Origin of the sequence: Streptomyces sp. NBC_00057 (assembly GCF_045041165.1) — a bacterium.
Classification (GTDB): domain Bacteria; phylum Actinomycetota; class Actinomycetes; order Streptomycetales; family Streptomycetaceae; genus Streptomyces.
This window is the reverse complement of the sequence record NZ_CP108256.1, coordinates 3,156,747-3,212,771: the sequence shown is the minus strand read 5'-3', so window position 1 is coordinate 3,212,771 and position 56,025 is coordinate 3,156,747. Positions and strand designations below refer to the sequence as shown.

General features: G+C 70.3%; 49 protein-coding genes and 9 pseudogenes (2 of these 58 running past the window's edge). 35 read left to right on the top strand and 23 right to left on the bottom strand.

The genetic code is table 11. The features are described from left to right. From OG953_RS14765 to OG953_RS14750, 4 genes are all read left to right on the top strand, one after another. Positions 1-1,076 carry the 3' portion of an extracellular solute-binding protein gene (locus OG953_RS14765; RefSeq protein ID WP_405684663.1) on the top strand. Its footprint begins 211 nt before the window's first position, so 1,076 of the gene's 1,287 nt are visible here — the last part of the coding sequence; the start codon falls outside the window, past its left edge; its stop codon occupies positions 1,074-1,076. Positions 1,077-1,175: 99 nt separating this feature from the next. After that, positions 1,176-2,168, top strand: coding sequence for a carbohydrate ABC transporter permease (locus tag OG953_RS14760; protein WP_405684662.1), 993 nt, complete (start codon positions 1,176-1,178; stop codon positions 2,166-2,168). Beyond that, positions 2,165-2,995: a carbohydrate ABC transporter permease gene (locus OG953_RS14755; RefSeq protein ID WP_405684660.1), complete on the top strand. Its 831-nt coding sequence runs from the start codon at positions 2,165-2,167 to the stop codon at positions 2,993-2,995. Before OG953_RS14760 ends, OG953_RS14755 begins: the two co-directional genes overlap by 4 nt. Positions 2,996-3,004: 9 nt before the next feature. After that, positions 3,005-4,546, top strand: a complete 1,542-nt coding sequence (locus OG953_RS14750) for a glycoside hydrolase family 3 protein (protein ID WP_405684658.1) — start codon at positions 3,005-3,007, stop codon at positions 4,544-4,546. A 337-nt stretch (positions 4,547-4,883) separates the two neighbouring features. Here the strand turns inward: OG953_RS14750 and nagB are convergent, their stop codons facing one another. Next, positions 4,884-5,669 carry a glucosamine-6-phosphate deaminase gene (gene nagB / locus OG953_RS14745; protein ID WP_405684657.1) on the bottom strand — a complete coding sequence of 262 codons (786 nt, stop codon included), beginning with the start codon at positions 5,667-5,669 and terminating at the stop codon, positions 4,884-4,886. A gap of 141 nt (positions 5,670-5,810) precedes the next feature. Between nagB and OG953_RS14740 the strand changes: the two are divergent. Beyond that, positions 5,811-6,311, top strand: a pseudogene (locus OG953_RS14740) (SIS domain-containing protein); the annotation flags it as partial. Positions 6,312-6,825: 514 nt separating this feature from the next. Continuing rightward, a complete protein-coding gene (locus OG953_RS14735; protein ID WP_405691831.1) occupies positions 6,826-8,292 on the top strand; it encodes a sensor histidine kinase in 1,467 nt (488 codons plus the stop codon). Positions 8,293-8,466: 174 nt separating this feature from the next. Here the strand turns inward: OG953_RS14735 and OG953_RS14730 are convergent, their stop codons facing one another. After that, positions 8,467-8,724 (bottom strand): WhiB family transcriptional regulator, encoded by a 258-nt coding sequence (locus tag OG953_RS14730; RefSeq protein WP_003953983.1) that lies wholly within the window; start codon positions 8,722-8,724, stop codon positions 8,467-8,469. 319 nt (positions 8,725-9,043) lie between these two features. Beyond that, positions 9,044-10,012 carry a diacylglycerol/lipid kinase family protein gene (locus tag OG953_RS14725; RefSeq protein ID WP_405684656.1) on the bottom strand — a complete coding sequence of 323 codons (969 nt, stop codon included), beginning with the start codon at positions 10,010-10,012 and terminating at the stop codon, positions 9,044-9,046. A 238-nt stretch (positions 10,013-10,250) separates the two neighbouring features. Between OG953_RS14725 and OG953_RS14720 the strand changes: the two genes are divergently transcribed. Further along, on the top strand, positions 10,251-10,628 hold the full coding sequence (locus OG953_RS14720; protein ID WP_405691829.1) for a hypothetical protein: 378 nt from the start codon (positions 10,251-10,253) through the stop codon (positions 10,626-10,628). Between the two features lie 150 nt (positions 10,629-10,778). Here OG953_RS14720 and OG953_RS14715 read toward each other — a convergent pair whose 3' ends face one another. From OG953_RS14715 to OG953_RS14705, 3 genes are all read right to left on the bottom strand, one after another. Beyond that, complete coding sequence (locus tag OG953_RS14715) at positions 10,779-11,732, bottom strand: RNA polymerase sigma factor SigF (protein ID WP_405684655.1); 954 nt, start codon at positions 11,730-11,732, stop codon at positions 10,779-10,781. Continuing rightward, the gene (locus OG953_RS14710) at positions 11,729-12,142 is read right to left on the bottom strand and encodes an anti-sigma regulatory factor (protein WP_376234011.1); all 414 of its coding nucleotides are present in this window, start codon (positions 12,140-12,142) and stop codon (positions 11,729-11,731) included. The genes OG953_RS14715 and OG953_RS14710 overlap by 4 nt, the downstream gene beginning before the upstream one ends. Before the next feature lie 231 nt (positions 12,143-12,373). Further along, the gene (locus OG953_RS14705; protein ID WP_405684653.1) at positions 12,374-12,634 is read right to left on the bottom strand and encodes a UBP-type zinc finger domain-containing protein; all 261 of its coding nucleotides are present in this window, start codon (positions 12,632-12,634) and stop codon (positions 12,374-12,376) included. Positions 12,635-12,669: 35 nt separating this feature from the next. Here OG953_RS14705 and OG953_RS14700 point away from each other — a divergent pair, with 35 nt between their 5' ends. Beyond that, positions 12,670-14,274, top strand: a complete 1,605-nt coding sequence (locus tag OG953_RS14700; RefSeq protein ID WP_405684651.1) for a Na+/H+ antiporter — start codon at positions 12,670-12,672, stop codon at positions 14,272-14,274. A 65-nt stretch (positions 14,275-14,339) separates the two neighbouring features. Here the strand turns inward: OG953_RS14700 and OG953_RS14695 are convergent, their stop codons facing one another. The 6 genes and pseudogenes from OG953_RS14695 to OG953_RS14670 form a co-directional block, all read right to left on the bottom strand. Continuing rightward, positions 14,340-15,275 carry a 1-aminocyclopropane-1-carboxylate deaminase/D-cysteine desulfhydrase gene (locus tag OG953_RS14695; RefSeq protein WP_405684649.1) on the bottom strand — a complete coding sequence of 312 codons (936 nt, stop codon included), beginning with the start codon at positions 15,273-15,275 and terminating at the stop codon, positions 14,340-14,342. A gap of 34 nt (positions 15,276-15,309) precedes the next feature. After that, positions 15,310-15,729, bottom strand: coding sequence for an XRE family transcriptional regulator (locus tag OG953_RS14690; RefSeq protein WP_405684648.1), 420 nt, complete (start codon positions 15,727-15,729; stop codon positions 15,310-15,312). Between the two features lie 331 nt (positions 15,730-16,060). Then, on the bottom strand, positions 16,061-17,008 hold the full coding sequence (locus OG953_RS14685; protein ID WP_405684647.1) for a transposase: 948 nt from the start codon (positions 17,006-17,008) through the stop codon (positions 16,061-16,063). Between the two features lie 119 nt (positions 17,009-17,127). Continuing rightward, positions 17,128-17,391: pseudogene (locus OG953_RS14680) on the bottom strand (N-acetylmuramoyl-L-alanine amidase); the annotation flags it as partial. Between the two features lie 84 nt (positions 17,392-17,475). After that, positions 17,476-18,672 (bottom strand): globin domain-containing protein, encoded by a 1,197-nt coding sequence (locus tag OG953_RS14675; protein WP_405684646.1) that lies wholly within the window; start codon positions 18,670-18,672, stop codon positions 17,476-17,478. A gap of 95 nt (positions 18,673-18,767) precedes the next feature. Further along, entirely contained in the window at positions 18,768-19,217 is a 450-nt protein-coding gene (locus OG953_RS14670) for an RrF2 family transcriptional regulator (protein ID WP_405684645.1), read from the bottom strand. 178 nt (positions 19,218-19,395) lie between these two features. Between OG953_RS14670 and OG953_RS14665 the strand changes: the two genes are divergently transcribed. From OG953_RS14665 to OG953_RS14645, 5 genes are all read left to right on the top strand, one after another. After that, positions 19,396-20,802, top strand: a complete 1,407-nt coding sequence (locus OG953_RS14665) for a family 2B encapsulin nanocompartment shell protein (RefSeq protein ID WP_405684643.1) — start codon at positions 19,396-19,398, stop codon at positions 20,800-20,802. A 22-nt stretch (positions 20,803-20,824) separates the two neighbouring features. Next, entirely contained in the window at positions 20,825-21,988 is a 1,164-nt protein-coding gene (locus OG953_RS14660) for a family 2 encapsulin nanocompartment cargo protein polyprenyl transferase (RefSeq protein WP_405684642.1), read from the top strand. 187 nt (positions 21,989-22,175) lie between these two features. Then, positions 22,176-22,844, top strand: coding sequence for a DUF6304 family protein (locus tag OG953_RS14655; protein ID WP_405684640.1), 669 nt, complete (start codon positions 22,176-22,178; stop codon positions 22,842-22,844). Positions 22,845-23,025: 181 nt separating this feature from the next. After that, positions 23,026-24,009 (top strand): DUF1648 domain-containing protein, encoded by a 984-nt coding sequence (locus tag OG953_RS14650; RefSeq protein WP_405684638.1) that lies wholly within the window; start codon positions 23,026-23,028, stop codon positions 24,007-24,009. A 2-nt stretch (positions 24,010-24,011) separates the two neighbouring features. After that, complete coding sequence (locus tag OG953_RS14645) at positions 24,012-24,371, top strand: GntR family transcriptional regulator (RefSeq protein WP_405684637.1); 360 nt, start codon at positions 24,012-24,014, stop codon at positions 24,369-24,371. A gap of 198 nt (positions 24,372-24,569) precedes the next feature. Here OG953_RS14645 and snpA read toward each other — a convergent pair whose 3' ends face one another. Then, positions 24,570-25,244: a snapalysin gene (gene snpA, locus OG953_RS14640; protein WP_405684635.1), complete on the bottom strand. Its 675-nt coding sequence runs from the start codon at positions 25,242-25,244 to the stop codon at positions 24,570-24,572. 51 nt (positions 25,245-25,295) lie between these two features. On the opposite strand from snpA, the pseudogene OG953_RS14635 reads away from it, so the two are divergent. The 4 genes and pseudogenes from OG953_RS14635 to OG953_RS14620 form a co-directional block, all read left to right on the top strand. Beyond that, positions 25,296-25,979: pseudogene (locus tag OG953_RS14635) on the top strand (LysR substrate-binding domain-containing protein); the annotation flags it as partial. Positions 25,980-26,065: 86 nt separating this feature from the next. Continuing rightward, positions 26,066-27,073 carry an NAD-dependent epimerase/dehydratase family protein gene (locus OG953_RS14630; RefSeq protein ID WP_405691827.1) on the top strand — a complete coding sequence of 336 codons (1,008 nt, stop codon included), beginning with the start codon at positions 26,066-26,068 and terminating at the stop codon, positions 27,071-27,073. A 343-nt stretch (positions 27,074-27,416) separates the two neighbouring features. After that, complete coding sequence (locus tag OG953_RS14625) at positions 27,417-27,776, top strand: DUF952 domain-containing protein (protein WP_405684633.1); 360 nt, start codon at positions 27,417-27,419, stop codon at positions 27,774-27,776. Beyond that, a complete protein-coding gene (locus tag OG953_RS14620; RefSeq protein ID WP_405684632.1) occupies positions 27,773-28,690 on the top strand; it encodes an NAD(P)H-binding protein in 918 nt (305 codons plus the stop codon). The genes OG953_RS14625 and OG953_RS14620 overlap by 4 nt, the downstream gene beginning before the upstream one ends. Positions 28,691-28,818: 128 nt before the next feature. Here the strand turns inward: OG953_RS14620 and OG953_RS14615 are convergent, their stop codons facing one another. Further along, positions 28,819-29,298 (bottom strand): VOC family protein, encoded by a 480-nt coding sequence (locus OG953_RS14615; protein WP_405684630.1) that lies wholly within the window; start codon positions 29,296-29,298, stop codon positions 28,819-28,821. A 527-nt stretch (positions 29,299-29,825) separates the two neighbouring features. Here OG953_RS14615 and OG953_RS14610 point away from each other — a divergent pair. Both OG953_RS14610 and OG953_RS14605 read left to right on the top strand, forming a co-directional pair. After that, positions 29,826-30,005 (top strand): annotated as a pseudogene (locus OG953_RS14610) (hypothetical protein); the annotation flags it as partial. Between the two features lie 236 nt (positions 30,006-30,241). After that, positions 30,242-31,336, top strand: a complete 1,095-nt coding sequence (locus OG953_RS14605) for a hypothetical protein (RefSeq protein ID WP_405684628.1) — start codon at positions 30,242-30,244, stop codon at positions 31,334-31,336. Positions 31,337-32,215: 879 nt separating this feature from the next. On the opposite strand, the pseudogene OG953_RS14600 reads toward OG953_RS14605, so the two are convergent. After that, positions 32,216-32,581, bottom strand: a pseudogene (locus OG953_RS14600) (hypothetical protein); the annotation flags it as partial. Between the two features lie 71 nt (positions 32,582-32,652). On the opposite strand from OG953_RS14600, the pseudogene OG953_RS14595 reads away from it, so the two are divergent. Then, a pseudogene (locus OG953_RS14595) lies at positions 32,653-33,158 on the top strand (tyrosine-type recombinase/integrase); the annotation flags it as partial. Positions 33,159-33,165: 7 nt separating this feature from the next. Here the strand turns inward: OG953_RS14595 and sodN are convergent. Next, entirely contained in the window at positions 33,166-33,561 is a 396-nt protein-coding gene (gene sodN / locus OG953_RS14590) for a superoxide dismutase, Ni (protein ID WP_093899557.1), read from the bottom strand. Positions 33,562-33,741: 180 nt separating this feature from the next. Here sodN and sodX point away from each other — a divergent pair, with 180 nt between their 5' ends. Then, positions 33,742-34,200 (top strand): nickel-type superoxide dismutase maturation protease, encoded by a 459-nt coding sequence (sodX, locus tag OG953_RS14585; protein ID WP_405684627.1) that lies wholly within the window; start codon positions 33,742-33,744, stop codon positions 34,198-34,200. Here sodX and OG953_RS14580 read toward each other — a convergent pair. Further along, positions 34,104-34,733: a CGNR zinc finger domain-containing protein gene (locus tag OG953_RS14580; protein WP_405684625.1), complete on the bottom strand. Its 630-nt coding sequence runs from the start codon at positions 34,731-34,733 to the stop codon at positions 34,104-34,106. The genes sodX and OG953_RS14580 overlap by 97 nt on opposite strands. 89 nt (positions 34,734-34,822) lie before the next feature. On the opposite strand from OG953_RS14580, the gene OG953_RS14575 reads away from it, so the two are divergent. The 3 genes from OG953_RS14575 (at position 34,823) to OG953_RS14565 (ending at position 36,984) form a co-directional block, all read left to right on the top strand. Beyond that, positions 34,823-35,584 carry a class I SAM-dependent methyltransferase gene (locus tag OG953_RS14575; protein ID WP_405684624.1) on the top strand — a complete coding sequence of 254 codons (762 nt, stop codon included), beginning with the start codon at positions 34,823-34,825 and terminating at the stop codon, positions 35,582-35,584. A 147-nt stretch (positions 35,585-35,731) separates the two neighbouring features. Beyond that, entirely contained in the window at positions 35,732-36,220 is a 489-nt protein-coding gene (locus tag OG953_RS14570; RefSeq protein ID WP_405684623.1) for a SigE family RNA polymerase sigma factor, read from the top strand. Further along, positions 36,217-36,984 carry a hypothetical protein gene (locus OG953_RS14565; protein ID WP_405684622.1) on the top strand — a complete coding sequence of 256 codons (768 nt, stop codon included), beginning with the start codon at positions 36,217-36,219 and terminating at the stop codon, positions 36,982-36,984. The genes OG953_RS14570 and OG953_RS14565 overlap by 4 nt, the downstream gene beginning before the upstream one ends. Positions 36,985-37,072: 88 nt before the next feature. Here the strand turns inward: OG953_RS14565 and OG953_RS14560 are convergent, their stop codons facing one another. From OG953_RS14560 to OG953_RS14550, 3 genes are read right to left on the bottom strand one after another with little or no spacing between them, the layout of a single operon-like run. Next, positions 37,073-37,840 (bottom strand): amino acid ABC transporter ATP-binding protein, encoded by a 768-nt coding sequence (locus tag OG953_RS14560; protein ID WP_405684621.1) that lies wholly within the window; start codon positions 37,838-37,840, stop codon positions 37,073-37,075. Beyond that, complete coding sequence (locus OG953_RS14555) at positions 37,837-38,775, bottom strand: amino acid ABC transporter permease (RefSeq protein WP_405684619.1); 939 nt, start codon at positions 38,773-38,775, stop codon at positions 37,837-37,839. Before OG953_RS14555 ends, OG953_RS14560 begins: the two co-directional genes overlap by 4 nt. A 27-nt stretch (positions 38,776-38,802) precedes the next feature. Beyond that, entirely contained in the window at positions 38,803-39,759 is a 957-nt protein-coding gene (locus OG953_RS14550; RefSeq protein WP_405684618.1) for an ABC transporter substrate-binding protein, read from the bottom strand. Positions 39,760-40,279: 520 nt separating this feature from the next. On the opposite strand from OG953_RS14550, the gene OG953_RS14545 reads away from it, so the two are divergent. The 5 genes and pseudogenes from OG953_RS14545 to OG953_RS14525 all read left to right on the top strand — a co-directional run. Then, on the top strand, positions 40,280-41,491 hold the full coding sequence (locus tag OG953_RS14545) for an NADP-dependent malic enzyme (RefSeq protein WP_405684616.1): 1,212 nt from the start codon (positions 40,280-40,282) through the stop codon (positions 41,489-41,491). A gap of 214 nt (positions 41,492-41,705) precedes the next feature. Continuing rightward, positions 41,706-42,671 carry a zinc-binding dehydrogenase gene (locus OG953_RS14540; RefSeq protein ID WP_405684615.1) on the top strand — a complete coding sequence of 322 codons (966 nt, stop codon included), beginning with the start codon at positions 41,706-41,708 and terminating at the stop codon, positions 42,669-42,671. Between the two features lie 50 nt (positions 42,672-42,721). Then, entirely contained in the window at positions 42,722-44,110 is a 1,389-nt protein-coding gene (locus tag OG953_RS14535) for a cellulase family glycosylhydrolase (protein WP_405684614.1), read from the top strand. 67 nt (positions 44,111-44,177) lie between these two features. Next, complete coding sequence (locus OG953_RS14530) at positions 44,178-44,387, top strand: sigma factor-like helix-turn-helix DNA-binding protein (RefSeq protein ID WP_093899545.1); 210 nt, start codon at positions 44,178-44,180, stop codon at positions 44,385-44,387. Further along, positions 44,387-44,473, top strand: a pseudogene (locus OG953_RS14525) (peptidase); the annotation flags it as partial. The gene OG953_RS14530 and the pseudogene OG953_RS14525, both read left to right, overlap by 1 nt. Positions 44,474-44,511: 38 nt before the next feature. Here the strand turns inward: OG953_RS14525 and OG953_RS14520 are convergent. Both OG953_RS14520 and OG953_RS14515 read right to left on the bottom strand, forming a co-directional pair. After that, a complete protein-coding gene (locus OG953_RS14520; RefSeq protein ID WP_405684612.1) occupies positions 44,512-45,486 on the bottom strand; it encodes a helix-turn-helix transcriptional regulator in 975 nt (324 codons plus the stop codon). 1 nt (position 45,487) lies between these two features. Beyond that, positions 45,488-46,345, bottom strand: coding sequence for a DUF4097 family beta strand repeat-containing protein (locus OG953_RS14515; RefSeq protein ID WP_405684611.1), 858 nt, complete (start codon positions 46,343-46,345; stop codon positions 45,488-45,490). A 163-nt stretch (positions 46,346-46,508) separates the two neighbouring features. On the opposite strand from OG953_RS14515, the pseudogene OG953_RS14510 reads away from it, so the two are divergent. Together OG953_RS14510 and OG953_RS14505 are read left to right on the top strand one after the other, a co-directional pair. After that, positions 46,509-47,092: pseudogene (locus OG953_RS14510) on the top strand (hypothetical protein); the annotation flags it as partial. 128 nt (positions 47,093-47,220) lie between these two features. Beyond that, positions 47,221-48,330: pseudogene (locus OG953_RS14505) on the top strand (IS200/IS605 family accessory protein TnpB-related protein); the annotation flags it as partial. A gap of 72 nt (positions 48,331-48,402) precedes the next feature. On the opposite strand, the gene OG953_RS14500 reads toward OG953_RS14505, so the two are convergent. After that, on the bottom strand, positions 48,403-48,591 hold the full coding sequence (locus OG953_RS14500; protein WP_266487295.1) for a DUF6104 family protein: 189 nt from the start codon (positions 48,589-48,591) through the stop codon (positions 48,403-48,405). A 185-nt stretch (positions 48,592-48,776) separates the two neighbouring features. Here OG953_RS14500 and OG953_RS14495 point away from each other — a divergent pair, with 185 nt between their 5' ends. The 4 genes from OG953_RS14495 to OG953_RS14480 all read left to right on the top strand — a co-directional run. Further along, complete coding sequence (locus OG953_RS14495) at positions 48,777-49,430, top strand: CU044_2847 family protein (protein WP_405684609.1); 654 nt, start codon at positions 48,777-48,779, stop codon at positions 49,428-49,430. Next, entirely contained in the window at positions 49,427-51,538 is a 2,112-nt protein-coding gene (locus OG953_RS14490) for a trypsin-like peptidase domain-containing protein (RefSeq protein WP_405684608.1), read from the top strand. Before OG953_RS14495 ends, OG953_RS14490 begins: the two co-directional genes overlap by 4 nt. Before the next feature lie 94 nt (positions 51,539-51,632). After that, a complete protein-coding gene (locus tag OG953_RS14485; RefSeq protein WP_405684606.1) occupies positions 51,633-52,664 on the top strand; it encodes an AAA family ATPase in 1,032 nt (343 codons plus the stop codon). Between the two features lie 7 nt (positions 52,665-52,671). Further along, positions 52,672-56,025, top strand: the 5' portion of a protein-coding gene (locus tag OG953_RS14480; protein WP_405684604.1) for an SAV_2336 N-terminal domain-related protein. The gene runs 243 nt beyond the window's last position; only the first 3,354 of its 3,597 coding nucleotides appear in the window; its start codon is at positions 52,672-52,674; its stop codon lies off the right edge, out of view.

Sequence of the window (56,025 nt, the reverse complement as noted above, 5' to 3'; positions counted from 1 at the left end):
CCGAGCTGGAGATCGAAGTCCAGGACTGGAACGGCATTCAGCAGAAGGTCACCACGGCCCTCTCCGAGTCCAACCCGCCGGACGTCCTGGAGATCGGCAACACCCAGACCCCGGCGTACGCCAAGACCGGTGGTCTCGCCGACCTCGGTGACCTGAAGAAGGAGATCGGCTCCGCCTGGGCCGACGGCGTCAACCAGCCCTCCATGTACGACGGCAAGCAGTACGCCCTGCCGTGGTACGTGGGCAACCGCGTCGTCATGTACAACAAGAAGGTCTTCAAGGACGCCGGTATCACCGAGACGCCGAAGACCCGTGCAGACCTCTTCAAGGCGTTCGACGCCATCAAGGAGAAGGGCGACGCCGAGCCCATCTACCTGCCCGGCCAGAACTGGTACTTCTTCGACGGCCTGCTCGTCGGCAAGGACGTCTCGCCGGTCAAGAAGAAGGGCGACAAGTACGTCTCCAACCTGGCCGACCCGAAGGCCGCCGAGGCCATGGACGTGTACAAGCAGTACCAGTCCTACTCCAAGGCTCCCAAGGACAAGGACGAGGCCACCCCGCAGCAGGCCGAAGTCTTCGCCAAGGGCAAGACCGGCGCCGTCATCGCCATGGGCTACGAGGCCGGCACCGCCATCAAGGCCAACCCGAAGCTCAAGGACGACATCGGCTTCTTCACCATCCCCGGTGAGACGGCGGACAAGCCCGAAGGCGTCTTCCTCGGTGGCTCCAACCTCGCCGTCGCCGCGGGCAGCAAGAAGCAGGAGCTGGCCAAGGAGTTCCTGAAGATCGCGCTCTCCGAGAAGAACGACGGCGCGCTCATCAAGGAGGCCGGCTGGTCTCCGAAGAGCGACGCCATGCAGCAGTACACCGTCGGCCAGCCCGCCGCCGAGGCGGCCGGCCCGGCCGCCGCCAAGTCCGGTGGCACCACCCCGCTGATCCCGGAGTGGGCACCGGTCGAGAACCCGCCGAACCCGATCAAGACCTACATGACGCTGGTCCTGCAGGGTAAGTCGCCCGCCGATGCCGCCAAGCAGGTCGAGGGCGAGCTCGACAAACGCCTCAGCCAGCAGCAGTAATCGCAGTAGCGCGTCCCGCGCCGGGGCGGCGGGTCTCGACCCGCCGCCCCGGTTGTACGCACCGTTCCGTGTAGGGCTTTGTTGGAAGAGATGGCGAGCATGGCAGTGCAAACCGACCCCTCGGATGTGGCCAAGACGGTCGCAGTCCGCGGGCAGGACGGGAAAACACCCGTCGGGCAGCACGGGGGAAGCAAGCGGAAGGTGGGTATCGGCACAGCGCCGTACCTGTTGATGGTTCCCGCGCTTGCGGTGACGGCGATCTTCCTCGGGTATCCCTTGGTCAAGAACGCCATGCTGTCGTTCCAGAACCTCAATATGGGACAGCTGATCCAGCACGTCACCGAGTGGAACGGCTTCAAGAACTACCAGGAGATCCTCACCGGTGAGGACTTCTGGAAAGTTACGCTCCGCACGATCGTGTTCACCGGCGTCAACGTCGTTCTGATCATGATCATCGGCACGCTGGTCGGACTGCTGCTCGCCCGTCTCGGCAGGAAGATGCGCCTCACCCTGATGGTCGGCCTGGTGCTCGCCTGGGCGATGCCGGTCGTGGCCGCGTCCACCGTGTTCCAGTGGCTGTTCGCCTCACGCTTCGGGGTCATCAACTACGCGCTGGACAAGCTCGGCCGGCACTCGATGGCCGACTTCAACTGGACCGGCTCGCAGTTCTCCACCTTCTTCGTGGTCACCCTGATGATCGTCTGGCAGTCGATCCCGTTCGTGGCGATCAACCTGTACGCGGCGACCACCACCATCGCCAAGGAACTGTACGAAGCCGCCTCACTCGACGGCGCCGGCGTCTGGAAGAGCTTCACATCGGTGACGTTCCCGTTCCTGCGGCCCTTCCTCTACGCCACGACCTTCCTCGAGGTCATCTGGGTCTTCAAGGCCTTCCCGCAGATCTTCACCATCAGCGAGGGCGGCCCCAACCGCCTCACCGAGACACTGCCGATCTACGCCTTCGTCGAGGGTGTCGGCAACCAGCACTACGGTATGGGCGCGGCGATCTCCCTGCTGACCATCCTGATCATGCTGGGGCTGACCTCGTACTACCTCCGCATCGTTCTCAAGCAAGAGGAGGACGAGCTGTGAAGCGCTCACTGCTCGGCCGCATCTGGCCCAACGCAACGGCGATCGTCCTCTTCGCCGCACTGGTCTTCCCCGTCTACTGGATGTTCAGTACGGCGTTCAAGCCGACCGGCGACATCATCACCGAAGCGCCGGTCTGGTTCCCGACCGACGTCACGTTCGAGCACTTCAAGACGGCGTACCACGCACCGAACTTCCTGACCCTGGTCAGGAACTCGCTCACCGTCACGCTGCTCGCCGTGGTCTTCTCGCTGATCATCGCGCTCTTCGCGTCGTTCGCGCTGGCCCGGATGCGGTTCAAGGGCCGCAAGAGCATGATCCTGGTCTTCATGATCGCGCAGATGGCCCCCTGGGAAGTCATGGTCATCGCGATCTACATGCTGGTCCGCGACGCCGACATGCTCAACAGCCTGGTCCCGCTGACGCTCTTCTACATGGTGATGGTGCTTCCCTTCACGATCCTGACGCTGCGCGGCTATGTCGCCGCGGTGCCCAAGGAGTTGGAGGAGTCGGCCATGGTCGACGGCTGCACCCGCCCGCAGGCCTTCATCAAGGTGATCCTGCCGCTGCTCGCCCCCGGCCTGATGGCCACCTCGCTCTTCGGCTTCATCACGGCGTGGAACGAATTCCCGCTGGTTCTGATCCTCAACAAGGACCCCGAGGCCAAGACACTTCCGCTGTGGCTATCCCAGTTCCAGAGCCAGTTCGGCGACGACTGGGGTGCCACCATGGCGGCGGCCTCGATCTTCGCCATCCCGATCCTCATCCTCTTCGTCTTCCTGCAGCGCAAGGCCGTCAGCGGCCTCACCGACGGCGCCGTGAAGGGATAACACCGCTCCATGACCACGCTGATATCCACCACGGACACCATCACCCGCGACGCTCTCGCCGTCCTGCAGCCCGGATTCACCGGCACCACCGCCCCGGACTGGGTGCTGCGCCGGGTCGACGAAGGCCTCGCTTCCGTCGCCCTGTTCGGCCGCAACATCCAGACGCCCGAGCAGGTTGCCTCGCTCACCGCCCAGCTCAGGGCCGGGCGCGACGACCTCCTCGTCGCGATCGACGAAGAGGGCGGTGACGTCACCCGCCTCGAGGTGCGTACCGGCTCCTCCTTCCCCGGCAACCTCGCGCTCGGCCACGTCGACGACGTGGCGCTGACCCGCGCGGTCGCCCAGGAGCTGGGTCGCCGGCTCGCCGAGTGCGGCGTCAACCTCAACTGGGCGCCGTCCGCGGACGTCAACTCCAACCCGGGTAACCCGATCATCGGTGTGCGGTCCTTCGGCACCGACACCGAGCTCGTGGCCCGGCACACCGCCGCGTACATCGAGGGCCTCCAGGCCGCCGGAGTCGCCGCCTGCACCAAGCACTTCCCCGGGCACGGCGACACCGCGATCGACTCACACCACGCGATGCCGCGCATCGACGTGGACCTGGAGACGCTGTACGCCCGTGAACTGGTGCCCTTCCGGGCGGCCATTGCCGCAGGTTCCAAGTGCGTGATGAGCGCGCACATCCTGCTGCCCGCCCTCGACCCGGACCGCCCCGCGACGGTGAGCCCGCAGATCCTCACCGGTCTGCTGCGCGAGGAGCTGGGGTACGACGGCCTGATCGTCACCGACGCCGTGGAGATGCAGGCCATCGCCGGGACGTACGGCATCGAGCGCGGCTCCGTCCTCGCGATCGCCGCGGGGGCCGACGCCCTGTGCATCGGTGGCGGCCTGGAGGACGACGGCACGGTGCAGCGGCTGCGCGACGCGCTGGTCGCGGCGGTGCGCAGCGGTGAACTCGTGGAGGAGCGGCTCGCCGACGCGGCCGCACGGGTACGTGCCCTCGCGTCCTGGACACGGGGGGCCGAGGGAGCCGGTTCGGAGCCGGGTGCGGCAGTGCAGAAGGAGACCGCGCACGGTACCGGGACCGGTTCCGGCATCGGCCTGGTCGCCGCCCGCCGCGCGGTGAAGGTGACCGGCTCCGCGGAGCCGCTGACCGACCCCGCTTACGTTGCCGCGTTCACCTCCGCGTCGAACATCGCGGTCGGCGACGAGACCCCGTGGGGCATCGCCGCGGAGCTGGGCCGGCTGCTGCCGGGCACGGAGACCGACACATACAGCAGCGACACCGAGGCACCCGTCGCCGCCGTGCTGCGGGCCGCGGGGGAGCGGCGCATCGTCGTGGTCGTCCGCGATGCCCACCGCCATGCCTGGATGGCCGAGACCCTCGACGCACTGGTGGCGGAGCGCCCCGACACAGTCGTGGTCGAAATGGGCGTCCCGCAGGCGGCCCCCAGGGGTGCCCTGCACATCGCCACCCACGGCGCGGCCCGCGTCTGCGGCCTCGCGGCCGCGGAGATCATCGCCAGGGGCACGGACCGCCCCCAGGCCTGAAAGCAGGGAGTGATGCAGCACGAGGGGCCGCATCACGCCTGCCCCACCCCCGGCCGGCCCAACGCCCGTTCAGATGGACGGGCGTTGCCGGCTGCACGGCCGATCCAAGCCGACCGGGTACTTCAAGCCGCTCCGGCAGGTCAAGCCGGCCCGGCGTTTGAGGACACCGTGTCCACCCGGACGACCCTCCCCCCGGCGCGAGGGTCGGATCAAGCCCGTCCGGCGATTGAGGACAAGCACGTCCGCAGGACGCGTAACGGCATACGAGAGGGCCGGGGCACCCACCACGGGTGCCCCGGCCCTCTCCCCACGTCCGGGACGACTGAGACCGACCGGTCTAAAGACCCTGCCACAGCGGCTTCGCCGCATACGTGGCGCGGAAGTAGTTCGCCAGCTTCAACTTCGACGCGGCAGCCTCGTCCACCACAACCGTCGCATGCGGATGCAACTGCAGCGCCGACGCGGGCACGATCGAGGCCACCGGCCCCTCCACCGTTTGCGCCACGGCGTCCGCCTTGCCCTCGCCGGTGGCGAGCAGGATCGGGTGGCGGGACTCCAGGATGGTGCCGATGCCCTGGGTGATCACGTGGTGCGGCACCTGCGTGATGTCGTTGTCGAAGAAGCGCGCGTTGTCGACCCGGGTCTGCTCGGTGAGCGTCTTGATCCGGGTACGGGAGGCGAGCGAGGAGCACGGTTCGTTGAAGCCGATGTGCCCGTCGGTGCCGATGCCGAGGAGCTGCAGGTCCACCCCGCCGGCCTCGGCGAGCGCCTTGTCGTACGCCTGGCAGGCGGCCAGGACGTCCTCGGCGGAGCCGTCGGGGCCCATGAAGGACGCCTCGGACAGGCCGAGCGGTTCGATGACCTCGCGCAGCACCACGGAGCGGTAGGACTCGGGGTGGCCCGCCGGCAGCCCGACGTACTCGTCGAGCTGGCAGATACGGGCGCGCGAGGCGTCCACGGCGCCGGAGCGGACCTTGGCCGCCAGCGCCCGGTAGATGGGCAGCGGGGTAGAGCCGGTGGCAACGCCGAGAAGGGCGTCGGGCTTGCGGCTCAGCAGGGCGCCGATGGCCTCCGCGATGAGTTCGCCGCCTGCCTTGGCGTCCGGGACGATGACAACTTCCACGCGGGGCCTGCCGATCTGAAGAGTTGAATCACGTGGTATAGACCAATCGGGGTCCAATCTAGCAGAATCCGGTAACACGGACACGACGGCCGCACCCGTCCTGGCCGCGGCCCGCCGGCGGGTGTCCGGGTTGAGCGGCGACTGGCCGAGGCGATCCTGGCCCGCAGGGGCGAGGCCGAGACCCTGGCTTCGCGCTACCGCTTCGCCGAGCGCATGGTCATCACCTCGCGCGGCTACGGCCATCGACGCGGCCAAGGAAGCCGCCCTGAAGCTGATGGAGACCAGCTGCATCCCGGCTCTCTCCTACTCCGGCGTCGATCTGCTGCACGGCCCGCTCGCCATGGTCGACAACATCTCCCCGGTGATCGGCCGTCGTCGCGGACGGCCGGGGCGGCCGGGCCCTCCAGCCGGTCCTGGACCGGCTGTGCGGCCGTGGCGCGGACCTGTTCGTGGTCGGCCCCGAGGTCCAGGTGGAGGCGGCGTCCGCGGGCTTCGTGCTGCCGACGGCGGGGGGTCGCCGAAGAGGTCCAGCCGATCCTGGAGATCCTGCCGCTGCAGATGCTGGCATACGAGGTGACGATCGCCCGCGGTCAGGACCCGGACGCGCCGCGTGCGCCGGCCAAGGCCACCGAGACCCGCTGATCACGGGGCGGGGTACGGGCGACGCCCGTAGAACACCCGCGGGCCGCGGCGCCGGGACGGGACCCTCGGCCCGTCCGGCACCGCAGCCCGGAGTCAAGACCGACCACCACCTGGGGGGCGGCGTCGCGGGGTTGGGCACGCACATCTGCGGCGTTGTCGTCAATCACCAACGCTCCGCGTTGGCTCGATCCTCCGCCTTGCAGCTGCACGCACCCAACCCCGCTCCTTCTCCCACCCCCCAGGCGCCGGGCGGTCTGCTCGGCCGGCGGTGTGCGGTGCCCCCGGCCGGGGAGAGGTGCCTGCGCAGTCAGGGCAGAGAGCGCGGGTACCTCGATCCACTCTCCTGTGCGGGGAGAGCGGAAGCTCTGTCTTGAGCATTGTGGACTAGACCATTCGTCCGTGTCCATCCATCGGACCGCCGCAATTTTCCGGGCCCCCACCCTTACACGTGCGGCCGGGTCGTTCGGTTCGGAACCATCGCCCATCCGCGGGTACGCTCGCACACGTGCCCTCCATGAACGACCTCGTCCGCCAGCACACAGCCCTCAGTGACACCGACCTGGAGTGGCTGCATCTGCTGGTCTCGGAGTGGCAGCTGCTCTCCGATCTGTCCTTCGCCGACCTCGTGCTGTGGGTTCCCACCCGCGACGGCACCCGCTATGTGTCCGTGGCCCAGATGCGGCCCAACACCGGCCCCACCTCCTACCAGGACGACATGGTCGGCCACTTGGTGCCGCGCGGCCGCCGCCCGCTGCTCGACGCGGCGCTGGACGAGGGCCGGATCGTGCGCGAGGGCGACCCGGAGTGGCGCGAGGAGGTGCCGGTACGGGTCGAGTCGATCCCCGTACGCCGTGAGGGCCGGGTCCTCGGAGTCATCGCCCGCAACACCAACCTCCTGACCGTCCGTACACCGTCCCGATTGGAGCTCACTTACCTCCAGTCGGCCTCCGACCTGGCCCAGATGATCGCCGCCGGGTCCTTCCCGTTCCCCGGCCAGCAGGTCGACATGGACGCATCGCCGCGCGTCGGCGACGGGCTGATCAGGCTCGACGCCGACGGAGTCGTCCAGTACGCCAGTCCCAACGGTCTCTCCGCGTACCACCGCCTCGGCCTCGCTTCCGACCTGGTCGGCCAGCACCTGGGCGGGATCACCGCCGAACTCGCCCCCTCCCGCGGCCCGGTTGACGAGGCCCTGGTCAAACTCGCCAGCGGCTACGCGCCCCGTGAGTTCGAGGTCGAGTGCGCGGGCGGGGTGATCCAGCTCCGGGCGATCCCGCTCAAGCCCAAGGGGGTCAGGATCGGCTCCCTGGTCCTCCTTCGGGACGTCACCGAACTGCGCCGCCGTGAGCGGGAGTTGATCACCAAGGACGCCACCATCCGGGAGATCCACCACCGGGTGAAGAACAACCTCCAGACCGTCGCCGCCCTGTTGCGGCTCCAGGCCCGCCGGATGGACTCCCCCCAGGGCCGCGAGGCGCTCAACGAGGCGGTGCGGCGCGTCGGTTCGATCGCCATTGTCCATGAGACGCTGTCCCAGAATCTGGACGAGCGGGTGGAGTTCGACGAGATCGCCGACCGGGTCATCGCGATGGTGGCCGAGATCTCCCCGGGCAAGGTCACCTGTCGCCGTACGGGACGCTTCGGCATTCTCGACGCCGAAGTGGCCACACCGCTGGCGATGGTGCTCACCGAGATCCTGCAGAACGCCCTGGAACACGCCTTCACCCTCGCCGAGTCCGGCACGGTGGAGGTGTCGGCGGTACGCGGCGGTTCCTCCGTCGGGACGCGGCTGCTGATCACGGTCCAGGACGACGGCTGCGGACTGCCCGAGGGTTTCGACCCGCAGCGCGCCGGCAACCTGGGGCTGCAGATCGTGAGGACGCTGGTGGAGGGCGAGCTGAGCGGCACCTTCGGCATGGTCCCGGCCCCGGACCGCGGCACCCAGGTCGTCCTCGACATCCCGGTCCGCGCCCAGAAGTAGCCCCGGCGGCCGGCAAGGCACGAACACAGCAGTGAGCCCGGACCGTTGATCACGGTCCGGGCTCACTGTTCATGCATGCGCTTCGGGGGTACTGCGCGCTGCGACTCGGGGGGCGGGGTTGTGCGTACGCTCTGTACGCGCCGCCTGGCTGAGGCTCGTAGCGGTGGCGTCGGATCAGGCGCTGGCGTTACGCGCCCGGTTGCGAGCGGCACGGCGCTTCATTGCGCGGCGCTCGTCCTCGCTGAGGCCACCCCAGACGCCGGAGTCCTGACCGGACTCGAGCGCCCACTGCAGGCACTGCTCCATGACGGGGCAGCGACGGCAGACGGCCTTGGCTTCCTCGATCTGCAGCAGCGCAGGACCGGTGTTGCCGATGGGGAAGAACAGCTCGGGGTCTTCCTCACGACAAACGGCGTTGTGACGCCAGTCCATGGCTGCTACCTCTCCTTGGTATTACATACTGGTGCTTGTGAATGTGAACGCTTTCACGAATCCCCCCGCAGATGACGGGCCGACGCCCAGATGAACTGGTTGTGGTCCTGTGAAGTGAGGAGGGGTTCTGGCTCTCAGTGGAGGCCGTTGTTGCGGGCCGTCCCGATCGCCATGTAGAGATTCGCAAACCTCGGCTGCGGATACAACCCCTTCTGGAAACTTTTTTTTGATTCCTCGGTGTCGGCTAGGTCACAGCCGTACTTCTATGGGGTGGAGCCCAGCCCAAACGTTCGAGTTAAAGGACTTTGGCCCCTTCCACTCACACAATCACACGCAGTGCACGGCGTACGCCTGTGAACGTCACACTGGTACGCACTCCCAGGTGGTCGCCGTCCATCTGGAAGGGCAGCGGCACCTTTGAATGCAAGGTGAAGTCTGTGAGGTCATGGAGTGAAACGGCGTGCTTGCCGGACGGGCCCTTCTCCGGGCTCGAAGTGAGCAGCTGGGTGCCGTAGCGGGCGACCGCCGAGGTGGAGAGCCGCTTCAGTCCGAGCACGTCCAGGCCGGTGTCGAAGGTGGCCTTCGGGGACGCGTACATGGGGCGATTCCCCAGGTACGTCCACGGAGCCGTGTTGGAAATTATGGACAGCGCGAGGCCGGTGACCGGTTCCTGTCCGGGTGTCTCCAGTGTCATCGCCCCGTGCCGTCGGTGCGGCTCCTCCAGGAACTGCCGGACCACCTGGCGTACATACAGCGCATGCGTCGAGCGCTTGCCGCGTTCGCGTTGCTGTTCGACCCGGCCGACCACGCCCGCGTCGAATCCGAGCCCGGCGCAGAAAGTGAACCAGCGTTTCGGAACCGACTCGTCCTCGGTGCCCGGGGTGCCGGCCGCCAGTCCGAGACCGACCGTGCGTTCGGTGCGGTTGGCGAGCGCGTCCAGGATCGCTCCGGTGGCCTCCACCGCGTCGTTGGGCAGGCCCAGGGCGCGCGCGAAAACATTGGTGGAGCCGCCGGGAACCACCGCGAGACTCGGCAGGTTGTCCAGGTCGGGGCCGTTGTGGAGCAGACCGTTGACGACCTCGTTGACCGTGCCGTCGCCGCCCAGGGCGACCACCAGGTCGATCTCCGAGGAGTCCGCGGCCTGCCGCCCCAGATCCCGGGCGTGGCCCCGGTACTCCGTGGTCACGGCCTCCAGCTTCATCTCGCTGGCCAGCGCGTGGATGAGCACATCACGCGTCCGCGCACTGGTGGTGGTAGCAGCTGGATTGACCACAAGGAGTGCGCGCATGACGGCCAGACTACCTACCGCGTGGTATCGGTCTGAAGTCCTGCCCCATGACCTTCACTCTCGGTGACGACCCGGGCGCGGTCGGACGGGGCCGTCCGTTTCCCGTACGGTTCCCGACCCCGGCTTCGCTTTCGCAGGGCCGGGATGTCAACCTGCAAGGGTGAGTACTCAGCAGAACACGCCCTCCTCGTCGCCTTCGCCGTCGGTCGGACCGGCGAAGCCGAGCAGGATCACTCTCGTGGCCGGACTCACCGCCCTGGAAGGGGCGGCGCTCGCCGGCGGCGGTGTCTACATGCTGGTGAGGGGGCTGCTCGGGCACCCCGAGAGCCCGCAGCAGGCGGAGATGGGCGGCCTCACGCTGATCGCGCTCGGCCTGATCCCGCTGTTCGCCGCGCGTGGTCTGCTGCGGCGGCGCAGCTGGAGCCGCGGCCCCGCACTCATCACGCAGATCATCGCGCTTCCGGTGGCCTGGACGCTGCTGAGGTCCCACGGCGCACTGATCCCGGCCGGGATCGTCCTCGCCGCGGTGGTCCTGATGGCGCTCTACCAGCTGGTCAGGCCGACGACGGTCGAGGCACTCGGTATCCGCCGACCGGGCACCACGCCGGACGCCTGAGCCGGATGCCCGATGTCCGGGTGAGGCGGCCTCCGGGCGACGCCGACTCCCCGGGCGCAGGTGCTGCACGTACGACCGCCGGGCGCAGCTGCCCCGCGCGCGGGCACGGCCGTTTCCGCCGGCCCCCGCGCCCGAATCGGCCCCTTCGCGTTACTCCTCGACGAGCAGCCGCTCGCGCAGCTGCGCCAGTGTGCGCGCCAGCAGCCGCGAGACGTGCATCTGCGAGATGCCGACCTCCTGCGCGATCTGCGACTGGGTCATGTTGCCGAAGAAGCGCAGCAGCAGAATCCGCTTCTCGCGCGGCGGCAGGTCCTCCAGCAGCGGCTTGAGCGACTCCCGGTACTCGACGCCCTCCAGCGCCTCGTCCTCGGAACCCAGCGTGTCCGCGACCGCCGGGGACTCGTCGTCCGTGTCCGGCACGTCCAGCGAGAGCGTGCTGTACGCATTGGCCGATTCCAGGCCCTCCAGGACCTCTTCCTCGGAGATGCCCAGCCGTTCCGCCAGCTCGTGCACCGTCGGCGAGCGGCCGTGCTGCTGGGAGAGTTCGGCGGTGGCCGTGGTGAGCGAGAGCCGCAGTTCCTGGAGCCGGCGCGGCACCCGGACCGCCCAGCCCTTGTCACGGAAGTGGCGCTTGATCTCGCCGACGACCGTCGGGGTCGCGTACGTCGAGAACTCGACGCCGCGGTCCGGGTCGAACCGGTCCACCGACTTGATCAGGCCGATCGTGGCGACCTGGGTCAGATCGTCCAGCGGCTCGCCGCGATTGCGGAACCGGCGGGCCAGATGCTCCACGAGCGGCAGATGCATCCGTACCAGCTGATTGCGCAGCTCCGCCTTCTGGGCCGACCCGTCGGGAAGCTCGCGCAGTTCGATGAACAGCGCCCGCGCCCCGCTGCGGTCGTGTGGATCGTGGTGCCCGTGCTCGCTCATCTGGCCTGCCCGCTCCGCCTGCGAATGCTCCACCGCGACCGTACGGCCCGCAGGCCCGTCCGCCCCGTCCTCCGGATGGGGCAGGGCCTGCTGCTCCGGGATGCCTGCTGGTCGCACCACCCCTGGTCGGATCGTCTCGTCCCGCACAGGACCGTCCCCGTTCCCGTTGCTCACGCCGGCCCGGGTCCCGCGCCGCGCTGTTTGTAGAGGCTGATGCTGACAGTACGGTCGTCGGCGACCGAGGAGTCGACCTTTCCGGCCAGTGCGGAGAGCACCGTCCAGGCGAAGGTGTCTCGCTCCGGCGCCCGGCCGTCCGTCGTCGGGGCCGACACCGTCACCTCGAGAGAATCATCGATGAGCCGGAAGACGCAGCTGAGGACGGAGCCCGGCACGGCCTGCTGAAGCAGGATCGCGCAGGCCTCGTCGACCGCGATGCGAAGATCCTCGATCTCGTCGAGAGTGAAGTCCAAGCGCGCTGCGAGACCGGCCGTTGCCGTACGCAGCACCGACAGGTAGGCACCCGCAGCGGGCAGCCGGACCTCTACGAAGTCCTGATTCCCGGGCTCGCCTGCGATCTGGGACACCCTCACCTCCAAGGTGGCACAAACTCTTTCGAGGATCCGGGAAGGGTGCCCCGGAGCCATGCGGTACGTCTTCGGTTCTGGTCCGGCGACGCTATCGCGATCCATGATGCCGTGTCGCCGGGCCCCCAGCCCATGACTGTCACTCATGGTAAGCCCATGAGTACACACGGTGGGTAGGGGTCTGCGGCGGTCAATTGCGAACAACCGGCGCCGGTTTGACGTACCCAGGCGTCAGACGATCGAACCGTCCTCGAAGCACCAGCGCCAGCTTTCGCCCGCCTCGAAGCTCCGCATCACCGGATGACCGGTCTCCTTGAAGTGTGCGGTGGCGTGCTGCAGCGGCGACGAATCGCAGCAGCCGACATGACCGCAGAGCAGACAGAGTCGTAGCTGCACCGGGTGGGTGCCCGCCTCGAGGCACCCGAGACAGGTCCCGCTGAGCGGGACCGGCTCGGGGCGCGGCAGTTCGGACACGTGCGCGCAATCACTCATGATTGCCAGGTTACGACGGATGCGAGGACCGTGAAATGGACGCATTGCCGCTGGTGGCATTGGTCGCGGCCAGTGCGGCCGTGGCGGGGGCCGCCCGCCGCACCCCGGTGCCGGCCCCCCTGCTGTTGGTCACGGTGGGGCTGATCGCCTCGTATCTGCCCGGGGTGCCGACGTACACCCTGGACGCGCACGTCGTGCTGCCGCTGCTGCTGCCGCCGTTGCTCTATACGGCGGCCGTCGACAGCTCGTACCTCGACCTGCGGGCCAATCTCCGGCCGGTCGCGCTGCTCTCCGTCGGCTACGTCCTGTTCGCGACCGTCGCGGTCGGCTGGCTGGCGTACCGCCTCGTGCCGGACCTGCCACTCACCGCCGCGCTGGTGCTCGGCGCGGTCGTCGCCCCGCCGGACGCCGTCACGGCCGCCGCGATCGCCCGCCGGGTCGGGCTGCCCGGCCGGGTCACGACGATCCTGCAGGGCGAGTCCCTGGTGAACGATGCCACCGCGATCACTGCCTACAAGGTGGCCCTCGCCGCCGCCGTCGGCGAGGGCATGAGCTGGGGGGCCGGGATGGGTGAATTCCTCCTTGCCGCGGTCGGCGGTGTCGTGGTCGGCCTGGCGCTGATGGTGCCGCTGCACTGGCTCCGTACGCACCTCAAGGAAGCCCTGCTGCAGAACACGCTGTCACTGCTGATCCCCTTCGTGGCGTACGCGGCGGCCGAACGCGTACACGCCTCCGGAGTGCTCGCCGTGGTCGTCGTCGCGCTCTATCTGGGCCACCGCTCCTGGCAGGTCGACTTCGCGACCCGGCTCCAGGAGGCGGCCGTCTGGAAGATGGTCGCGTTCATCCTGGAGTCCGCGGTCTTCGCGCTGATCGGGCTCCAGCTGCCCTTCGTACTGAAGGGGCTCGGCACGTACGCAGTGGCAGACGCCCTCTGGTACGCGGTGGCCGTGTTCCTCGCCGTCGTCGTGGTCCGCTTCATCTGGGTCTACCCGGCGACGTATCTGCCCAGGTGGCTGTCGAAACGGATCAGGGAGCGCGAGCCCGAGACCAACTGGACGGCGCCGCTGATCGTCGGCTGGGCCGGGATGCGCGGGGTCGTCTCGCTCGCCATCGCCTTCTCCATCCCCATGCTCACGACCGACGGGCAGGCCTTCCCGGCCCGCAACCTGGTGCTGTTCCTGACCTTCACCACCGTCATCGGCACCCTCGTTGTCCAGGGGCTCAGCCTGCCGCTGCTGGTGCGCGTCCTGAAGCTTCCGGGGCGCGATGTGACGGCGGAGACCCTGGCCGAGGCGCAGGCGCAGAGCGAGGCGTCCACGGCCGCCGAGGCGCGCCTGGAGGAGCTGCTCACCGACCGGCGCAACTGGCTGCCGGGACCGCTCACCGACCGGCTGCGCACCGTCCTGGAGCGCCGCCGCAACGCGGTGTGGGAGCGGCTGGGTGCGGCCAATCCGGTGACCGGGGAGTCGGTGGACGACACGTACCGGCGCCTGGCCAGGGAAATGATCGAAGCCGAGCGTGAGGTCTTCGTGCGGCTGCGGGACGAGCGGCAGATCGACGACGAGATGCTCCGCACGCTGCTCAGAAGGCTCGACCTGGAGGAGGCGGCGGCCTACCGGGAGGAGTCGGAAGCGCCTTAGCTCAGACCGACCGGCAAATGGGAGGCGGAGCCGGTGGGCCCCAGGACCTGTCCAGTGGGATGCGCCTACGGCCGGCCCGTGACGACGGCCGCGACCGTGGTTCCCGCGGGGAACGCGCCCTCCTCGGCCAGCGCGGTGAGTGCGTACAGCAGCTTGGCGACATAGAGGCGCTCGACGGGCAGCCCGTGCCGCTGCTCGAAGTCGTCCGCGAAGGCGTGCAGCTGCGGGGTCGTACGGGCGTAGCCGCCGAAGTGGAAGCGTTCGTCCAGGCACCACGACCCGGCGGGCCCGCCGAACGCCTCCTGCTGCAGTTCCCGTACCGCGTCGCCGAGGAAGCCGCCGCGCAGCACCGGGATGCCGAGGGCGCGCTGCCCCGGTGCGAGGCCGGCGGCCAGTCCGGCGAGGGTGCCGCCGGTGCCGCAGGCAACCGCGACCACATCGGCCCGGCCGCGCAGCTCGCGGCCCAGCTCCGTACAGCCCTGTGCGGCCAGGGCGTTGCTGCCGCCCTCCGGGATGACGCAGCACTCCCCGAAGGCGCTCAGCAGCCCCGCCAGGACGTCTGGATCGGCCTTCGCGCGGTACGTCGTACGGTCCACGAAATGCAGGGTCATTCCGTCGGCGGCGCAGCGGGCGAGCGAGGGGTTGAGGGGACGGCCGGCCAGTTCGTCACCGCGTACGACCCCGATGGTGGGGAAGCCGAGCAGCCGCCCGGCGGCGGCGGTGGCCCGCAGATGGTTGGAGTACGCGCCGCCGAAGGTCAGCACGGTGCGCCCGGCGGCGGCCCGCAGGTTGGGGGAGAGTTTGCGCCATTTGTTGCCCGGAGGGTACAGCTCCACTGGTCCAAGTGCAGCCGTATCCCAGTCCAGCGTGGTGTGAATGAGATCGTCCCGCTTGAGCAGCAGCCGAACGCCCTGGCGGGCGAATCGGTCGTCGTGGACTTCTTCCAGGGGGGAGGGCGGCCGGGGCTGGAGTGCAAGGGCGAGATTTACGGGCTGGCTCACCCTGTCATTGTCGCTCTGACCGTTGGCCGCGCGTTCACGGCGTCCGGGGTACGCCCCGGTTCCACAGTTCCTCGGCGTGCTCGGCGAATCTGTCGAACATCCCGCTGTCGCCCTGGCGGCGCAGATGCAGGAGAGGCGAGTCGTGGCCGACGAGCCGGGCCAGGTGGGGTGTCACGACTGCGTCGTGGTCGAACCTGAACACGGACAGGGACACGTGGTTCACGGCATCCTCGGCGCTGCTGAATCGCGTTTCCAGGCCCTCCAGCGGACCAAGCCGTCCCAGGTGCTCCAGGCTGATCCGGATGCGCGTTGCGACGCTCAGGGCGACGTCCTCGATGGCCTCACGCTGGCGGGTCACTTCCCCGTCGGGATCACCGAGCAGGAAGCGCACCCGGCATCCCTCTGAGATCTTCCTGCGCAGTGTGTCGACGAATGCGGGTTGCTCCAGCCACACGAAGTAGTTCGTGATCCGGCCAGGAAGATGTCCGTCGTGGCACCTTCGATCAGCTCGCCCCACACCGTCGACGGGCAGGCCGATCGGTACGGGTATGCGTGTACCAACTCGCGGTCGTGACCGGTCTTCACGCGTTCCTGTACGGCCTTCGGCCAGATCATCTCTTCGTCCACCTTCAGCGCCCGGCACGCGTCGACACGGTTCCTTGCATGAGGTACCAACTCGGCATCGGCCAGCCACCGTTCCACGGTCTTGGGTGCCACGCCGATACGGGCGGCGAGTTTCCGTGGCGAGAGCTTGGCGTCTGCCATAGCCGATCGTAGAGCGACGTTCAAGACTGGATCACGTGCGGCGCATCCGGCTCACAGGTCTCGGTCAGGTGGGCCTTGTAGCCGGTCCAGCCCGAGCCGCGCTTGATCCCGTAACGGGCATCGGTGTCATAGGGCGAGCACAACCGGTGATGAACCGGCGGGAGATCCTTGCCCTCCCGCCGGCGCACCCCCCTCTCGTCGCGGTGGTACTGCTGGACCCAGGAGACCCGCAGGACCTGCACCGCCTCGATCTCGCGCAGCCAGTCCGGAGCCGCGGGGGCGTAGACCGCCTCCAGGAGGACGAACCCGTTCCGTCCGACCTGCTCAGACCACTGTTCACGGACCTCTTCGCCCTTGGGGAAGCGGTAGTCGTCCACGCGCGGCCCGTAGCGCTCGGCCCACTCGGCCGTGACCAGGCCGGACAGCCATGCCGGGGCAGCGACCGCCAGCGCCTCCAGCGCCGCCCGCAGCGTCTCGCCGACGAACTCCATCCTGTTCGGCGTCCGCACCGCCGCCAGCACATGCGTGGAATCGGTCCGCTGTCGGCCACCGGCCTTCAGCAGGCCCAGCCCGCGCAAGCGTTCCAGCACCAGTTCCAGCGTCGTCTGTTCCAGTTTGTGCTCGATGAGACGGGAACGGAACAGGCTCAGCACGGAGGCTTCGAATCCGGGATCGTCCAGCTCCAGGCCGAGCAGAATCTTCCAGTCCATCCGGGCCCGCACCTGGTCAGTGGCCTGCCGATCGGTCAGCCCCTCCGCATACTGCAACACCGACACCAAAGCCAACGCCCCCGGCGAGACAGCCGGACGTCCCCGGACGGCAAACGCCCCGGCGAACGCCTCGTCCTCAAACAGCGGGCCCAACGCCTCCCGGATCCGCACCGCCAACGTCCCCTTCGGGAACGCTGCCCGCACCACCCGGGCCGTCACCTCCGGCACCCCACGATCAGCCCGTGGCTCCAGCGACATCTCTCTCGGCCCTCCCGCCCACGACCACAACAATCGTGACGGACCAACGACCCAGCCCTGCTCGAATCACGCATTCCTCAGCAGAGTCCTGAAGGGCGGAGCACTGGCCAAGATCAGAGGTAGAAGTGCCTGTTCCCGTCGGTGTTGGCCTCGTTGTCGGACGTGAGGCGCTTCTCGGCGACGACGGCGCGCAGTACGTCGTCGTCGCTGAGTCCGGCGTGGTTGGCGCGGCCGTAGCCGACCAGGTGGATCCGGCCGTCCTTGGCGATCACGCCGTGGCACAGCGGGCCGGGCAGCTCCGGACAGCCGTCGCGGCAGATGCGGACGGTGGAGGCGGTGCCCTCGGTGGCCGTGTGGTGGATCATCACGCCGCTGACCGGGCCTCAGGGTCTCCGGCCCATCCTCGGACCGGTTGTTCGGGCCGTGTGCGAGCCGTTCCGGTCAATTCCGCCAGCAGTGGGCCGGGTTCAGCCCTGGGCGAGCCACAGGTCGGGGCCGAACACCTCGTAGTGGATGTCCGCAGCCGGGACGCCCTTGGCCAGCAACTGGGTGCGTACGGCGCGCATGAAGGGCAGTGGTCCGCAGAGGTAGGCGTGGGTGCCGGGGGCGATCGCGAGGCCGCTCAGGTCGACCCGGCCGGTGCGGTCGGCCCGGTGGCCGGGTTCCGGGGTCTCGTACCAGAAGTGGGCGACGGCGTCGGGGAGTTTGCCGGTGAGCAGGGCGTGGTCGGTGCGCATCGCGTGGTCGGAGGGGGAGCGGTCGCCGTGCACGACGGTGACCGGGGCGCGGTGTCCGGTCGCCGCGAGGTGTTCCAGCATCGACAGCATCGGGGTGCAGCCGATGCCCGCGGAGGCGAGCAGGAGCGGGGCGTCGACGGAGTCGAGTACGAGATCGCCGTACGGGGCGGAGACGCGCAGCCGGTGGCCGGCCCCGACCTCGGCGTGCAGATGGCGGGAGACCTCGCCGTCGGGCGAGCCGCCGCCGTGCACCCGCTTGACGGTGATCGAGCGGAGCGGGGAGCCGGGGGCGCTGGAGAGGCTGTACTGGCGTATCTGGCGGGCCCCGTCGGGGAGTTCCACCTGTACGGAGACGTACTGGCCGGGGCGGAAGGCGGGGGCGGGTGCGCCGTCTGCCGGGCGGAGCTGGAAGGTGGCGACATCCGCCGTCTCCTCGATCCGGGTGGCCACCTCCCACTCGCGCCACACGTCACCGGCGACGACGCCCTGCTGTGCGTACAGCCGCTCCTCGATCGAGATCAGGGCGCCCGCCATCAGCCAGTAGACCTCGTCCCAGGCGGCGGCGACCTCCGGGGTGACCGCGTCGCCGAGTACCTCGGCGATGGCGGCGAACAGATGGGTGTGCACGATGTCGTACTGCGCGGCGGTGACGCCGAGCGAGGCGTGCTTGTGCGCGATCCGGCTGAGCATCACGTCGGGGCGGGTGTCCGGGTGCTCGACCAGCTGGGTCGCGAAGGCGGCGATGGAGCCCGCGAGAGCCTGACGCTGGGCGCCGGACGCCTGGTTGCCGCGGTTGAAGAGGTCACGCAGCAGCTCGGGGTGGGCGTCGAAGAGCTTGCGGTAGAAGAGATCGGCGATGTCTCCGATGGCCGCGCCCACGGCGGGGAGGGTGGCACGGACGGTGGTGGTCGACGTCTCGGAGAGCATCGGTGACTCCTCGTTCCTTGAATTGGTATTTGAGATTCGTATTTTTGGGCAGTGTGAAGCCGGGCGGTGGCGCCCGTGGTGTGGTGTGCAGTGGCTCAGTCGGCGGCCGGGCGGCCTCTGCTGATGCCGATCAGCAGCGGCCCTGTGGGGGAGGTGACGAGTTCGGAGACGGTGATCGGATCGAGCGAGGCGTAGAAGGCGTCCTCCGCCTGGCGCAGGGCGCCGCGCAGTCGGCAGGCCGAGCGCAGGGGGCAGGGGGTGGTGCCCTCGCAGTCGACGACGTCGCCGGGTCCCTCCAGCTCCCGGACGAGTCCGCCGATCGAGGCGGCCCGGCCCGCTCCGGTGAGGCTGAGCCCGCCGCCGCGGCCCCGGCGCGCCTCGATGAGGCCGAGGTGCTGGAGCTTGGCGACGACCTTCGCGGTGTGGGTGTACGGCACCTGCATGGTCGCCGCCACCTCCCGGGTGGTCGGCGGGTCCTCGTTCTCCGCGACGGCGAGGCGCATCAGTACGCGCAGCGCCACGTCGGTGAATCTCGTCAGCCGCATGACGGACACGGTAGATAAGTTGCATCAGGGATGCAAATTAATGGGACCCGTGGACATCGCTGAGCGTCGTGCCCAGCCCCAAGCCCGGATAGTCACACTCTTTTGTGTAATGGCGTGCCGACTCTCCGTGCTGAAAGGCTTCTTCACGCAGGTCAGCCGATGATCGAGAGGACGTCAGATGTCCGTTGGTGAAGAGGTTCAGGACGCGCCGGTGCCACCGCAGCAGAGTCTGGGCACGGCGGCGGCGCGGAACCTCGCGACGACCACCAAGTCCGCTCCGCAGATGCAGGAGATCACCTCACGGTGGCTGCTGAAGATGCTGCCATGGGTGCAGGTACAGGGTGGCACCTACCGGGTGAACCGCAGGCTGAGCTACTCGGTCGGGGACGGCCGGGTGACCTTCGTGCAGACCGGTGACCGGGTCGCGGTCATCCCCGCCGAGCTCGGAGAGCTCCCCGCCCTGCGGGAGTTCGGCGACGAGGAGGTGCTCGGCGAGCTGGCCCGGCGGTGCGAGCAGCGTGAAATCGCAGCCGGCCAGGTACTGGCCGGCGCCGGGGACACGGCGGACCGTGTCTTCCTGCTGGCGCACGGCAAGGTCGAGAAGGTCGGCAGCGGCCCGTACGGGGACGAGACGGTGCTCGGGGTCCACGCCGACGGGGCCTACTTCGGCGACCACGCCCTGATCGACGGCGACGCCGTCTGGGAGTACACGGCCCGTGCCGTCACCGCCTGCACGGTGCTGACGCTGAGGCGGGCCGATGTGCTGAATCTTGCCGAGCGCGCGGATTCGCTCCGCACCCATCTCGCCGGACTGCTCAGCATTCCGCAGCAGCGCACCAACAAGTACGGCGAGGCGGAGATCGATCTCTCCGCCGGCCATGTCGGCGAAGCCGTCGTCCCGCACACGTACGTGGACTATGAATCGGCGCCGCGCGAGTACGAACTCAGCGTCGCCCAGACCGTGCTGAAGGTCCACAGCCGGGTCGCCGACCTCTACAACCAGCCGATGAACCAGACCGAGCAGCAGTTGCGGCTCACGGTCGAGGCGCTGCGCGAGCGCCAGGAGCACGAGCTGATCAACAACCGCGAGTTCGGTCTGCTCAACAACTGCGACTACGGGCAGCGCCTCCAGCCGCACGACGGGGCGCCCGGCCCCGACGACATGGACGAACTGCTCTCGCGCCGCCGCGGCTCGAAGCTCTTCCTGGCGCATCCGCGGGCCATCGCCGCATTCGGCCGTGAGTGCAACAAGCGCGGTCTGGTGCCGGAGAGCGTGGAGGTCGGCGGACACCATGTGCCGGCCTGGCGGGGCGTACCGATCTTCCCGTCCAACAAGATCCCGGTCACCGATGCCCGGACCACGTCGATCATCTGCATGAGGACGGGTGAGGCCGAGCAGGGCGTCATCGGACTCCAGCAGACCGGCATCCCCGACGAGATCGAGCCCAGCCTGTCGGTCCGGTTCATGGGCATCGACGAGCAGGCGATCATCTCCTACCTGGTGACGGCCTACTACTCCGCAGCCATCCTCGTACCGGACGCCCTCGGCGTACTGGAAAACGTAGAGGTCAGCCGCTGGCGGTAGCCCATCGGGGGCCCGGACGGCGATGTCCGGGCCCCCGTCAACCTCCGCCACCGGGCAGCCGTGCCCGGGGCGGCCTCGGGAGGACGCCCCAGTGAAGACCCACCACGCACCCCAACCACCCACACCCCGGGCCCCGGGTGACAACGACCCGGCCGCCCTCGCAACGCAGAGCCGGGAGGCCACCGCCCTCCTGGAACAGACCCGCACCCTCGTCGATCCCCATCTGCACGCCGCCGTCGACTCCTTGCCCGGATCGATCCGCCGCGTGGCGATGTACCACTTCGGCTGGCAGCAGGCCGACGGCACCCCGTCATCGGGACGGGCGGGCAAGGCGATCAGGCCCGCGCTCGTCCTTGCCGCCACCCGGGCGCTGGGCGGCGACCCGAAACGGGCCGTACGGGCAGCCGTCGCCGTGGAACTGGCCCACAACTTCACCCTGCTGCACGACGACGTCATCGACGAGGACCGGACTCGTCGGCACCGGCCCACGGCCTGGGCGGTCTTCGGTATTCCGGACGCGGTCATCGCCGGTGACGCCATGCTCGCCCTCGCCCAGCGGCTGCTCGCCGAGGACACCGGCCCGGCCTCGGCCCGCGCCTCGGCGAGGCTCTCGACCTGTGTCATCGAGCTGTGCGCAGGCCAGCAGGCCGACTGCGCCTTCGAGGGCCGCGGGCCGGACGAAGTCTCGCTGGACGAGTGCCTGACCATGGCCACCGCCAAGACGGGCGCTCTGCTCGGCTGCGCCTGCGCACTGGGTGCGCTGTACGCCGGCGCGGGGGAGCGGGCGGTCGGCGCGATGGACGGATTCGGCCGGGAGGCGGGCCTCGCCTTCCAGCTCATCGACGATCTGATCGGCATCTGGGGGGATCCGGCGCAGACCGGAAAGCCGGTCGGGGCGGATCTCGTCGCCCACAAGAAGTCCCTGCCCGTGGTCGCCGCACTGACCTCCGGCACGCCCGCAGCGGCCGAACTGGCCGCGCTCTACCGGGGGTCGATGAATACACCCGGTGAGGTGAGCCGCGCCGCCGATGCCGTCGACCGGGCCGGCGGCCGGGACTGGGCGCAGATCTGTGCGGCCGACCGGATGGCACGCGCGGTCCACCACCTGTCCCGGGCGGTCCCCGACCTGGCCCCGGCGGGCGATCTCCTGACCCTGGCGGAGTTCGTCACCCGCCGGACGCACTGAGCACGGGGAGGAGGGAGCGGTACGCAGAGCGGGATCGGAGGGGGCGCGGAGAAAGGAGCGGAGCGCCGAGACCGGTGAAGGGGGCGGAGGAAGGAGAACGGAGCAAGGTGCCGAGGTCACAAGGCCCGTGAGACGAAAAGGAGGGCGACCGGGCGGCTGTCATGGGCACGGGCTACAGTCCGTGCCCATGACAGATGAGTCATGGGCAGGGTGGTACCGGGACCGGCAGGGTTCCGACGCCGTCATCCTCACCACCGACGGACAGCAACTCCGCCTCCGGACCAGGGGCGTCGACTTCGAGGGCGAAAGCTTCGACGGCCTCGCCCCGGTGGCCGGCACACCACCGGCCGACGACCTGTTCGCCCTGGTGGACGGTGCGTTGGGCGACTGTGTCCTGGAGTGGGACCTGCCGCTCCCGGTCCTCTGGGACGGAGCCGTCCATCAGGCCACGCTCAGCTGCCTGTTGTCGCTGCGCCGCCCCGATCCGTATCTCTACCTGGAGCTGCAGTTCGGCGGGGCGGCCTACCGGTCCCATCGTGCAGAGAGCGACTTCGCGTCCGCCCTCGCCACGATCCAGCGCGCCCTGCCGCCCGGCGTGCGCCTGCAGACCTGCATCGCCTGCGCCTTCTCGGACTACTTCCCGTCTCCCGGCCGTGGCCTTTCCGGCGGCCTCGCATGCTTCCGCGGCGCCAAGGACGCCTACCGCGGGGCGGCCGGTGAGGGCGATGTCCTGGATCTGTGGGACCGGCGGACCGGATTCGTCCAGGAGATCTGGAGCTGCCGCGAGTACGAGCCCCGCCCGGACCAGGGTGCCGGCACCGGGCACCGGGGTGCGTTCCCGCTGGAGCTGGCTTGATCTTCCCTGCCTGACCGGTTGTTGCCGCCCTCCAGTTGCTCGTCGGACTGTTCCTGACCACTGCGAGGGCGGTCCGTACCTGATCCCGCCACCCCCGACGGCATGCCACCCCCGACGGCATGCCGTCAAAGTTTTGCCACACCTCCATTGTTCTATTAGCATGCAAACAATGGAGGTTTTCATGAAGCGTAAGAATCTGGGCCGAGCGACTCTCGTCGCCCTGCCGTTCCTGCTCGCGCTCGTCGCCGATCTGGTGCTGCTCGCCGTCTTCCGCGATCGGCTTCCCGGACAACTGGCCAGTCACTTCCAGGCCGATGGTCGGGCGGACGGCTATGCGGGGCAGGTGTGGCACGCCGTGGCCAGCGTTCTGCTGTTCGCCGTGACCGGTGCTCTGTGGGCCCTCACGGTGGTGCGAGGGAAGTTCTACGGGTGGGCCTACCGCTGGCTGGTCGCCGGTGGATACGCCTTCGCCGGATTCCTCGGCTGGGTGATGGCAGCAGTGCTGCTCGCCAACGTGGATGCCGGTGAGAATGCGCAGGGGGAGGGGCAAGGTGTGTTGTTCCCGATGTGGCAGCTCGCCGTCGCCCTGGGGGTCGCCGCGCTCGCCGGAGGGCTGGGGATGGTGCTGGCCGCGCTCGGTCCCGTACCGAAGCAGCCGGCCGCGACCGGGCAGGCCGGGGACGGTGCGCGGATCGCGCTCGCCGACGGGGAGGTCGCCGGATGGGCGCGCAGCGCCGGGAGTTGGTGGCTGCCGCTGATCGCGCTCGCGCTCGTGGCCGGCGGGGTGGTGCTGCTGTTCGTCTCGGGCTGGGCGGCCGCGATTCCGCTGCTGCTCCTCGGTGTGCTGCTGGCCGCCTTCGCCCGGCCGTACGTGGTGGTGGACCGGCGCGGCATCACCATCTCGGGAATGCTGCCCTGGCCGCGCCTCAGAGTGCCGCTCGACCGGATCGAGGCCGCGACCAGCAGGGACATCAACCCCCTTGCGGAGTACGGGGGATGGGGCTATCGCATCCGACCGGGACGGAGCGGTGTCATGATCCGCTCCGGTGAGGGAATCGTGGCGACACTGGCCGGCGGCCGGGACTTCGCGGTGACCGTCGACGATTCGGCGACCGGCGCCGCGCTCCTCAACACCCTCATCGACCAGCGCCGAGCGGAGCACTGATCATGCTCTTCCGGGTCGATCCCACCTCCACCGTGCCGCTCGGTGATCAGATCGCGGCGTCCGTGCGCCGCGCCGTCGCCGAGGGGACGGTGGTGCCGGGCGAGCGTCTGCCCGCCGCCCGCGTGCTCGCCGATTCCCTGGGGGTCAATGTCCATACGGTGCTGCGGGGTTATCAGCAGCTCCGCGAGGAGGGGCTGATCGAACTGCGCCGGGGGCGCGGTGCGGTCGTCACCGGCGGCGCATCCCCGCACCGGGCCCGGCTGCTGGAGCGTGTACGCGAAGTGGTCGCGGACGCGCGCGAGCTGGGGATGACGGAGGACGAGCTGCTGACCCTGGTCCGTACCGCACTCAACAACCCGTAGGTCAGCGCAGGTCGTCCCAGCCCCAGCGCGGCGTCGGGCCGGGATCCGATTCCAGCATCCCTCGGAACGAGTGGCGCGCCCGGTCCGTTCGCTGCGGGCGGATCAAGTGGGGGCGAGCGTTCACCTGTCCGTCAGCGGCTCAAGGGGCCACCCCGTCCTACGAGGTGGCCCCGGTGCCGCTGAGCAGCCGGACAGTGGTCAGGAGCCGCTGCGGGCGAGTGCGACCGCGAAGCCGTTCTGCCACAGGTGGTTCACCCGGCTGCGCTCGTTCGCGTTGGGATACGGGTTGGTGCAGGACGGGCCGGGGCCGCCACCCGACATCAGCTCGCTGCACGGGCCGGAGTAGTGGTCCGGAAGGCCGAGCACATGACCGGTCTCGTGCGCGGTGACGCGGGTCGAGTCGTACTGCTGGTTCTGTGCGTGGTCGAGGAAGATGTACCCGTTGCCGTGCCCGTCGGTGCCGGCGTACGAACCGCTCGGGTCGTTGCCCTCGTAGTAGGCGAAGTCGGCGTTCGAGCCTTCCTGGAGCCGGACGTTGGAGACCGAGCTGTTCCAGATCCGCGCACTGCTGGATATCTCGGTGCGGAAGCTCGGTGCGTTGGCGGTGCTGTAGACGATGGTGACCGCCTGGGTGCCGGGGTTCTCCGCCCGCTTCCTGGCGACGGACTTGGCGACCGCCTCGAAGAACGCCTTGTTCGCGGCGGCGCTCTCGTGCGACCTGGAGTCGGAGGTGTAGCCCGCGTGGGCCTCCGAGGCGGCGGGGGGTGCGGCGGGCGCGGGAGAGGAGGCGATGGCGGGTGCGGCGCCCAGTGCGGCCGCGAGTCCGAAGCCGAGGCCGACCACGGCCGACATGACGGTCCTGGGGTGTCTCATGGGGGGTCTCCTGCCGATTACCTGTCCGATGAACCCGTCCGGTCATCGGACGACGGAATGACCGCCCTGGTCAGCGAGGCGAAGGCGGAGGACGACGCGGTTCGCGCCTCGGGCCCGCAGCTGCGCATCGGCTGCACCACGAGCAGGGTCATCGGCGGCTGGCTGCGCAGGCTGCGGCTCCGGCTCCGGCTGCCCGGCACGGACATCTCGCTGCGGGTCGACGTATCGGCCAGTGCCCTGCTGCATACGGTCGATGCGGGCGGGCTCGATGTCGCCTTCGTGTATGAGGTCGAGGGCTGTCCGCTGGCCATCCCGGAGGGCCTTGAGCAGCACGTACTCATGGACCGCGAACCGCAGTTCATCTCCATGGCCCGGGACCATCCGGCCGCCGCCCGGCCCGTGGTCGACCTCGGGGACCTGGCCGCCGACCGGTGGATGGTCGACCCCACGGTGGACGGCGAATGGGACGGGCTGCGCCGGGTGTTCGGCGAGGCGGTCGCACCCTGCCAGCCCACCTCCGGGCCGCGCGACGACATGGCGATCCGTCCGCTGCGCGACGACCCCCTGGCCGTACGGCTGCTGCTGGTGTCCCGGCCGGGCGCCGACATGACGACGGTGTACGGGGAGCTGGAGGCGGCCTACCGGGAGGCGGCCTACCGGGAGGCGGCCCAGCGGGCGGCCGGGTACGACCAGTGGCTGCTGCGCAACCGCAGCCGGCTAGCCCGCACACAGTGAAGGACCGCTGTCCGATTCCGCCAAGAGCGAGAACCTGTTCCGGCCCGGCCGTCCGGCGGGCAGAGTCGGCCCCCATGAGGCTTCTGGTGCTGGGCGGTACGGAATTCGTCGGTCGCGCCGTCACCGAGGCGGCGCTCGCGCGCGGCTGGGAGGTCACGGTGTTCCACCGAGGCCGTCACGCACCCCCGCAGGGCGTGACGGAACTCCTCGGTGACCGCACCACCGGCGACGGCCTCGCCGCGCTGGCAGCAGCCGCCGGCCGCCACGGGGGTACGCCCGACTGGGACCTGGTCGTCGACACCTGGAGCGGCGCCCCTTCGGCCGTACGGGACGCGGCCCGTCTGCTGGCCGACCGGGCCGCCCGGTACGCGTACGTTTCCAGCCGTTCCGTGTACGACTACCCGGCCCCGGCCGGTCTGCCCGAGGACGGCCCGCTGGTGGCCGGTGCCTCGCCCGACGCCGGTGGGGACGTCTCGTACCCCCTTGCCAAACGCGGCGGCGAACTGGCCGCACTCGACGCCTTCGGGGACTGGGCCCTGCTGGCCCGCGCGGGACTGATCCTGGGCCCCTGGGAGAACGTGGGCAGACTGCCCTGGTGGCTGCTGCGGATCGCCCGCGGCGGGCCCGTACTGGCCCCGGGGACACCGGACCTGATGCTCCAGTACATCGACGCCCGTGACCTCGCCGATTGGCTCCTGGACGCGGGTCGCGGTGGTCTGCACGGGCCGTACAACCTGGTCAGCCGCCCGGGCCACGCCACCATGGGGCAGCTGCTGGACGCCTGTGTACGCGCCACCGGCTCGGACGCGGAACTCCGCTGGACACCCGCTCAGACCATCCTCGCGGCAGGTGTGGAGCCCTGGAGCGACCTGCCGGTCTGGCTGCCGCCGGGCGAGCTGTACGACACCATGCACCGGGGTGACGTCAGCAAGGCGTACGCGGCCGGTCTGCGCTGTCGGCCGGTCGGCGAGACGGTCACCGATACCTGGAAGTGGCTGGTCGACTTGGATGGCGTGGCCCCGCAACGGCCGGACCGGGCCGCGGTCGGTCTGGACCCGCGGGTGGAGGCCGAACTGCTGGCGGATACGGCCTGACGCGCGCTCGCGCGCACGACATGCCCCGACGCGGCCCTACGTATCGGGGCATCCGGGTGCACCTGAAACCGGCCGGGCCACCCCGACCCCTTCGGAGAGGCAATCACCCACCCCAGCCCCTTCGGAGACGACACCCGCACCGAAGCCCACCCCCACCCACTCCCGGCCGCACAAGCCCGACCACAACCGGCCGGACGACCCCGGCCACGGGGGCTCGTTCCCGAACACGGGTTCCCACGGCGGTGTATGGATTCTCGGCGGCATCGCGGCAGTTCTGCTCGCTGCCGGATCGGCGGCCACGCTGATGGCCCGCAGGGCGCGTCGACGCAGCTAGCTTTGGCCCATGGCCGAACTGCTGCTGCACCTCACCGAAGGCCCCTTGTGGGAGGCGGCCCGTGGGATCGGGACGTACGAGATGTCCACCCGCGGCCGCACCCTGCACGAAGAGGGCTTCATCCACTGCTCGCTGCCGCACCAGCTCGCAGGCGTGGCCGAGATGCTGTACGGCGCCGGGAGCCGGGCCGGGACCGGTGACCAGGATCTGGTGGTCCTCGCCATCGATCCCGCTCGTCTCCAGGCACCCGTACGGTACGAGTCCGTCGCGCCCGGCGGCGAGGAGTTCCCGCACATCTACGGACCCGTCCCGGTGGACGCGGTCGTGGAGGTGCGCCCCTGGCTGCGAAAGGAAGGCGACCCCGCATGAACCCCTCACCCCCCACAGACCCAGGCGCCTCCATCGTCGCCGTCACCGGCGCGAGCGGTGCGGTCGGCGGCCGTGTCGCACAGCGCCTGGTGCGCGCCGGTGTGCCTGTGCGGCTCCTCGGCCGCGACCCGTCCCGGCTGCCGGAGCTGCCCGGCGCCGTCGCCGCACCGCCCGCCCCCTACGGTGACGGGGAGGCCATGCGTCGCGCTCTCGCCGGGGCGCACACGCTGTTCCTCGTCTCGGCGCACGAGAGCCCCGACCGGGTGCGCCAGCACACGACGGCCGTGGACGCGGCGGTCGCGGTGGGCGTCGAACGCCTCGTGTACATCTCCTTCCTCGGCGCGGCGCCGGACGCCACGTTCACCTTCGCCCGGGACCACTGGCACACCGAGGCGCACATCCGGGCCGCCGATGTGCGCTACACCTTCCTGCGCGACAGCCTGTACCTCGCCGGGCTCCCGGCGATGACCGGAGCCGACGGGGTGCTGCGCGGTCCGGGTGGCGACGGCCGGGTGTCGGCGGTGGCGCACGAGGACATCGCGGACGCCGCGACCGCCGTGCTGCTGGCCGACACCGAGAGCGCCGACACCCGCCACGACGGGCTCACGTACGACCTCACGGGTCCCGAGGCGTTCACTCTCGCCGAAGCTGCCGAGGAAATGGGCCGGGTCACCGGCCGGACCATCACCTACGTACCGGAGACCCGCGAGGAGGCCTATGCCTCACGGGCGCAGTACGGTGCCGAGGACTGGGAGGTGGCCGGCTGGGTGACGTCGTACGAGGCCATCGCCACCGGCGAGATGTCCACGGTCTCGGACGCCGTACCGAACCTCACCGGGCATCCGGCGATGAGCCTGGCCACCTATCTGAGGGAGCATCCGGACAGCTATCGGCATCTGCTGAAAACGGACTGACGCCACGGCGGGCGACACCGGCAGAGGAGCCTGGCCGGCGCCCTGCTTGCCGGCGCCTTCCTCGGTCCGCGTCGCGCCAGGGGCGGCGAGCGGCGGTGACTACGGGTTCACCGCCGCATCGGCGGCTGTCAGCCCTCGTCGTGCACTTTCTGCAGCTCGGCGATGTCCAGTTTCTTCATGGCCATCATCGCCGCGGTGGTCCGCGCGGCCTTCTCGGCGTCCTGGTCGCCGATCAGATCGATCAGCGCCTCGGGGACGACCTGCCAGGAGACGCCGTATCTGTCCTTCAGCCAGCCGCAGGGCCCCTCTTCGCCCCCGTCGGTGAGGCTGCTCCAGTAGTAGTCCACCTCGTCCTGGTCCGAGCAGTGGATCTGGAACGAGATGGATTCGTTGAAGGTGAACTGCGGCCCGCCGTTCAGCCCGACGAACTTCTGGCCGTTGATCTCGAACTCGACCGCCATCGCCGATCCGGCAGGCCCGGGCCCTGCTTCGGTGTAGCGGCCGATCCTGCCGAGGCGCGAGTTCTTGAAGACCGAGAGGTAGTACTCCGCCGCCTCCTCGGCCTGCCCGTCGAACCACAGACATGTGGTGAAGCCCTCGGTGGTCATCGCTGTCTCCTGTCGTGAGCGCATGTCCGTCGTGCGCGCATGTCCACCCATACCGACTGATCCCGTACTGGAAACTCATCGGTCGCATATTGGGGGGGGCATCGGTGGCGCCCCGGCCCACGGCGGACAGCCGCGGCTCAGCGGGTGTCCGGTCCGGGCCGGGACCATTCCCGTCCGCCACGTACGAAGAGGGGTATCAGCGCCGTTCGGCTCCACATGGTTCCCGCGGGTGAGGCGAGAGCCATCGGCGACGAACACTGCCGGTTGCAGCAGGTCGATCGAGACGATGGTGGCCACGCGGACGGCGACGGACAGTATCGCAGCCGGGAAGCGGACCAGCGCGAGGGCCCCGGACCGGACGAGCACCGGCAGGGGCACGGTGACGGCGGGGATCCCGCCGGGTGGCACGCCCCCGCCCCGGATAAACGGCTGGCCCCTGGCGGGCGTTGACCCTAGGCTCCCCGGAACGGGACTGCGCAGTCCCGCAGGTTGCGGAGTCGTGGCAGAGCGGCCCGGGCTGGCACACCGTCCGGTGCACCAGTTGGCGGCAGGACGCCACCACGCTGATCGGGCCCCTCCTCGACCTCCCGCCCCTGCCGCACATCGACCTGCCGCGCCCCCAGATCACCACCAGTCACCCCAACGGCTACCTGTGGAAGCGCGACCACGTCGACGCCCGGCTGCGCGCGGTGCTGGGCGACGCCCCCAGGTTTTGATTCTGGCAGGGACCGCGATGCCCTCCCGGATGGCCATCACATAGCGGTTCACAACGTGGTATCCACCGGTGTGGCCGAGGGCGGTCAGAACCCTTCAGTTGGCCAGTTGAGAAAGGGTGGCGCGCACACCGTCCGCCCAGCCGGCCTCGCTGTCAGCGCTCTGTGTCATGATGCGGACGCGTCCCAGGGGAGTGGGCCGCGGTCTGCTGATTGCCAGGGGGTTGGGGATGGGCGCGGGCACGGAGCCGGACGGCTCATCCAGGTCCGACGAGGAGTGGGAGCGGTTTCTGCGCGAGTCGGTGGCGGGTGCCGCCGACGCGCCCAAGGAGCCGTCGGCGCGGGCCCGCGACGCGGCAAAGCGGCTGCGCGCGGAGCCCGGCCGCGGCCTGGAGGGCTGGCGCAGCTACACGCCCGCGCGGCCCAAGCGGCGCACGGGCTGGTACGTGGTCGGGCTGCTGGCCTCGTTGGTGCTGCTGGTGGTGGCGCTCGCGCCGGGGCGGATAATGGACCTGTTCGCCGGCGCTGACTCCCCGCCGCTGGCGGCCGAGACCGCCCGCCCGACCCAGGTACCCCCGGCGGAGGCGGCCCAACGCCCCACCATGGACGAGCCGTTCCGCGGTTCGCCGGCGGCGAGCTGGGCGAGCGGAGCGGCGGGGATCACCGTGCCGAAGGCCGGGGCGGTCGGCTGGATGAGCGCGGCCGAGGTCGAGCGGGCCCTCGCCCGCAGCCGGGACTTCCTCGTCGCGTCCGGCCTGGACCGCGGGGTGCTGCGGGGCGAACGCCCCGAGAAGGCGATTGCGCTGATAAACCCGCACCAGAAGGACGTCCAAGACCTTCTCAAAACCGCTTTCCGAACCCCGAGCGAGAAGAACGACCCCCTCCTCCTCTTCAGCCGCTTCCAGCCCTCCCGCACCCAACTGGTCGGCGACGTCGTGAAGACCCGGGGTCGGCTCACCTACCGGGAGGGCGAGCGCGGCGCGCTCCAGGTGACCGCCGACGTCACCTTCGTCTACCCGGTCACCCGCGCGGAAGCGGGCGGCGACGACGAAATCGTGCGCACGATCGTCCGGCGCGAGCTGGTCCTGAGCTGGGACGACCCTGACAAGGTGATCACCGAGCCGGGCACGTTCTCGATCGTCTCGTACAAGTACGACATGACCAACGGCGGCTGCGGCGCCCTCACGGGCTACTTCACCCCGCCCTTCGGCACGGACCGCCGGGCAGACGAGGCCGGCACGGAGGTCGACCCGTACGACCGCAGCGCGCCGGTCGGGCGGGGCGAGTCCTCTGGGGACGAGTGCGGGAGGGCGACGCGGTCCTAGCGGGCGTTACTCGGTGGCGGCCACCCCAACCCCGAGGGCGATGAACATCCAGCTGCCGATCCGCTCCCAGCGCCGGCGCCAGGCCGGTCGCCCGAGCACCGCGCGCAGCCGGGCGGCGACGTGCACGAGCGCCAGCCAGTAGACGACGCCGATCGCGACATCAAGCGCGCCGAGTCAGCCACGTCCGGCGTGAGGCCTACGGCATCCGCTGGTCAGTGACAGACGGCGGGGATCGCCGGTTGCCGCTGCTCCGCAGGTCAGAGGGTGCTGAGATGCTGGACGGAAGAGATGCTGTTGGTGATCTTCGGCGCGAGCCCCCTTCGAGTTCCGGCGGTCGCTGGTCATGCAACAGCCGCCAAGCCAGGCTGCCGGCCGAGGGCAGTACGAGAGACGCCCATCGGCTACGACTCCGCCATCCCGCACAGGCGTAACGGCACGACGTCCATGGACCTCAACAAGATCACCAACAACATCCGGAACTCCGGTCAGAGCCATCTCCAAGGAGCCCCAACAGATCCCGCCACGATGCGTGGCGAGGGGATCTGACCTGGGTCAGCGGTGCTGACTGCGCTCTCCGGGCCTCATGGCCACTGGTGTGGCCGGTGGGTGTGGCGTGGCTGACATGGACGACGTGCCGCTGACCGTACTTCGCCTGCAAGCCGCTTGAGCCCGCCTGTTCGGTTGAGCGGTGATGCGCCAGTCGAGGACCTCGGCGGGGCGGTCGGCACTGTCCAGTTCTCGCTGGGCGCCGACCGTGGCCAGGAGGTGCCGGGGGTTGTGGCCGGCAGTCTCGGCGCGGGCGAGGGTCGTTGTCAGCGCGGCCCACGCGGGGTCGGCGAGGACGCGGTCGGCGTGGTCGGGAAGGGCCGCGCGAAAGGTCAGCCGGTCGCGCAGCGCGTTCAACTCAGGCACGGAGTCCCGCGTGCGGAACGGGGTAAGTCGCTCACCCGATTTGCGCTTCTGTATGCGGATCACGACCGCCCGGTCCATGATCGTGTCCGGCAGGTCGCCGATCCCGGCGAGCGCGGCCATGGCGAAGGTGGGGAACGCGGTCGGCTTGTGCTCCGGCCCGGAGATGCGCCAAGCCGGCCGGTTGCGCTGGTGCCCGGCGTTCAGCAGGCCGCGCAGGTCCTCCTTCTCACCCGCCTTGGGGCCGAAGATGGTGTCGGCCTCGTCCACGAGGAGGGTCGGCGGGTTCTTGCCGATGCCCCGGAAGATCACCGCCGGGGAGGTGTCGGCGACCAAGGGGAGCGGTAAATCTCGGGTTCTGGACGTGCTCCACGAGACTGTCCACCAGCCGATGATGACGGTGAACGCGTCTCCAGTCCGGCCTGATCGGCCCGCCGAAGACCGCCAAGTCCCGGCGTACCGTCCCCGTTGGCGAGGTCGTCACCGACGCGCTCCTCACGCACCTTGCCGCGCGCCCTCCAAGGGGTGGCTGTTCACGATGGAGGAGGGAGAACCCCTCAACTACCGTCGCTGGAAGACTGAATGGAACTGCGCTGGCCGCGCACTCCAGGCAGCTGAAAACGAGGCGGCCGAGCGCGAGGGCCGCAAGCCCGTCGAGCTGCCTCACATGGTGACCCATGACCTGCGGCACTTCTACGCCTCCGCGCTCATCGCCGGCGGCGCGAGCGTCAAGCAGGTTCAGATGGTCCTCGGCCACGCGTCCGCCGTCATCACGCTGCGGATCTACGCCCACCTGTGGCCGGGCGAAGACGACCGCACCCGGTCCGCCATGGACGCCGTGCTCGGCGGCCTGCGGACCGGGTGCGGACAGGTAGGCGATGCGACCCGCGAAACCGCAGGTCAGGCGGCCTAGCCATAGATCAAGCCTTCTTGGTCTCCCAGAAGATCTTGTCGATCTGGGCGATGTAGTCCAGCGCCTTCTGGCCCGTCGCCGGGTCCGTGGAGGCCTTCGCGGCCGACAGCGCCTTCAGGGCGTCGTTGACCAGCTGGTGCAGCTCCGGGTACTTCTCGAAGTGCGGGGGCTTGAAGTAGTCGCTCCACAGCACCGAGACGTGGTGCTTGGCGAGCTCGGCACGCTGCTCCTTGATGACCACCGCGCGGGCCCGGAAGTGCGGGTCCTCGTTGGCCTGGTACTTCTCCTGGACGGCCTTGACGGACTCCGCCTCGATGCGGGCCTGGGCCGGGTCGTACACGCCGCAGGGCAGGTCGCAGTGGGCGCTGACCTTCACCTTGGGGGCAAACAGGCGGGAAAGCATTGAGCTGTCCTTCCTCGTGATCGTCTTCTCAGGTGGGACATTACTCCGTGAGAGACGGGATTTAGCGGGTGCCCCCATGGGCTTAGGCCAAAAGTCCAGGGTGAGGATGGGCCCAGTGGCCGAATGTACGGAACGCTGTGCAGGACGGTGTACTGGACGGACCGGGGAGGTGCCGGAGAGATGCAGGAGGTGCCGGAGTTGCCTGAGCTGACGCAGGAGCAGCCCGGGCGAGGGCCGGCTGCGCGTATGCCGTTCCAGGTGGTGGAGGTGACGGGGCCGTCGATGGTGCCCACGCTCCACCACGGGGACTGGCTGCTCGTGCAGTACGGGGCGACGGTGCGCCCAGGGGACGTGGTGATTCTGCGCCATCCGTTCCAGCAGGATCTGCTGATCGTCAAGCGGGCCGCCGAGCGCCGTCGGGGCGGCTGGTGGGTGCTGGCCGACAACACCTTCGCGGGCGGTGACAGCACGGATTACGGGACGGTGCCCGAGGAGCTCGTGCTGGCCAGGGTCCGGGCGCGCTACCGGCCGCTGAAGAAGGATCAGCGGTCGCTGTGGGGTGTGGTGACCTGGGCGGTCTCCGCGCTGCGGCCGGTGTCGGCGGCCCGTTCCGCCTCCAGGCGCTTGCGGGCCCGGTAGGCGGCCACGTTGGCGCGGGTCGCGCAGCGGTCCGAGCAGTAGCGGCGGGAGCGGTTGGTCGAGGTGTCGAGGTAGGCGTTGCGGCACGGCGCCGCCTCGCACAGGCCGAGCCGGTCGACACCGTACGAGGTGAGATGGAAGGCGAGGCCCATCGCCGCGATGGCGGCGTACCCGGCCGTCGCGTTCGACGGGTGGTCGGCCAGGTGCATGTGCCAGTCCGGCTTGCCGTCCTCGTCGCGGAGATCGTGCCCGGAGATCTGCGGGCTGACCGGGAACTCCAGCAGCAGTGAGTTGAGCAGGTCGACGGCGAGTGTCTCGTCACCGCCGTCGGCCGCTTCGAAGACCGCGCGCAGCCGTGCCCGTACGGACCGGAAGCGGGTCACATCCGCGTCGGTCGCTCGCCGGGCCGCCTGTCCGTTGGCGCCGAACAGCTCGCGGACCGCCTCGACGGAGGTGAGGGAGTCCTTGTTGCGGGCCGGCTCCTCGGTGTTGACCAGACGCACGGCAGAGTCCGAGTAATAGGCCAGTTCCACTTGTAGTCCTTACGGCGTCGGTCTAAAGTCGATGCAGCGAACGATGTAATGGGCTTTTGCGGTTCCAGGGTATTACATGGAGGTTCCTCGTGGCGGAGACAACGACAGGTACTGACTGGGCGGCCTGGCAGGAGAGCTGGGACCGGCAGCAGGAGTGGTACATGCCCGACCGCGAGGAACGGTTCCGGGTGATGCTGGACATGGTCGAGGCCCTTGTGGGGCCCCGGCCGAGAGTGCTCGACCTCGCATGCGGTACGGGAAGTATTACGGACCGGCTGCTCAAGCGGTTCCCCGAGGCCACCAGCACGGGCGTCGACCTCGACCCGGCGCTCCTCGCCATCGCCCGCGGCCACTTCGACGGCGACGAGCGCGTCAGCTTCGTCACCGCCGACCTCAAGGACCCGGACTGGGCAGGGAAGTTGCCGTACGACTCGTACGACGCCGTCCTCACCGCCACCGCCCTGCACTGGCTGCACACCGAACCGCTCACCGCGCTCTACCGGCGGATCGGCGGGCTTGTCAGGGAGGGTGGGGTGTTCATGAACGCCGACCACATGATCGACACCGAGACCCCCCGTATCAACGCGGCCGAACGCGCCCACCGCCACGCAACCATGGACCGCGCCAAGGCCGAGGGTGCTCTCGACTGGGCGGACTGGTGGGCCCTCACCGCCAAGGACCCGGTCCTCGCCGGGCCGACCGCGGAGCGGTACAAGATCTACGGCGAGCACGCGGACGGCGACATGCCGTCCGCGCGGTGGCACGCCGACACCCTGCGCGTGGCGGGGTTCACCGAGGCGCGGGCTGTCTGGGCGTCGCCGTCGGACACCCTGGTACTCGCGGTGAAGTAGCGGCAGCAGGTGCAGGAGAGGCGGTACGGGCAGCGGCCCGTACCGCCTCTCTTATTTTTCTGTCCTCTGCTGCAACCCGCTGTGCGTCCCACCGCACTGGAAGGGTGAGACGGTCCGCACCCGCGGGCCCGGAGAGGGGCGCCGACGATGCGGATCGATGACGATGCCGCGCTGCACGCCTTCGTCGAGGGCAGACGTACCGCGCTGTTCCGCAGCGCGTACCTGCTGTGCGGCGACCGGCACGAGGCCGAGGACCTGGTCCAGGCGACGCTGGTCAAAGTGGTGCTCGGCGGACGGCGGTACGGGCGGCTCGACAACATCGAGGCGTACGCACGCAAGACCCTGATCAACACCTACATCGCGGCCCGCCGCCGGTTCTGGCGGCGCGAACAGTCGTACGGCGAACTGCCCGACCGCGCGGGCCACGTGCCCGACACGGACACCGGCCTCGCGGTGCGGGCGGCCCTCGCACGGCTCACGGCCAAGCAGCGAGCCGTACTGGTGCTGCGCTACTGGGAGGACCTGAGCGTCGAGGCCACGGCCGGACTGCTCGGGATGCGGGAGAACACGGTCAAGAGCCATGCGGCTCGGGGGTTGGCGGCGCTGCGCGCCGAAATGGCGGAGGAATTGGTATGAACGACGTGCATGAGCTGCTGCGGCGGGCCGCCGAGAACGCGGGGCAGCCGGTCATCTCCACCCAGGCGGTGTACGCCAGAGCCGCCCGGGTGCGACTGCGGCGCCGGGTCACCGTATCGGCGGCCGCACTCGCCGTGGTCGCCGCCGGAGTGGTCGCGGTACCGGGCCTCGCCTCGGGGGCGAAGTCGAAGGAGTCGTCGGTGGCGGCCCCTGCCGAGCTCACGGGGAACAGCGGCAGGGCCGAGCAGCTGGTCAAGCTGCTGCCCAAGGACGTGGGGAGCGTCGAACAGGTCTCGCTGGCCGTCATCATCAAGAACGCCACCCCCGAGCAGGCCAAGGAACACCCGGTGGGGCCACTGGACGGGCAGTACGCCGTCCGCAGGGACGGCGGCGTCGGCTATCTCACCGTCGACCTGAGGGATGCCGAGTCCGTCGCGAAGAAGTTCGGCGGACTCGATCCGGCCGCGGATCTGTGCAAGCCCACCAACGGGGAGCATCGCCCGGCGGACTGCGTACGCGAGGAGCTCCCGGACGGGCGGGTGCTGACCATCTGGAGCGACCCGATGAAGTACGGGGGCACACCCCTGTGGGGGCCCGAGCTCGTCGGCCGGCTCACCCTGAAGGACGGCGGACTGCTGGCCGTCCGCAGCAGCACCGGTCTCAAGAGCGCGCAGGCGCAGGGCCCGCTCCTCAAGACCCCGCCGCTCACCCGCGCCCAGATGCGGACCCTGATGCTCAGCCCGGAACTGATGCCGAAGAAGTAGAGAACAGAAAGCAGGGGGCAGGAGCAGGGGCACGGAGAGGAGGGCGGTGCGGACCCGGATCGGTCCGTACCGCCCTCCTACTGCGCTCTTAGAGCACCTTTGACAGGAACGACTTCGTCCGGTCGTGCTGCGGGTTGGTCAGTACGTCGCGCGGGTGGCCCGACTCGACCACCACACCGTCGTCCATGAAGACCAGCGCGTCGCCGACCTCACGGGCGAAGCCCATCTCATGGGTCACGACGACCATTGTCATGCCGTCCTCCGCGAGACCGCGCATGACGTCCAGGACATCGCCCACCAGTTCCGGGTCGAGCGCCGACGTCGGCTCGTCGAAGAGCATCAGCTTCGGCTCCATGGCCAGGGCGCGGGCGATGGCCACCCGCTGCTGCTGGCCGCCGGAGAGCTGGGACGGGTAGTTCTTGGCCTTGTCGGCCAGGCCCACCCGGTCCAGCAGCCGCTCCGCCCGGGCCCTGGCCACTGCCTTCGCCTCGCCCTTGACCTGGACCGGGGCCTCCATGACGTTCTCGATCGCCGTCATGTGGGGGAAGAGGTTGAAGCGCTGGAAGACCATGCCGATGTCCCGGCGCTTCAGGGCGACTTCGCTGTCCTTGAGCTCGTAGAGCTTGTCGCCCTTCTGGCGGTAGCCCACCAGTTCGCCGTCGACGTAGAGCTGGCCGGCGTTGATCTGCTCCAGGTGGTTGATGCACCGCAGGAAGGTCGACTTGCCGGAACCGGACGGGCCGATCAGACAGAAGACTTCGCGGGGGGCGACCTCCAGGTCGATGCCCTTGAGGATGTGCGCGGCACCGAAGGACTTGTGGACGCCCTGGGCCTTCACCATCGAGTGCGTGGTCATCGGGCCACCTCCGAACGACGGAACAGGTTCAGGTTGGCCCGCAGGCGCTGCAGCGGAGTGGGCGGCAGGGCCCGCAGCGACCCTCGGGCGTAGCGGCGCTCCAGGTAGTACTGGCCGACGCTGAACACACTCGTCAGGGCCAGGTACCAGATCGAGGCGACGAACAGCATCTCCATCACCGCGAACGAGGTGGCCGCGATGTCCTGGGCGCTGCGCAGCAGATCCTGGTACTGGACGGCGACGACCAGCGACGACGTCTTGAGCATGTTGATGAACTCGTTGCCCGTCGGCGGGATGATCACCCGCATCGACTGCGGCAGCACCACACGCCGCATGGTCTTCGCCTGGGTCATGCCCAGCGCGTGGGACGCCTCGGTCTGGCCCTCGTCCACCGACTGGATGCCGGCCCGGACGATCTCCGCCATGTACGCGCCCTCATTGAGGCCGAGGCCCAGCAGGGCGGCCAGGAACGGAGTCATGACATCGGTCATCTCGTCCCGGTAGAACCCGATGTCGAGGATCGGGAAGATCAGGGCGAGGTTGAACCAGATGAGCAGCTGCACGTAGACCGGAGTGCCCCGGAAGAACCAGATGTACAGCCAGGCGATCGTGCTGGTCACCGGGTTCTTGGACAAGCGCATCACGGCGAACAGCACACCGAGCACCAGGCCCAGGGCCATGGAGGCCACGCTGATGTAGACCGTGTTCCGAAGGCCGGTCAAAATGCTGGGGTCGAACAGCTTGTCCGGCACGGTCGCCCAGCGCACGTTGCCCTGCGAGAAGGCGTACACAAGCCCGACGAGCAACGCGAGCACGACTACGGCGCTGATCCAGCGCCCGTAGTGGCGTACCGGGATGGCCTTGATGGCCTGGGGCGGGGCCCCGTCCGGCGCGGATATCACCCCGGACGGAACCTTCTTGATCTTGTTGTTCACAACGACTGCCCTTCAGCGGTGCGCGGGTCAGGAGCCGCCGTTGACGACTGCTTTGGTGACCGCACCGTCACCGGCGCCCCACTTGTCGAGAGCGGCCTTGTAGGTGCCGTCGGCGATGATCGCGTCCACGGCCGCCCGGAGCGCGTCACGCAGCTGCGTGTTCTTCTTGTCGACCGCGATACCGAACGGGCCGGCGTCCCCCTTGTTGGCGATGGCCTCGAAGTCGTTGCCGCCGCCCGCGGACTTGGCGATGTACGCGGCGACCGGGGAGTCGTTCAGGTCGGCGACTGCGCCGCCCGACTTGACCCGGGTCTGGGCCTCGGCGTCGGTCGAGAAGGCCTCGATGGAGATCTTCGCCCTGCCGTCCGTCGCGCACTTGGCCGACAGGTTCTTGGCGGCGGTCTCGTACGTCGTACCGCGCTGGACGGCGAGCTTCTTGCCGCACAGGTCGTCGACGGATGTGATGCCTTCCGGGTTGCCCTTCTTCACCAGGATGCCGGTGCTGGCGGTGAAGTAGTCGACGAAGTCGACACCCGTACCGGTCTTCTTGCCCTTGCTGTCCAGCCCCTCCTGGCGGGCCTTGGTGTCGCTCATGGAGGACATGACCGCGTCGTAGCGGCCGGTGGGCAGTGCGCCGAGCAGGGTGTCGAAGGTGCCGGAGGTGAACTCGAACCTCACACCGAGCTGCTTGCCCAGGGCCGCGGCGATGTCGGGGTCGACACCGACGATCTTCTCGCCCTGCTTGATCTCCATCGGGGCGTATGTGGCGTCAGTGCCGACCTTGATGACGCCGGCCTTCTGGATGTCCGCCGGCAGCTTGGCGAAGAGCGGTGCGCTGTTCTCGCTGCCGCCCTCCTTCTTCGGGGTGTACGAGTTCGTCTGGTCGCCACAGGCGGTCAGCAGCATGGTGCCGGCGACCGCGATGGCGCCGACCGCTGCAATCCGGGACTTCGCGGCCGTGCGACGTGTGGTGCTTGCGGTCATGATCGGGTTCCTCCGGCAGATGAGGGTGGTGCCAGGCGGTATGACACGCGATGTCGCATGTCGCCGCCCTGTGCGATTACGGCATCTTGCCATTCGGATTTGCCCAAACAGGGGGCCAGTCATGTCAAAATCGGGTAACGGGCGATCCCCGAGCCTCAAGGGGCCGGTACATCAAGGCCGGACCATCTGTGGGGTTTTCTTCTTGACACCGGAGGATTTTCGGCGCGTCTCGACCGGTGAACGTCATTTCGCCAATTGGCTGACTTGTCCAGATATTCGACTATGAGTCACATCACCGCGTCGGTATGGACTCGTCCGTGACGTGGTCCGTCCGGTAAGAAAGACCTTTACACCCCTCATCCGGGGCTCAGGGCGCGTGTGCGGCGCGCCCGCGCGTATGTATCTCCCCCTGCCGGGGCGGGCCAACCGCCGGGCGCAGGGAACGTACGCGGTGCCCGCCCACCCCTCCTCAATCAGGAGTGGCCACCCTCAAACGTTGAAGACTTAAGGGGTCAACACCATGGCAGCGGAGATCGTCAATCCTCGCAGCGACAGCACCACCGACAACGCCACCGAAGGGCCGTTCGATCCGGCCTTCGCGCTCCACCGCGGCGGCAAGATGGCCGTGCAGGCCACCGTGCCCGTCCGTGACAAGGACGACCTGTCCCTCGCATACACGCCCGGCGTCGCCAAGGTGTGCAGCGCCATCGCCGAGAATCCCGAGCTGGTCCACGACTACACCTGGAAATCGCAGGTCGTCGCCGTCGTGACGGACGGCACCGCGGTGCTCGGCCTCGGCGACATCGGCCCCGAGGCGTCCCTCCCTGTGATGGAGGGCAAGGCGATTCTGTTCAAGCAGTTCGGCGGCGTCGACGCGGTCCCGATCGCGCTCGCGACCACCGACGCGGACGAGATCGTCGAGACGGTCGTCCGGCTCGCGCCGTCCTTCGGCGGCGTGAACCTGGAGGACATCTCGGCGCCGCGCTGCTTCGAGATCGAGCGCAAACTGCAGGAGCGGCTCGACATCCCGGTCTTCCACGACGACCAGCACGGCACCGCCGTCGTGACGCTCGCGGCCCTGCGCAACGCCGCGAAGCTGTCCGGCCGGAGCCTCGGCGAGCTGCGCGGCGTCATCTCCGGCGCCGGTGCGGCCGGGGTGGCCATCGCCAAGTTCCTGCTGGAGGCGGGGCTCGGCGATGTCGCCGTGGCCGACCGCAAGGGCATTGTCAGCCGGGACCGCGAGGACCTGACGGACGTCAAGCGCGAGCTGGCCGAACTCACGAACCGGGCCGGGATCTCCGGTCCGTTGGAGAGCGCGCTGGCCGGCGCGGACGTCTTCATCGGGGTTTCCGGCGGTACGGTGCCCGAGGCGGCCGTCGCCTCGATGGCGCCGGGTGCGTTCGTCTTCGCCATGGCGAATCCGAACCCCGAGGTCCACCCCGACATCGCGCACAAGTACGCGGCCGTCGTGGCGACCGGGCGTTCCGACTACCCGAACCAGATCAACAACGTGCTGGCCTTCCCCGGCATCTTCGCGGGTGCCCTTCAGGTCCGGGCCTCCCGGATCACCGAGGGCATGAAGATTGCTGCGGCGAATGCGCTGGCGGATGTCGTGGGCGACGAGCTCGCGGCGGACTACGTGATTCCGTCGCCGTTCGACGAGCGGGTGGCTCCGGCGGTCACGGCCGCTGTGGCCGCGGCGGCGCGGGCGGAGGGCGTGGCTCGGCGCTGAGATCCGGGGCGGGGCGGGGTACGGGTTCCCGGGTGCGGGGTGCGCCTGCGGCGGGCTTGTCCCCACCCCGCCCCTTCCCGTAACCGGGGGCTCCGCCCTCGGACCCCCGCTCCTCGATCGCGGGAGGGGCTGATTCTGCCCCCGCCCCCTGCGCGGTGCGCGTCACACCCGTGGCTGGTTACGTCGGCGCGCGCCCCGGCCTATCGTCAAGGCCATGTTCGCCGCCTACGCATCCCGCATCGACCGCGACCACCCCCTCAACGGCCTTGAGCTGGGCGAACGCCCCGCCCCCGAGGTGCGTCCCGGCTGGACGACCGTCAGCGTCCGGGCCGCTTCCCTCAACCATCACGATCTCTGGTCCCTGCGTGGCGTCGGTCTCGCCGAGGACAAGCTGCCGATGATTCTCGGCTGCGACGCCGCAGGGATCGACGAGGACGGCAACGAGGTCGTCCTGCACTCCGTCATCGGGCAGACCGGGCACGGCGTCGGCCCGAAAGAACCCCGTTCCATTCTCACCGAGCGCTATCAGGGCACCTTCGCCGAGCAGGTCACCGTCCCCAGCTGGAATGTGCTGCCCAAGCCGAAGGAGCTCACCTTCGAGCAGGCCGCCTGTCTGCCGACCGCCTGGCTCACCGCTTACCGGATGCTCTTCACCAACGCCGGGGTGCGTCCCGGCGATTCGGTCCTCGTCCAGGGCGCGGGCGGCGGCGTCGCCACCGCCGCGATCGTGCTCGGCCGGGCGGCCGGGCTGCGGATCTACGCCACCAGCCGCGACGAGGCCAAGCGCAAGCGCGCCGTCGAACTCGGTGCGATCGAGGCGTACGAGCCGGGTGCGCGGCTGCAGCAGCGCGTCGACGCGGTCATCGAAACGGTCGGCGCCGCCACCTGGTCCCACTCGGTGAAGTCGCTGCGCCCCGGCGGCACGCTCGTCATCTCCGGCGCGACCAGCGGCGACCGGCCCTCACACGCCGAGCTGACCCGGATCTTCTTCCTGGAGCTGAAGGTCGTCGGCTCGACCATGGGCTCCAAGGACGAGCTGGAGGATCTGCTGGCGTTCTGCGCGACGACCGGCGTGCGGCCCGTCATCGACGAGGTGCTGCCGCTGGACCGGGCCCGCGAGGGCTTCGAACGGCTGGAAGCGGGCGGCCAGTTCGGAAAGATTGTGCTCACCTGCTCTTGAGGTGTTCGGGGTGAGCTGTTCTCATCTGCGCCATGCGAATGCGGACACGGATGGGCAGCGTACTCACATCGATCGTCACTTCGTCCGTGCTCGCGGCGGGGGCCTTCGCCCCCGCCGCCGACGCACGGCCCGCACCACCGGACCGGACCGGCATCCCCCGCCTCACCGACGACGAGGGCCGCACTCTCACCCTGCGCGGATGGAGCGTCGCGGACAAGGCGAACAGCGGTGACCAGGCGCTGACCGCCATCACCGAGAAACACTTCCGCGATCTGCACGCGAAGGGCTTCGACTTCGCCCGGCTGCTCATCTTCTGGGACGACCTGGAGCCGCGCCGGGGCCAGTACAGCACCGCGTATCTGCGCAAGATCGACCGGGTCCTGGAATGGGCGCGGAAGTACGACATCCGGGTGGTGCTCGATGCCCACCAGGACGTCTTCGGCCCGGCGTTCGGCAGTCGGGGCATCCCGGCCTGGGCGACCCGTACCGACGGTCTGCCCTTCACCCCGCACCCCGACGACTGGTTCTCCGAGTACTTCGAGCCCGCCGTGCAACGCGCCTTCACCCATCTCTACGAGGACCCCGATCTCCAGCGCGCCCAGGCGCAGATGTGGAAGGTCGTCGCCGACCGCTACGCGCACCACCCCGCCGTCCTCGGCTACGACCTGATCAACGAGCCGATGGGGGAGATGGAGGAAGGGGAGGACCTGGCGACGGCTGCCCGCCGCATCGAGGCCCAGCAGCTCACCCCGATGTACAACAGGCTGGCCCGTGCGGTCCGTTCGGTGGACCGGGCCAACTGGCTGTTCGTCGAACCCACTCCCATCGTCGGCGAGGGTGTCCCCACCGGGCTTGGGGCGATCGGGGACCACCGCACCGTCTACGCACCGCACTTCTACAACGCCGCGATGGAGGCGGGCGGCGACTACGACCCGTCGGCGGGCTGGATCGAGTCGTACGAGGCCGCCGTCACCGCGTACCCGGAGCAGCGGCACATCCCGGTCGTCGTCGGCGAATGGGGCCCGCTGAACAACACGCTCCCGCGGATGGGCCGCTTCTACCGGGACGCGATGGCCTCCCTGGGCCGCTACACCTCGGGCTGGGCCGGCTGGGCGTGGTGCTACGGCGGCGGTTACTGCGCGCTGGACAAGGACGGTGCGTTCGCGAAGAACAAGGAGCGGACCGCCACACCGTACGCACCCGCCGTCGCCGGAACCGTCCACTCCGACACGTACGACGACACCGCCGGCGTCTACCGGCTCTCCTACACGGCCGGCCGCCGCGGCACCACGGAGGTCTCCCTGCCGCCGACGGCCGGCCAGTGGCGGGTCTCGGTGGACGGTCACGCCACGGTCCGAAGGCACGGGGGAGAGGTGCTTGTCCAGGCCCGCAAGGGGGCTCGCGTCACGGTCACGGTGACCTGGGCGGCGCATGGCTGAGCGGGTCTCCGCAGCATCCTTGTCAATCGTGGTTGGCAAGGATGCCATGTCAACGTAAGTTGACATCATGACCGAAGCAACGGATCTCGCCGCGCGCGCCGGTGACCACGACCCCCGGGTGGGGCTGCGGGCGGTCGCCGCACTGCGACGGCTGCTGGAGCAACTCGAAGCCGTGCAGGTCAGAAGTGCCCGCGTGAAGGGCTGGTCGTGGCAGGAGATCGCGGCCGAGCTGGGCGTCAGCCGACAGGCCGTGCACAAGAAGTACGGGAGGCATTGATGTTCGAGCGATTCACCAAGACCGCCCGGGCGACCGTGACCGGCGCCGTGACCCACGCCGAACGGACCGACGCCGAAACGGTCACCCGGGGTTTGAGGACCGGGGCTCCGGCCCCGGCCCCGCGTCAGCTCCCCGCGCCGTCCTTCCGCAGCAGCGCCCCGATGTGGGCCGCCGCCGTCGACAGATGGCGGCGGGCCTCCGTCAACTGCTCCTCCGTGACGCCCCGGTCCCGGGCCGCGTCGCGGATGTCGTCGCGGAAGCGGTCGAGCAGACGGTCCAGATCGCGGGCCGGGTCGCCGCTCCCTGCGGCGTCCCTGCCCCATTCCGGGTCGGTGTCGGCGGGCTCCGGCTTGATGTACGGGGGCCAGCTGCCCGTCCTCGCGAAGCTGCCCAGCTGACCGGTGATCTCGGCCAGCCCCTCCCGTACGCCCGAGGGCCAGTCGCCCCGCGCGAAGTGCTCCTGGACCTGGCGGGCGGCGTTCTGCATCTGCTCGCGCGCCCTGTCCTGGGCCTCCTTGGCCTGGCGGCGGGCCTGCTGGGCGTCCTCGCGGGCGCGGCGGGACTCGTCCTTCGCCCGGCGTGCCTGCTCCTTCCACTCCTGCTTGGCCTTGCGCAGCTCCTCCTTCGCGGTGCGCCACGCCTCCTTGTCGCCGAGGTCGCCGAAGGCGGACTCCCAGTCGCCCTTACGGCCGGCGGGGCCTGCGGAGGTGTGCCTGGTCTCGTGCGCCGCGGCCTGCATCTCGCTGCGCAGCTTGCCGGCGGCGCCGCGTACGTCATCCCGGATCTCGGCGGCGAGTTCGGAGACCGATTCCCTGATCTCCAGTTCCAGATCGGCGAGTTCACCCGTGCGTCCGGCCAGTTCGGCGCGGCCCGCGTCGGTGATCGAGTAGACCTTGCGGCCGCCCTCGGTGGCATGGGTGACGAGACCCTCGGCCTCCAGCTTGGCGAGGCGCGGATAGACCGTGCCCGCCGAGGGCGCGTACAGCCCCTGGAAGCGTTCTTCCAGGAGCCGGATCACCTCGTAGCCATGGCGAGGGGCCTCGTCGAGCAGCTTCAGCAGATAGAGGCGGAGGCGGCCGTGGGCGAATACGGGGGGCATGTCAGAGCACCTTTCCGGTCGGCTCGGCATCGTACGGATCGTCCTCGGCCGGTGGGCGGCGCAGCAGGGCGATCGATCCCGAGACGGTCGTCGCCCTCAGCTTCCCGGTCCCGGCGCCGAGCGTGCCGGTGATCTTCTTCGCCCCCCACTGGCCGCTGACCCGCAGATCCTCGAAGCCGTTGGAGACGGCGCCGCTCGCGGTGTTCGCCTCGACCGTGGCGTCCGCCGGGTGCGGCAGCCGGATGGCGACCTCGCCGGAGACCGTGGCCAGCTGGATGTCCGTGGGCTTCCCGGTCGGGTCCAGGTCCAGCACCATGTTGCCGCTGACCGAGTCGGCCCGTACGGAGGCCCCGGCGCCGTCGACGACCGTCAGATCGCCCAAGACCGTCTGGAAGCGCAGATCGCCGGTGACCGACTGGGCCTCCACGCTGCCGGAGACCGTCTCGGCCCGGACCGGACCTGCGAGCCCGACGAGCGTGGTGTCGCCGCTGACGCCCCGTACGTCCGTACGCCCACGGATTCCGGATACGACGGCTCCGGCGCCGACCACGCCCACCTCCACCGTCGACCCGGCCGGCACGGCGAGCGAGACGACCGCGCTGCGGTGCCAGCCCTTGCGGTCGAACCACTTGAGGAAGTCGTTCCACGGCAGGCCCTCGTACGCGACCGTGAGGGCGCCGCCCTCCTGGGTCACGATCAGCGGCGGGCCCTCGATCGCGGAGATCTCCAGCCGGGCGGTCGGCTCCTCGGTGCCGACGACATTGACGGTGCCCCCGACGATGCGCACATTGAGCGACGTCACGGGGTCGTCGAAGGTCAGCTTCTGGGGCTCGGCGATGGCCCATGTCGACACAGGCATGGATCTGGCCTCCCGGGGAGCGCGGAATGACGCAACATATCGCGTCTCTTGCTGAACACGATATATCGCGGATCGTGGAAGTCAAGGGAAGGCGAGGGCGTCACGATGCCGTCGATCGATCAAAGGGCGTCGAATATGGGCAAATTGCCCTACCGTGTGGGGCATGAATGCGACATCCCCCGTGGGGGCGCTGCTGCTGTGCCGAACCCGAGAACGTACGGCCGGTGGCTCATCTGCTGCGCGAGCAGATGCTGCTCGCGCCCGCCGGAGACGGGTGGTCCGTCCTCGCACCCGAGGGAAAGCCCTGGCAGAGCGATGGCGGGGGTGCGGACGCGGAGCCGGTCGGCCGGGTCGTGGCCGGCTGGGCCACGGCGCTCGCGCCTCGACCCCGTACTGGATGTCCAGGCACTCGAAGGGCTGACCCGCCCGGACCCGGACGCCGATGCCCGCATCCGGCTGCGCGGGCTGCTCGCCGTCCTCAGCCGTATCGGCCTGGCCCTCACGCCCGGTCTGGACCCGGACACGCCCGGCGACCGCCTGTACGCGGCGGCCGACGACCGGCCCGAAGCGGAACCGATCACCTGGGCCGGCCGGCGCGAGGCGGTGAAGGTTGAACTCGACGCGGCAGGGAGCAGCCGCCTCGGCCCCTGGATGCGCGGCCCCGGAGCCCGCGTACTGGGCGGCGCCCAGGGGGCGGCCGGGCTGCCGCTCGCTGGGTCTTGGCGGGGGTTGCGAGCTGCTGCCGGTTTGCTGCGTTGAAGTGGGTTGTGGCGAGCGGGAGTGGGTCCTGTCGGTGGGTGTGCGGGGGTGGGAACGGGGGTTCTGGGGCCGAATGGGTGACCTTGGCGGTTGCTGCTCGTTGAGCTGGGTGGCAGGTGCCCGGCCCGGGAGGGAGCGATGTGGTGGGTGGTTTGCGGGAGCTGGCGGCGCCGTTCGTGGTGCCCGGGCCTTGCGGGGTGGCGGTCCGGGACCGTCTGAAGCACCTCACGCCCCAGGACGAGAGTGTTCTGCGCGCGGTCGGTGTGCATCAGGGTCGTCTGGCTTCGCGTGATCTCAGGGCTCGTTGTGCGGATGGTCTGGAGCACGGTGCGGACACCTGGGCGTCGCGCAAGCGGGACCTGACGCCGCTGTCGTCGTCGCGGATCGCCGGTGCGATCACCAAGGCCACACACGATCAGTGGGCGCTCGCCCGCCGTTGCCAGGCGGCGCACATCCAGACGCTGGAGGCCGGGATCAGGACGCTGCGGCACCGCCTGTCCCTCCCGATCGGGGAACCGGGGACGAAGCGGGCTGCGGGCGGCTACCGCTCCCGGGGCGAGTGGTTCCGCAAGTCCCGCCGCCTCGCCGCACTGGAGGCGCGGCATGCGGCCGTTGTCGCCGACCGGCAGGCCGGTCGGGTGCGCGTGGTACGGGGCGGCAAACGCCTCCTCAACACCCGCCACCACCTCACCCGGGCCCGCCTGACCGAAGCCCAGTGGCGGGAACGCTGGGAAACGGAACGCTGGTTCATCGCCGCCGACGGCGAGTCCGGGAAACGGTTCGGGAACGAGACCATCCGCGTCACCCCGGACGGTGAAGTGTCCATCAAGCTGCCCGCCCCGCTCACCCACCTGGCCAACGCCCCTCATGGCCGGTACACCCTCACCACCCGTATCGGCTTCGCGCACCGGGGCCAGGAATGGGCCGACCGCATCACCGACAACCGGGCCGTCGCCTACCGCATCCACCTCGACACCGACCGTCGCCGCTGGTACCTGACCGCGTCCTGGCAACGCCCCATCGTGAAGACCATCCCGCTGGCGACCGCCCGCGCCCGGGGCATGATCGGCGTCGACACCAACGCCGATCACTTCGCCGCCTACCGGCTCGACCGGCACGGCAATCCGGTCGGTGACCCGCACCGCTTCCCCTACGACCTGTCCGGCACCGCCGATCACCGCGACGCCCAGATCCGCCACGCACTGACCCGCCTGACCAACTGGGCCACGCACGGAGCGCTCGGACTCGCCCACGACCGGTTCAGGGCCGACGGGGCCGATGGCGTCGGGCCGGCCTGACTACTCGTCCTCGTCCTCGTCCTCGTCGTCGAGACGGGCCAGCCAGGTGGCGAGGCGCTCGACCGGCACCTCGAAATCGGGATTGAGATCGACGAACGTACGCAGCTGCTCGGCGAGCCACTCGAAAGTGATCTCTTCCTCGCCTCGCCGCTTCTCCAGTTCCTCGATACCGCGGTCGGTGAAGTACATGCGGCAAGCCTAATGCCTGGTGACAGCCCCGCGAAGGCCGGGAGTACGTCCTCGGGCGCAGCCCGAGGACGCCGCGCGAGCCCGTCGAGAACCTGCCCGCCGCGCCCCGGCGCCATGGTCCATGTCTCTCGCATCGGCGGCCTACTGCCGTTAACCTGCGGGTAGTTGGGGGAACGGGGGGTTTCATGGGTGACGGCGGGGCCCGTATCACGCGTATCGAGATGCCGGACGGCACACCGGTCTGGGCGCGGATCTCAGGGGCGGAGGAGCTGGCGAAGCCCGCCCGGGGGCCGGCGTTCACGGACATCGGCTACGGGGACTTCGCCGAGCAGGTACAGGCCCGGGTCGAGAGCCTCCAGGCCGTCGTGACCAGCGTCGCGCGTTCGCTCGCCGAGCCGTTGCGGGCGGTGCGGCCCGACGAGGTCAGCGTCGAATTCGGCATCGAGCTCACCGCGAAGGCGGGCAAGGTCGTCGGCCTACTCGCGGACGGCGAGGCCAAGGGCGGCATCAAGGTCACGCTGACGTGGAGCGGTGGCGGTCCGCCCGCCGATCCGGCCATCCCGGCGCAGACGGGGGCGCGTGGGGCGGGGCAGGCCGCGCCGCAGGCGGCTGCTTCCTCGGCCACGCAGGTCACTCCGCCCGGTGTCCGGGCCACCGCGCCGCACCCCGCCCCGCCCATGCCGCCCCCGCCCTCCTCGCCGCCAGGGCATCCGCCCGTGCCCACGGCACCGTCGGCGGCGGTCCCGGGCGCATCCGCGGGGAATCCGGACGCCGGGGCATCCACCGGCGCACCGGCGCATTCGGACGGGCCCGGGCCGGACGCCGGAAGCCGGTCATGACCCAGCCGCCGGGCAGGGGCGCAGGGGGCGGCTCGGAGAGTACGTACCGTGCGCTGGCGGGCCTCGTGATGGCGGCGACCGTACGCATCCATCGCCCGGAGCCCGGGTATGCCCCTGACGGATCCGACAGAGGCTTCCTGGGGAGCGGCTTCTTCATCGCCCCGAGCTGGGTCCTCACGTGCGCGCACGTGGCGATGGAGGGGGAGGGGCGTCACGTGAACGTGGTCTTCAAGCCGGACCGGGGCAGCGCCGAGACCGCGGTCCAGGGCACCGTGGTCGCCGCCCTGCCCGAGGGCCGTCACGCCACGGCCGGGCCCGGCGGCGCACGGGTTCCGGCGCCTTCGGGCGGCTGGCCCGCCCCCGACCTCGCGCTCATTCGGCTGCTGCGGCCCGTCGAGCACCCCTGTGTGTACGTCACCGAGCGTCCGGCGGGCATGTTCGGCGGCGGCTCGGTCCTCTACACGGGCTGGACCGACGGCGGGTCGGGGCAGCTGACCCGGTTCAGCGGGCGGTGCCAGGTGATGGGTACCTTCGGCGACTGGGCCGAGGACGACGAACAGATGCGGCTCGACGGCGACCGGATGTACCCGGGCCTCTCCGGCGGACCCGTGGTGGACCTGGCCCGCGGCGAGGTCGTCGGCGTACTCAAGTCGCGCTCCGACGGGACAACCGGCGGGACCTCGATCGGCGTCGAGCGGCTGCGCACGCTGCCCGTGCCCCCCGGGGCGGTCGCCGCCGAGTCCGACGACCCCTACCAGGCGGTGTTCCACGCCCACGACCGCTACCACGCCGACCGGCACACCAGCCCGGTCGGCACCGATCGGACCTGGGCCGATCTCCAGCGCGAACTGGGTGCCGGAGCAGGGCTCGCCCTCAGCCCCCAGCAACGCGTCGACCTGCTCGGCCGGCTCGCCGAACTCCCGCCCCCGCTCAGCACCCGCAGCCTCCTCGACCTCCTGGACCGGCTGCCGGACACCCACCCGGTCGAGCACCACGCGGCCCCGCGCGGCTGGCGTGACGGACTGGGGACGCTGTACGACGCCCCCGGCGGCGACGGCGCACTGGAACTGATCCTGCGCTACTGCATGAGCGTCATCTCCGCCGAACGCCCTTACGTCCTGCCGTCCACCCGGCTCGCCGAGGCATACCTGTGGGAATGGGTGAAGCGGATGGCCGAGGACCGGCTCTCCCGCAAGTTCCGTCATGAGCTTGCCGGGCTCCGGCACAACGGCCGGCACGCCCCGGGCCTCGAACACCTGCGAACCCCGGCGCCGACGCTCGAACCGGCCAGGACGCGCAGCGCCCCGTTCGTCCTGCTGGCGCTGGAGCCGCGCGGCTGGGAACGGGACCGCTACGACTGGCGGATCGGCGTCGCCCAGCACGGCGGGGACGTCCTGCCCGTCGCCGAGGACAGCCGGGGCACCGCATCAAAGGCCCTCCCGGCCCGGCTTGCGGGCCCGCTGGCGGAGGCGTTCCGGCGGTGCGACGAACCCGACGACCCCGCCGTGCTCCAGGTCGCCGTACCCCAGACCCTCATGGACCTGGAGGTCGACGGATGGCGGGTGCCGCCCGACGGGCGGCCGCTCGGAGTGCTGCGCCCCGTGGTCATCCGCCGCCTGGACCACGGTCCGCTCCTGGCCGATGACGGGATCGACGAGCGCGAGGCGCGCTGGAAGCGGACCATGACCGCCGCGATGCGGGCCGCCGTAGTCGACTGCGAGGACGGAATGCGGGTACCCGTACCCGTGGTGGAGGAGCTGCGCCAACTGGCGTACGAGACCGTCCCGGTGCTCTGCCGTTACGGTGACCGGGCCCACCCGGAGACCGCGGCCGGACTCGGGCGGGTGCTCGACGGGGGTTTCGGGGTGGCCCTGTGGCGGCGCCGGGCGGCCGAGCCGGCCGCGGTCTGCACGGAATTCCACCGGCGCGCCGCCGATACGGTCGCCGAGGCCCGCACCGCCGTTCAACTCCCGAAAAAAGTTCATGAGTTGAGGCAAGGGGTGTATGCGGGCCGTGCGGAGACGTACTGGTCGGACGGAGTCGCCCTGTTCTACGAAGATCCACACCATCCACTGCCCGGCTCCGGGCAGTTCCTTGAGGCGCCGTGAACGGCCGGGCCCTTACGGGGTGTACGCCGGATCGCTACCGTGATGCACGTTCGACTGCTGCCCCTGGCGGACGAGTGACGACGAGGAACACGTTATGAGTGAACCCAGCGAGTGGCTCATCTACCGAGGGGCCGGCGAACCGCACGAGGGCATCGAGCAGCTGCCGCCCCCGCCGCCCTGGCGGGACTTCGCGGGCCGCGGCGCCCCGGCCCCCGACGAGCAGGACGGGGACGGATCCGCCGACCGCCGCCTCGGCGGCTACCGGCACATCGCCGAACTCCACCGGCCGGGCGCCGAAGAGCTCGAAATGATCAATGCCGCGCTCTATCTGCGGCGTCCGCTGCTGGTCACCGGCAGCCCCGGCGCGGGAAAGAGCACGCTGGCCCACTCCGTCGCCCATGAGCTCGGGCTCGGCCGGGTCCTGCGCTGGCCCATCGTCAGCCGCTCGGCGCTCCAGGACGGCCTCTATCACTACGACGCGATCGCCCGGCTCCAGGATGTACAGATCGCCGCGCACAGTGCGGCGGCCGGGGCGGCCGGCGCCGAATCGGCACAGAGCGTCGGCAGCTACATCCGGCTCGGGCCGCTCGGCACCGCGCTGCTGCCCTCGGACCGGCCGCGCGTACTGCTCATCGACGAGCTCGACAAGAGCGACATCGATCTGCCGAACGACCTGCTCAATGTGCTGGAGGAGGGCGAGTTCGCGATCCCCGAGCTGGAGCGGATCGCCGACCGGCTGCCCGACGGCGAGGCGGAGGTCCTCGACGACGACGGCAGCAAGGTGAAAGTGAAGGGCGGCAGGGTGCAGTGCCGGTCCTTCCCGTTCGTGGTGCTCACCAGCAACGGCGAGCGGGACTTCCCGGCGCCCCTGATGCGCCGCTGCATCCACCTGGAGCTCGGACGCCCCGACCACCAGCGGCTCGCGACATTCGTACGCGCCCACCTCGGCGACGAGGCGGCGCGCTCCGGGGACGATCTCATCGCCCACTTCCTGGAACGCTCCCGCAGCGAACTCCTCGCCACCGACCAGCTGTTGAACGCGATCTATCTCACCGATGCCGCCGCCCCGGCCGGCCGCGACCGCCTCGCCGACCTGCTCATCCAGCGACTCGACCGGCCGAGGTGATGTGCTGATGGCCGACGGCGAGGCGCGGCACGGACCGGGCGAGGGACGCAGCGCCGACGGTGGTACGGGTGGCGCCGTGGAGCCTTGTGGCACCCATGTCCCGGGTGAGGCAATGGACACTGAGCCCGAAGCTCCCGAAGCTGTCGGGCCGGTGCCGGTGCCGGTGCCGGTGCCGGAGCCCGGTCGCGAGCCGCAGCAGCAGCCGCAGCCGGACTCCGAGCCGTACGACGGAGGCCTGCTGCCCGCGTTCGTCGCCCGGTTACGCGAAGCCGGGCTCGACCCCGACGCCGAGCAGCTCTGCGACGCCCTCTGGCTGGCCCGCTGGACCCGCCACCCCGACGAGCCGGACGACGAGGACGACGCGGCCACGCCGCTGCTGTCCGTCGGCCCCGCCCAGCCGGGCCGCCCGGCCGGGCGGCCCGCCCCGCAGGTGACCGGACGGGACGAAGCCCCGGACCCCGCCCCGGTCGACGACGAGCCCGCGGAGCAGCGAGACCTCGGCGACGCCGACCGGCGGATCGCCCTCTACCCCGTACCGCGGACCGCGCCAACCGGCGGCTCCCGCCCGGACGGCCCGGCCGGGCGCGGACGGAGCGCCGCCCGGGGCGGCCGGGCGAGAGCGCTCACCGTCGGCGTACCCGCAGCCCCCGCCCTCCCGGCTCCGCTCGAACTCCAGCGAGCCCTGCGCCCGTTGCAGCGATACCGCCCGGCCGCACCCCCGCTGCGCCGCACCCTCGACGAGACGGCGACCGCGGAGCTCAGCGCCCGTGCCGGCGGGCTGATCATGCCGGTGTTCCGCGGTGCTTCCCGGGGCGAGGCACTGCTGCAGTGCGTCATGGACGCCTCGTCATCGATGCTGGTGTGGCACCGGATGTTCAGCGAACTCCAGCAGATCTTCGGCCAGTTGGGTGCCTTTCGGGATGTCCAGGTGCGCTATCTGCACCAGGGGCCCGACGGTGCGGCCGCGGTGAGCCGCAGCCCCGATCCGGCCGCCGCACCGCTGAACTCCGCGGACCGGCTGAGCGATCCGACCGGCCGCCGTGTCACCGTCCTCGTCAGCGACTGCGCCGGTCCGCTCTGGCACAGCGGCCGGGCCCACCGGCTGCTGCACCAGCTGGCCGGACAGGCCCCGGCCGCCGTGCTCCAGCCCCTGCCGCAGCGGATGTGGAACCGCACCAGGCTGCCGGTCACCTACGGTTCGCTGTCCCGGGGCGAGGGGCCCGGCGGCGCCGCCGTACTGAAGGTCATGGAGCACGCCGGAACGGGGCCCGCCATGCACCCGGGCGCCCTCGCGATTCCCGTACTTCCGCCGGTGGAAGGCGCGTTGGCGGCCTGGGCGAGGCTGCTCTCCGGCACCGGTGCGGGGCGGATCTCCGGAGCCGTCGGCTGGGTGCGGGCCGATCAGCCCGCGGCGGCCGCGCAGCGCCCCGGCGACGGGCTGTCCTCGCTCCAACTGGTCAGCCGCTTCCGTTCCGCGGCCTCCCCGGTCGCCGGACAGCTGGCCGTCTACCTCGCGGCGGCCCCGCTGTATCTGCCCGTGATGCAGCTGGTGCAGCGCACGATGCTGCCCCACTCCGGCCCCTCCGAACTCGCCGAGGTACTGCTGAGCGGACTGCTGACGCGGAGCAAGGCCGAGGACGGCGGTGAGGACGGCGGCCAGTGGTACGAGTTCGCGCCCGGAGTCCGGGAAGCGCTGCTAGGTCCGCTGGGCCGGGACGAGGCGCTGCTCGTACTCAAGCACTGCTCGCAGTACATCGAGCAGCGATTCGGGAAGGGCGGGCCGAACTTCCCTGCCCTCGCCTTCGCCCAGCTCGGAGAGGGCAGGGACGGATCGTCGCGGTCCACCCGCACCACGGACACCATGGAGAACAGCGCGCCCGACGGGGAGATCGAAGAGGGTGACGAGAACGGGGAGAGCGGCGCAAGCGGCGGGTCGCGCGTCCCCCATCCCTTCGCCGAGGTCGCGGTCCGCGTACTGGAGCGTTTCATGCCCCTGCCCGAGCAGTTCGTCGTCCAGACCGACCGGGACGGCTACCGGAGCCCCGTCCAGACGCCGAACGCGGCGGTGGAGAGCGCCCGCGTCCTCGTGCGGCACTTCGAATCGGACAGCATGGTGCAGTACCTGATCGACGCCGTGCAGCTGCTGCGGGGGGCCACAGAGCGCGAGGAGCAGCCGGGCGCCGACCCCGAACTGTGGGCGGAGTACTCGCGCTGTGTCCTGCGGCTGTGGGAGGTCCAGGGCGACGCCGAGTTGCTCCGCGAGGCCGAGTACGCCGCCGAACGGGCCGCCGCGCACCCCGGGGCGGCCCGCGAACGGGCCGTACTGGCGAAGGTGTTGCACGCCGCGGCCGACGACCGGCGGCGGCGCGGCGACCGGCGCGGCGCGCTGGAACTGCTGCGGCGCGCCGACCGCGAGTACACGGCCGCCTGCGCGGACCCCGGCCTGGAACCCGCCGAGGCCCTCCGGCTCACGCTGGAGCGGGTCCGGGCCTTGGAGGCGCAGTGGCGGCTCGACGGCGACACCGCGCTGCTGCAGGCCGCGTACGGCATGCTGGAGGCGTTCGCCGACGTCTGGCCCGACCAGGAGAACCGGCCCGCCGCCCTGCCGCTGGCGCACGGCCGGACCCTGCTGAGACTGGCCGGGGCCACCGTCGACACCGAACAGTCCCGGGTGTACGCGGCTCAAGCGGCGCGCTCCTTGCGCACCGCGTTCGAGCAGGGCGGTGGCCGGCACACCATGGGCACCGAGGTGCGCATCCTGCTGGATCTGGTGGACGCCCTGCTCGCCTCCGGCGAGGAGCCGGACGAGGCGGCGACCCTGATCGAGCAGGCCCTGGCGACCGTACAGGAACAGCGGCTGCGCGCCCGGCTCCAGACCCGGGCCGCCCGAGTCCGTGTCGCCCGCTACGAACACACCGGAAATCCGGGCGAACTCGTAGAGGCGGCCGACTGGTTCGCCCGCGCCGCGCGCGGCGTCCCGCGCGACTCGCAGGCCCACGCCGATCTGCTCGCCGAATGGGGCGGCACCCTGCTGCGCCGCGCCCAACTGCCCGACGGCCGCGCACACATCGGTGCCGCGGTACGGGTGCTGCGCGACTGCCGTACGGAGACGGCGGCGGGCAGCGCGCGCCAGGCCGAGCGGCTGCTGATGCTGGGGCGGGCGCTGATGCTGCGGCACCGGGCCACCGAGGACCGGGTCGATCTGCGGGAGGCCGAGCATCTGTTCGGGCTCGCGGCCCAGGAGGCGACCGACCCGCTGACCGCGGCGCGCTGTCGGCTGGAACTGGGCCTGTCCCACCTCGACGCCTCCCGGGTGCTGCACCGTCCGGCCCGGCTCGACGAGGCAGCCGAGGCGTTCCGG

Excerpts from the sequence above, each read along its gene's own strand:
- OG953_RS14760 (WP_405684662.1), top strand. The coding sequence starts at position 1,176 with ATGGCAGTGCAAACCGACCCCTCGGATGTGGCCAAGACGGTCGCAGTC.
- OG953_RS14750 (WP_405684658.1), top strand. The coding sequence starts at position 3,005 with ATGACCACGCTGATATCCACCACGGACACCATCACCCGCGACGCTCTC.
- OG953_RS14735 (WP_405691831.1), top strand. The coding sequence starts at position 6,826 with ATGAACGACCTCGTCCGCCAGCACACAGCCCTCAGTGACACCGACCTG.
- OG953_RS14730 (WP_003953983.1), bottom strand. The coding sequence starts at position 8,724 with ATGGACTGGCGTCACAACGCCGTTTGTCGTGAGGAAGACCCCGAGCTG.
- OG953_RS14725 (WP_405684656.1), bottom strand. The coding sequence starts at position 10,012 with ATGCGCGCACTCCTTGTGGTCAATCCAGCTGCTACCACCACCAGTGCG.
- OG953_RS14705 (WP_405684653.1), bottom strand. The coding sequence starts at position 12,634 with ATGAGTGATTGCGCGCACGTGTCCGAACTGCCGCGCCCCGAGCCGGTC.
- OG953_RS14700 (WP_405684651.1), top strand. The coding sequence starts at position 12,670 with ATGGACGCATTGCCGCTGGTGGCATTGGTCGCGGCCAGTGCGGCCGTG.
- OG953_RS14685 (WP_405684647.1), bottom strand. The coding sequence starts at position 17,008 with ATGTCGCTGGAGCCACGGGCTGATCGTGGGGTGCCGGAGGTGACGGCC.
- OG953_RS14675 (WP_405684646.1), bottom strand. The coding sequence starts at position 18,672 with ATGCTCTCCGAGACGTCGACCACCACCGTCCGTGCCACCCTCCCCGCC.
- OG953_RS14670 (WP_405684645.1), bottom strand. The coding sequence starts at position 19,217 with ATGCGGCTGACGAGATTCACCGACGTGGCGCTGCGCGTACTGATGCGC.
- OG953_RS14665 (WP_405684643.1), top strand. The coding sequence starts at position 19,396 with ATGTCCGTTGGTGAAGAGGTTCAGGACGCGCCGGTGCCACCGCAGCAG.
- OG953_RS14660 (WP_405684642.1), top strand. The coding sequence starts at position 20,825 with ATGTCCGGGCCCCCGTCAACCTCCGCCACCGGGCAGCCGTGCCCGGGG.
- OG953_RS14655 (WP_405684640.1), top strand. The coding sequence starts at position 22,176 with ATGACAGATGAGTCATGGGCAGGGTGGTACCGGGACCGGCAGGGTTCC.
- OG953_RS14650 (WP_405684638.1), top strand. The coding sequence starts at position 23,026 with ATGAAGCGTAAGAATCTGGGCCGAGCGACTCTCGTCGCCCTGCCGTTC.
- OG953_RS14645 (WP_405684637.1), top strand. The coding sequence starts at position 24,012 with ATGCTCTTCCGGGTCGATCCCACCTCCACCGTGCCGCTCGGTGATCAG.
- snpA (WP_405684635.1), bottom strand. The coding sequence starts at position 25,244 with ATGAGACACCCCAGGACCGTCATGTCGGCCGTGGTCGGCCTCGGCTTC.
- OG953_RS14625 (WP_405684633.1), top strand. The coding sequence starts at position 27,417 with ATGGCCGAACTGCTGCTGCACCTCACCGAAGGCCCCTTGTGGGAGGCG.
- OG953_RS14620 (WP_405684632.1), top strand. The coding sequence starts at position 27,773 with ATGAACCCCTCACCCCCCACAGACCCAGGCGCCTCCATCGTCGCCGTC.
- OG953_RS14615 (WP_405684630.1), bottom strand. The coding sequence starts at position 29,298 with ATGACCACCGAGGGCTTCACCACATGTCTGTGGTTCGACGGGCAGGCC.
- OG953_RS14605 (WP_405684628.1), top strand. The coding sequence starts at position 30,242 with ATGGGCGCGGGCACGGAGCCGGACGGCTCATCCAGGTCCGACGAGGAG.
- sodN (WP_093899557.1), bottom strand. The coding sequence starts at position 33,561 with ATGCTTTCCCGCCTGTTTGCCCCCAAGGTGAAGGTCAGCGCCCACTGC.
- sodX (WP_405684627.1), top strand. The coding sequence starts at position 33,742 with ATGCAGGAGGTGCCGGAGTTGCCTGAGCTGACGCAGGAGCAGCCCGGG.
- OG953_RS14570 (WP_405684623.1), top strand. The coding sequence starts at position 35,732 with ATGCGGATCGATGACGATGCCGCGCTGCACGCCTTCGTCGAGGGCAGA.
- OG953_RS14565 (WP_405684622.1), top strand. The coding sequence starts at position 36,217 with ATGAACGACGTGCATGAGCTGCTGCGGCGGGCCGCCGAGAACGCGGGG.
- OG953_RS14560 (WP_405684621.1), bottom strand. The coding sequence starts at position 37,840 with ATGACCACGCACTCGATGGTGAAGGCCCAGGGCGTCCACAAGTCCTTC.
- OG953_RS14550 (WP_405684618.1), bottom strand. The coding sequence starts at position 39,759 with ATGACCGCAAGCACCACACGTCGCACGGCCGCGAAGTCCCGGATTGCA.
- OG953_RS14545 (WP_405684616.1), top strand. The coding sequence starts at position 40,280 with ATGGCAGCGGAGATCGTCAATCCTCGCAGCGACAGCACCACCGACAAC.
- OG953_RS14540 (WP_405684615.1), top strand. The coding sequence starts at position 41,706 with ATGTTCGCCGCCTACGCATCCCGCATCGACCGCGACCACCCCCTCAAC.
- OG953_RS14535 (WP_405684614.1), top strand. The coding sequence starts at position 42,722 with ATGGGCAGCGTACTCACATCGATCGTCACTTCGTCCGTGCTCGCGGCG.
- OG953_RS14530 (WP_093899545.1), top strand. The coding sequence starts at position 44,178 with ATGACCGAAGCAACGGATCTCGCCGCGCGCGCCGGTGACCACGACCCC.
- OG953_RS14520 (WP_405684612.1), bottom strand. The coding sequence starts at position 45,486 with ATGCCCCCCGTATTCGCCCACGGCCGCCTCCGCCTCTATCTGCTGAAG.
- OG953_RS14515 (WP_405684611.1), bottom strand. The coding sequence starts at position 46,345 with ATGCCTGTGTCGACATGGGCCATCGCCGAGCCCCAGAAGCTGACCTTC.
- OG953_RS14500 (WP_266487295.1), bottom strand. The coding sequence starts at position 48,591 with ATGTACTTCACCGACCGCGGTATCGAGGAACTGGAGAAGCGGCGAGGC.
- OG953_RS14495 (WP_405684609.1), top strand. The coding sequence starts at position 48,777 with ATGGGTGACGGCGGGGCCCGTATCACGCGTATCGAGATGCCGGACGGC.
- OG953_RS14490 (WP_405684608.1), top strand. The coding sequence starts at position 49,427 with ATGACCCAGCCGCCGGGCAGGGGCGCAGGGGGCGGCTCGGAGAGTACG.
- OG953_RS14485 (WP_405684606.1), top strand. The coding sequence starts at position 51,633 with ATGAGTGAACCCAGCGAGTGGCTCATCTACCGAGGGGCCGGCGAACCG.